56 protein-coding genes and 1 tRNA gene (1 of these 57 cut by a window edge) are annotated in these 56866 nt (G+C 50.7%); 19 read left to right on the forward strand and 38 right to left on the reverse strand.

Annotated elements, in window-relative coordinates; all coding sequences use genetic code 11:
- The first annotated feature begins 2 nt into the window (after nucleotides 1–2).
- From traN to Q0090_RS07970, 6 genes are all read left to right on the forward strand, one after another.
- Nucleotides 3–977 carry a conjugative transposon protein TraN gene (gene traN / locus Q0090_RS01390; RefSeq protein WP_297946747.1) on the forward strand — a complete coding sequence of 325 codons (975 nt, stop codon included), beginning with the start codon at nucleotides 3–5 and terminating at the stop codon, nucleotides 975–977.
- Nucleotides 978–979: 2 nt separating this feature from the next.
- Nucleotides 980–1555 (forward strand): conjugal transfer protein TraO, encoded by a 576-nt coding sequence (locus Q0090_RS01395; RefSeq protein WP_004291523.1) that lies wholly within the window; start codon nucleotides 980–982, stop codon nucleotides 1553–1555.
- A gap of 7 nt (nucleotides 1556–1562) precedes the next feature.
- Complete coding sequence (locus Q0090_RS01400) at nucleotides 1563–2465, forward strand: toprim domain-containing protein (protein WP_004291524.1); 903 nt, start codon at nucleotides 1563–1565, stop codon at nucleotides 2463–2465.
- A complete protein-coding gene (locus Q0090_RS01405) occupies nucleotides 2462–2965 on the forward strand; it encodes a DUF3872 domain-containing protein (RefSeq protein ID WP_004291525.1) in 504 nt (167 codons plus the stop codon). Before Q0090_RS01400 ends, Q0090_RS01405 begins: the two co-directional genes overlap by 4 nt.
- A complete protein-coding gene (locus tag Q0090_RS01410; RefSeq protein ID WP_004291526.1) occupies nucleotides 2962–3489 on the forward strand; it encodes a hypothetical protein in 528 nt (175 codons plus the stop codon). Before Q0090_RS01405 ends, Q0090_RS01410 begins: the two co-directional genes overlap by 4 nt.
- 64 nt (nucleotides 3490–3553) lie before the next feature.
- Nucleotides 3554–3943 carry a hypothetical protein gene (locus Q0090_RS07970; protein ID WP_004291527.1) on the forward strand — a complete coding sequence of 130 codons (390 nt, stop codon included), beginning with the start codon at nucleotides 3554–3556 and terminating at the stop codon, nucleotides 3941–3943.
- 33 nt (nucleotides 3944–3976) lie between these two features.
- On the opposite strand, the gene Q0090_RS01415 is transcribed toward Q0090_RS07970, so the two are convergent.
- The 9 genes from Q0090_RS01415 to Q0090_RS01455 form a co-directional block, all read right to left on the reverse strand.
- Nucleotides 3977–4285, reverse strand: a complete 309-nt coding sequence (locus Q0090_RS01415; protein WP_004304290.1) for a hypothetical protein — start codon at nucleotides 4283–4285, stop codon at nucleotides 3977–3979.
- A gap of 53 nt (nucleotides 4286–4338) precedes the next feature.
- Nucleotides 4339–4641, reverse strand: coding sequence for a hypothetical protein (locus Q0090_RS01420; RefSeq protein WP_005783104.1), 303 nt, complete (start codon nucleotides 4639–4641; stop codon nucleotides 4339–4341).
- Nucleotides 4581–4814 carry a DUF3873 domain-containing protein gene (locus tag Q0090_RS01425; protein ID WP_004304291.1) on the reverse strand — a complete coding sequence of 78 codons (234 nt, stop codon included), beginning with the start codon at nucleotides 4812–4814 and terminating at the stop codon, nucleotides 4581–4583. Before Q0090_RS01425 ends, Q0090_RS01420 begins: the two co-directional genes overlap by 61 nt.
- Before the next feature lie 19 nt (nucleotides 4815–4833).
- Entirely contained in the window at nucleotides 4834–5091 is a 258-nt protein-coding gene (locus tag Q0090_RS01430) for a hypothetical protein (RefSeq protein ID WP_004291531.1), read from the reverse strand.
- 24 nt (nucleotides 5092–5115) lie between these two features.
- On the reverse strand, nucleotides 5116–6447 hold the full coding sequence (locus tag Q0090_RS01435) for a PcfJ domain-containing protein (protein ID WP_004291532.1): 1332 nt from the start codon (nucleotides 6445–6447) through the stop codon (nucleotides 5116–5118).
- Nucleotides 6444–6860, reverse strand: coding sequence for a PcfK-like family protein (locus Q0090_RS01440; protein WP_004291533.1), 417 nt, complete (start codon nucleotides 6858–6860; stop codon nucleotides 6444–6446). The genes Q0090_RS01435 and Q0090_RS01440 overlap by 4 nt, the downstream gene beginning before the upstream one ends.
- A gap of 13 nt (nucleotides 6861–6873) precedes the next feature.
- Nucleotides 6874–7095 (reverse strand): hypothetical protein, encoded by a 222-nt coding sequence (locus Q0090_RS01445; RefSeq protein WP_004291534.1) that lies wholly within the window; start codon nucleotides 7093–7095, stop codon nucleotides 6874–6876.
- 11 nt (nucleotides 7096–7106) lie between these two features.
- On the reverse strand, nucleotides 7107–7322 hold the full coding sequence (locus Q0090_RS01450; RefSeq protein ID WP_004291535.1) for a hypothetical protein: 216 nt from the start codon (nucleotides 7320–7322) through the stop codon (nucleotides 7107–7109).
- 161 nt (nucleotides 7323–7483) lie between these two features.
- Nucleotides 7484–7894, reverse strand: a complete 411-nt coding sequence (locus Q0090_RS01455) for a hypothetical protein (RefSeq protein WP_004291538.1) — start codon at nucleotides 7892–7894, stop codon at nucleotides 7484–7486.
- Nucleotides 7895–8000: 106 nt separating this feature from the next.
- Here Q0090_RS01455 and Q0090_RS07975 point away from each other — a divergent pair, with 106 nt between their 5' ends.
- A complete protein-coding gene (locus tag Q0090_RS07975; RefSeq protein ID WP_007567577.1) occupies nucleotides 8001–8213 on the forward strand; it encodes a hypothetical protein in 213 nt (70 codons plus the stop codon).
- A gap of 268 nt (nucleotides 8214–8481) precedes the next feature.
- On the opposite strand, the gene Q0090_RS01460 is transcribed toward Q0090_RS07975, so the two are convergent.
- The 4 genes from Q0090_RS01460 to Q0090_RS01475 all read right to left on the reverse strand — a co-directional run bounded on the left by Q0090_RS01460 (nucleotide 8482) and on the right by Q0090_RS01475 (nucleotide 13119).
- On the reverse strand, nucleotides 8482–9621 hold the full coding sequence (locus Q0090_RS01460) for an aminotransferase class I/II-fold pyridoxal phosphate-dependent enzyme (RefSeq protein ID WP_297946754.1): 1140 nt from the start codon (nucleotides 9619–9621) through the stop codon (nucleotides 8482–8484).
- A 153-nt stretch (nucleotides 9622–9774) separates the two neighbouring features.
- Nucleotides 9775–11079: a UDP-glucose/GDP-mannose dehydrogenase family protein gene (locus tag Q0090_RS01465; RefSeq protein ID WP_297946756.1), complete on the reverse strand. Its 1305-nt coding sequence runs from the start codon at nucleotides 11077–11079 to the stop codon at nucleotides 9775–9777.
- A gap of 148 nt (nucleotides 11080–11227) precedes the next feature.
- Entirely contained in the window at nucleotides 11228–12469 is a 1242-nt protein-coding gene (locus Q0090_RS01470; RefSeq protein ID WP_297946758.1) for a nucleotide sugar dehydrogenase, read from the reverse strand.
- A gap of 574 nt (nucleotides 12470–13043) precedes the next feature.
- Nucleotides 13044–13119, reverse strand: a tRNA-Gly gene (locus Q0090_RS01475).
- 512 nt (nucleotides 13120–13631) lie between these two features.
- Between Q0090_RS01475 and Q0090_RS01480 the strand changes: the two genes are divergently transcribed.
- The 10 genes from Q0090_RS01480 to Q0090_RS01525 all read left to right on the forward strand — a co-directional run bounded on the left by Q0090_RS01480 (nucleotide 13632) and on the right by Q0090_RS01525 (nucleotide 25030).
- Nucleotides 13632–15248 carry a thiol-activated cytolysin family protein gene (locus Q0090_RS01480; protein ID WP_297946760.1) on the forward strand — a complete coding sequence of 539 codons (1617 nt, stop codon included), beginning with the start codon at nucleotides 13632–13634 and terminating at the stop codon, nucleotides 15246–15248.
- A 231-nt stretch (nucleotides 15249–15479) separates the two neighbouring features.
- Nucleotides 15480–17741: a C10 family peptidase gene (locus Q0090_RS01485; protein ID WP_297946762.1), complete on the forward strand. Its 2262-nt coding sequence runs from the start codon at nucleotides 15480–15482 to the stop codon at nucleotides 17739–17741.
- 209 nt (nucleotides 17742–17950) lie between these two features.
- Nucleotides 17951–19504 carry a bifunctional response regulator/alkaline phosphatase family protein gene (locus Q0090_RS01490; protein ID WP_297946763.1) on the forward strand — a complete coding sequence of 518 codons (1554 nt, stop codon included), beginning with the start codon at nucleotides 17951–17953 and terminating at the stop codon, nucleotides 19502–19504.
- Nucleotides 19501–19923 carry a tRNA (adenosine(37)-N6)-threonylcarbamoyltransferase complex ATPase subunit type 1 TsaE gene (gene tsaE, locus Q0090_RS01495; RefSeq protein WP_297946765.1) on the forward strand — a complete coding sequence of 141 codons (423 nt, stop codon included), beginning with the start codon at nucleotides 19501–19503 and terminating at the stop codon, nucleotides 19921–19923. The genes Q0090_RS01490 and tsaE overlap by 4 nt, the downstream gene beginning before the upstream one ends.
- A 19-nt stretch (nucleotides 19924–19942) precedes the next feature.
- On the forward strand, nucleotides 19943–20536 hold the full coding sequence (locus Q0090_RS01500; RefSeq protein WP_297946916.1) for a thymidine kinase: 594 nt from the start codon (nucleotides 19943–19945) through the stop codon (nucleotides 20534–20536).
- Between the two features lie 39 nt (nucleotides 20537–20575).
- On the forward strand, nucleotides 20576–20911 hold the full coding sequence (locus Q0090_RS01505) for a ribosome-binding factor A (protein ID WP_276775329.1): 336 nt from the start codon (nucleotides 20576–20578) through the stop codon (nucleotides 20909–20911).
- A gap of 17 nt (nucleotides 20912–20928) precedes the next feature.
- Nucleotides 20929–22155: an FtsX-like permease family protein gene (locus tag Q0090_RS01510; RefSeq protein WP_297946769.1), complete on the forward strand. Its 1227-nt coding sequence runs from the start codon at nucleotides 20929–20931 to the stop codon at nucleotides 22153–22155.
- 25 nt (nucleotides 22156–22180) lie between these two features.
- Entirely contained in the window at nucleotides 22181–22756 is a 576-nt protein-coding gene (locus tag Q0090_RS01515) for a DUF4924 family protein (RefSeq protein WP_297946771.1), read from the forward strand.
- A 1-nt stretch (nucleotide 22757) separates the two neighbouring features.
- Nucleotides 22758–23702, forward strand: a complete 945-nt coding sequence (gene rfbD, locus Q0090_RS01520; RefSeq protein ID WP_297946773.1) for a dTDP-4-dehydrorhamnose reductase — start codon at nucleotides 22758–22760, stop codon at nucleotides 23700–23702.
- The gene (locus Q0090_RS01525) at nucleotides 23699–25030 is read left to right on the forward strand and encodes an MATE family efflux transporter (RefSeq protein ID WP_297946775.1); all 1332 of its coding nucleotides are present in this window, start codon (nucleotides 23699–23701) and stop codon (nucleotides 25028–25030) included. The genes rfbD and Q0090_RS01525 overlap by 4 nt, the downstream gene beginning before the upstream one ends.
- Before the next feature lie 31 nt (nucleotides 25031–25061).
- Here Q0090_RS01525 and Q0090_RS01530 read toward each other — a convergent pair whose 3' ends face one another.
- The 22 genes from Q0090_RS01530 to mltG all read right to left on the reverse strand — a co-directional run bounded on the left by Q0090_RS01530 (nucleotide 25062) and on the right by mltG (nucleotide 50277).
- Nucleotides 25062–27689: a DUF5686 family protein gene (locus tag Q0090_RS01530; protein WP_297946777.1), complete on the reverse strand. Its 2628-nt coding sequence runs from the start codon at nucleotides 27687–27689 to the stop codon at nucleotides 25062–25064.
- A 47-nt stretch (nucleotides 27690–27736) separates the two neighbouring features.
- Complete coding sequence (gene rpoN, locus Q0090_RS01535; protein WP_297946779.1) at nucleotides 27737–29203, reverse strand: RNA polymerase factor sigma-54; 1467 nt, start codon at nucleotides 29201–29203, stop codon at nucleotides 27737–27739.
- Entirely contained in the window at nucleotides 29197–30516 is a 1320-nt protein-coding gene (gene murF / locus Q0090_RS01540) for a UDP-N-acetylmuramoyl-tripeptide--D-alanyl-D-alanine ligase (RefSeq protein WP_297946781.1), read from the reverse strand. Before murF ends, rpoN begins: the two co-directional genes overlap by 7 nt.
- Before the next feature lie 142 nt (nucleotides 30517–30658).
- On the reverse strand, nucleotides 30659–31198 hold the full coding sequence (locus tag Q0090_RS01545; protein WP_297946782.1) for a CD225/dispanin family protein: 540 nt from the start codon (nucleotides 31196–31198) through the stop codon (nucleotides 30659–30661).
- 54 nt (nucleotides 31199–31252) lie between these two features.
- Nucleotides 31253–32020, reverse strand: a complete 768-nt coding sequence (locus tag Q0090_RS01550; protein ID WP_297946784.1) for a shikimate dehydrogenase — start codon at nucleotides 32018–32020, stop codon at nucleotides 31253–31255.
- Nucleotides 32017–32736, reverse strand: a complete 720-nt coding sequence (gene ubiE / locus Q0090_RS01555; protein WP_297946785.1) for a bifunctional demethylmenaquinone methyltransferase/2-methoxy-6-polyprenyl-1,4-benzoquinol methylase UbiE — start codon at nucleotides 32734–32736, stop codon at nucleotides 32017–32019. Before ubiE ends, Q0090_RS01550 begins: the two co-directional genes overlap by 4 nt.
- 16 nt (nucleotides 32737–32752) lie before the next feature.
- Entirely contained in the window at nucleotides 32753–33703 is a 951-nt protein-coding gene (locus tag Q0090_RS01560) for a phosphoribosylaminoimidazolesuccinocarboxamide synthase (protein WP_297946787.1), read from the reverse strand.
- Nucleotides 33700–34695: a PhoH family protein gene (locus Q0090_RS01565; RefSeq protein WP_297946789.1), complete on the reverse strand. Its 996-nt coding sequence runs from the start codon at nucleotides 34693–34695 to the stop codon at nucleotides 33700–33702. The genes Q0090_RS01560 and Q0090_RS01565 overlap by 4 nt, the downstream gene beginning before the upstream one ends.
- 144 nt (nucleotides 34696–34839) lie before the next feature.
- Nucleotides 34840–36201 carry an MATE family efflux transporter gene (locus Q0090_RS01570; protein ID WP_297946791.1) on the reverse strand — a complete coding sequence of 454 codons (1362 nt, stop codon included), beginning with the start codon at nucleotides 36199–36201 and terminating at the stop codon, nucleotides 34840–34842.
- Nucleotides 36202–37110, reverse strand: coding sequence for an MlaD family protein (locus Q0090_RS01575; protein WP_297946792.1), 909 nt, complete (start codon nucleotides 37108–37110; stop codon nucleotides 36202–36204). It abuts the gene before it with no gap.
- Nucleotides 37111–37184: 74 nt separating this feature from the next.
- Nucleotides 37185–38033, reverse strand: coding sequence for an N-acetylmuramoyl-L-alanine amidase (locus Q0090_RS01580; RefSeq protein WP_297946794.1), 849 nt, complete (start codon nucleotides 38031–38033; stop codon nucleotides 37185–37187).
- A gap of 322 nt (nucleotides 38034–38355) precedes the next feature.
- Nucleotides 38356–39111, reverse strand: a complete 756-nt coding sequence (locus Q0090_RS01585) for a succinate dehydrogenase/fumarate reductase iron-sulfur subunit (RefSeq protein WP_004332541.1) — start codon at nucleotides 39109–39111, stop codon at nucleotides 38356–38358.
- A gap of 15 nt (nucleotides 39112–39126) precedes the next feature.
- Nucleotides 39127–41070, reverse strand: a complete 1944-nt coding sequence (locus Q0090_RS01590; RefSeq protein WP_297946796.1) for a fumarate reductase/succinate dehydrogenase flavoprotein subunit — start codon at nucleotides 41068–41070, stop codon at nucleotides 39127–39129.
- A gap of 11 nt (nucleotides 41071–41081) precedes the next feature.
- Nucleotides 41082–41786 carry a succinate dehydrogenase/fumarate reductase cytochrome b subunit gene (locus tag Q0090_RS01595; protein ID WP_297946798.1) on the reverse strand — a complete coding sequence of 235 codons (705 nt, stop codon included), beginning with the start codon at nucleotides 41784–41786 and terminating at the stop codon, nucleotides 41082–41084.
- 282 nt (nucleotides 41787–42068) lie between these two features.
- Complete coding sequence (gene ybeY, locus Q0090_RS01600) at nucleotides 42069–42527, reverse strand: rRNA maturation RNase YbeY (protein WP_297946800.1); 459 nt, start codon at nucleotides 42525–42527, stop codon at nucleotides 42069–42071.
- Between the two features lie 19 nt (nucleotides 42528–42546).
- Entirely contained in the window at nucleotides 42547–43806 is a 1260-nt protein-coding gene (locus Q0090_RS01605; RefSeq protein ID WP_297946802.1) for a nucleoside recognition domain-containing protein, read from the reverse strand.
- Between the two features lie 254 nt (nucleotides 43807–44060).
- Nucleotides 44061–46331, reverse strand: a complete 2271-nt coding sequence (locus Q0090_RS01610; protein WP_297946804.1) for an Ig-like domain-containing protein — start codon at nucleotides 46329–46331, stop codon at nucleotides 44061–44063.
- Between the two features lie 34 nt (nucleotides 46332–46365).
- Complete coding sequence (locus Q0090_RS01615; RefSeq protein WP_297946806.1) at nucleotides 46366–46977, reverse strand: Sua5/YciO/YrdC/YwlC family protein; 612 nt, start codon at nucleotides 46975–46977, stop codon at nucleotides 46366–46368.
- Nucleotides 46978–47007: 30 nt separating this feature from the next.
- Entirely contained in the window at nucleotides 47008–47715 is a 708-nt protein-coding gene (locus tag Q0090_RS01620) for a helix-hairpin-helix domain-containing protein (protein ID WP_297946808.1), read from the reverse strand.
- Nucleotides 47696–48427 (reverse strand): ABC transporter ATP-binding protein, encoded by a 732-nt coding sequence (locus Q0090_RS01625; RefSeq protein WP_297946809.1) that lies wholly within the window; start codon nucleotides 48425–48427, stop codon nucleotides 47696–47698. Before Q0090_RS01625 ends, Q0090_RS01620 begins: the two co-directional genes overlap by 20 nt.
- Nucleotides 48427–49173, reverse strand: coding sequence for a tRNA threonylcarbamoyladenosine dehydratase (locus Q0090_RS01630; RefSeq protein WP_297946811.1), 747 nt, complete (start codon nucleotides 49171–49173; stop codon nucleotides 48427–48429). Before Q0090_RS01630 ends, Q0090_RS01625 begins: the two co-directional genes overlap by 1 nt.
- 6 nt (nucleotides 49174–49179) lie before the next feature.
- Nucleotides 49180–50277: an endolytic transglycosylase MltG gene (gene mltG, locus Q0090_RS01635; RefSeq protein ID WP_297946813.1), complete on the reverse strand. Its 1098-nt coding sequence runs from the start codon at nucleotides 50275–50277 to the stop codon at nucleotides 49180–49182.
- Between the two features lie 398 nt (nucleotides 50278–50675).
- Between mltG and Q0090_RS01640 the strand changes: the two genes are divergently transcribed.
- Complete coding sequence (locus Q0090_RS01640) at nucleotides 50676–52499, forward strand: hypothetical protein (protein WP_297946815.1); 1824 nt, start codon at nucleotides 50676–50678, stop codon at nucleotides 52497–52499.
- 34 nt (nucleotides 52500–52533) lie between these two features.
- Nucleotides 52534–54435, forward strand: a complete 1902-nt coding sequence (locus Q0090_RS01645; protein ID WP_297946817.1) for a leucine-rich repeat domain-containing protein — start codon at nucleotides 52534–52536, stop codon at nucleotides 54433–54435.
- A 169-nt stretch (nucleotides 54436–54604) separates the two neighbouring features.
- Here the strand turns inward: Q0090_RS01645 and Q0090_RS01650 are convergent, their stop codons facing one another.
- The 3 genes in view from Q0090_RS01650 to Q0090_RS01660 are tightly spaced (at most 53 nt apart) and all read right to left on the reverse strand, a layout consistent with a single transcriptional unit that may run on beyond the window.
- On the reverse strand, nucleotides 54605–55225 hold the full coding sequence (locus Q0090_RS01650) for a hypothetical protein (RefSeq protein WP_297946818.1): 621 nt from the start codon (nucleotides 55223–55225) through the stop codon (nucleotides 54605–54607).
- A gap of 53 nt (nucleotides 55226–55278) precedes the next feature.
- Nucleotides 55279–56103 carry a purine nucleoside phosphorylase I, inosine and guanosine-specific gene (locus Q0090_RS01655; protein WP_297946820.1) on the reverse strand — a complete coding sequence of 275 codons (825 nt, stop codon included), beginning with the start codon at nucleotides 56101–56103 and terminating at the stop codon, nucleotides 55279–55281.
- Between the two features lie 12 nt (nucleotides 56104–56115).
- Nucleotides 56116–56866, reverse strand: partial view of an amidohydrolase gene (locus Q0090_RS01660; RefSeq protein ID WP_297946822.1) — the 3' portion only. 536 nt of this gene lie beyond the right edge of the window; 751 of the gene's 1287 nt are visible here — the last part of the coding sequence; its start codon lies off the right edge, out of view; the stop codon is at nucleotides 56116–56118.

The raw sequence follows: 56866 nt of genomic DNA on the forward strand, positions 1-56866 counted from the left end.
TAATCATCATGTTTGCCCTCGCTATGGGCATCATAACTGCCAACGCGCAGGAGAATGTAACCGTTGAAACGACCAACGGAAGTGAACAACCGACCTTGACGAAGGAGGTCTATCCGCAGAAGGAGGCGGACGGCGACCTATATCACGGGCTGTCACTCAAGCTGACCTTCGACCGCATGATACCGCCGCACGGTCTGGAAGTGACCTACGACAAGACCGTCCACGTCATTTTTCCGGCGGAGGTGCGCTATGTCGATTTAGGCTCGCCCGACCTGATTGCCGGGAAAGCCGACGGAGCGGAGAACATCATCCGTGTGAAGGCTACCGTAAGGAATTTTCCCAACGAAACGAATATGTCCGTCATCACGGAGGACGGCAGTTTCTACACCTTCAACGTGAAGTACGCCGCCGAACCGCTGTTGCTCAACGTGGAGATGTGCGACTTCATCCATGACGGCAGCACGGTGAACCGCCCGAACAACGCGCAGGAAATCTATCTGAAAGAGCTGGGCAGCGAAAGCCCGATGCTGGTGCGCCTTATCATGAAGTCCATCCACAAACAGAACAAGCGCGAGGTGAAGCATATCGGCTGCAAGCGTTTCGGCATCCAATACCTGTTGAAAGGCATCTACACGCACAACGGCTTGCTTTATTTCCACACGGAGATAAAGAACCAGAGCAACGTGCCTTTCGATGTGGACTACATCACTTGGAAAATCGTGGACAAGAAGGTTGCGAAGCGTACTGCCGTGCAGGAGCAGATTATTCTGCCGCTCCGCGCGCAGAACTACGCCACCCTCGTGCCGGGCAAAAAGAGCGAGCGCACGGTCTTCACGATGGCGAAGTTCACCATCCCCGATGACAAGTGCCTCGTGGTGGAATTGAACGAGAAGAACGGCGGCCGTCACCAGTCCTTCGTGATTGAGAACGAGGATTTGGTACGCGCGGGTACCATCAACGAACTTCAAGTACGCTGACCATGAGAAAGTACATCGCAATAATCATCGCGTCGCTTGCCCTTTTTACAGGGCAGGCGCACGCCCAGCGGTGTCTGCCGAAGATGCAGGGCATCGAGGTGAGGGCGGACATGGCGGACGGCTTCAATCTCGGCGGCAAGGACGGCGGGTACAGCTTCGGGGCGGCTCTCTCCACCTACACGAAGAAGGGGAACAAGTGGGTGTTCGGTGGCGAATACCTGTTGAAGAACAATCCCTACAAGGACACCAAGATACCCGTGGCGCAGTTCACGGCGGAGGGCGGCTATTACTTCAAGATACTGTCGGACGCCCGAAAGATTGTTTTCGTCTATGCCGGGGCTTCGGCTCTCGCCGGATATGAGGCGGTAAATTGGGGGAAGAAGGTGCTGCATGACGGCTCCACGCTGCACGACCGGGACGCCTTCATCTACGGCGGTGCGCTGACGCTCGATGTGGAGTGTTACGTGGCAGACCGTATCGCCCTGCTTGCCAACCTGCGGGAGCGTTGCCTTTGGGGTGGCGACACACGGAAGTTCCACACGCAGTTCGGGGTCGGTATCAAGTTCATCATCAACTGACACGGGCATGGAAAGGACGGAAATAGATGCTGTCAGAAGGATGCCGCTTGCGGATTTTCTCGCACGGCTGGGGCATGAGCCTGTCAGAAGGAGCGGTAACGAGCTGTGGTATCTTGCCCCGTACAGGGGCGAGCGCACATCCTCTTTCCGTGTGAACGTGGCGAAACAGCTCTGGTACGACTTCGGTTTGGGCAAGGGCGGCGACATCTTCACGCTTGCCGGGGAGTTTCTGCAAAGCGATGACTTCATGAAGCAAGCGAAGTTCATAGCGGAAGCCGCCAATATGACGGTTGCCGGATGGGAAAAGCCCGTCTATCTCTCGAAGCCGACCGAATCCGTTTTTGAGGATGTGGAGGTCGCTCCGCTGCTCCGCTCACTGCTGACGGAGTATTTAGAGGAACGGGGCATCCCTTACGCCATCGCATCCCGTCACTGCTGCCGCTTGAACTACGGTGTGCGTGGGAAACGGTATTTTGCCGTTGGCTTTCCGAACATGGCAGGTGGCTATGAAGTCAGAAGCCGATATTTCAAGGGTTGCATACCTCCGAAGTCTGTATCACTGGTAAAGGCGAATGACATCCCGGCTGACGAGTGCCTCGTGTTCGAGGGCTTCATGGACTTTCTCTCTGCCGTGACGCTTGGTGTAACCGGTAACGCTGACTGTCTTGTGCTGAACTCAGTCGCCAACGTGGAGAAGGCGGCGGGATTGCTGGACGGATACGGGCGCATCGGCTGCTTCCTCGACCGTGACGAAGCCGGACGGCGGACGCTTGCCGCACTTACCATGCGATACGGGGAACGTGTCACCGACCGTTCCTCCCTCTATGACGGTTGCAAGGACTTGAACGAGTACCTGCAACTGACAACGAAAAAACAGAAAAACAACCATCTAAAAATCGAAGAACAATGAACATACTGAACAACAGAAACAAGAGAACATCAATATTCAAGGCAGTGGCGTTATGCCTGATAGCCGCCATGTCATTCACCCTCGTGTCATGTGACGATGACATGGACATCCAGCAGTCCTATCCCTTCACGGTGGAGGTCATGCCCGTGCCGAACAAGGTAGTAAAGGGGCAGACAGTGGAAATCCGCTGTGAACTGAAAAAGGAGGGCGACTTTTCGGGTACGCTCTATACCATCCGCTATTTCCAGTTCGAGGGGGAAGGCTCGCTCAAAATGGATAACGGCATCACCTTCCTGCCTAACGACCGCTACCTGCTGGAGAACGAAAAATTCCGCCTGTACTACACGGCGGCGGGTGATGAGGCGCATAATTTCATCGTGGTGGTGGAGGATAACTTTAGCAACTCCTACGAACTGGAATTTGACTTCAACAACAGGAATGTAAAGGACGACGATCTTACCATCGTTCCCATCGGCAACTTCAGCCCCTTGTTGAAATGATGCGTGTATTCATGACAATGCTCTGTTCACTTCTGACGGTCTGTTCTGTGTCCGCGCAGATCAGCCGCCAAGAGGGAACGGACGGGCAGGCGGCAATCTACCGACTGCCGCTTATGGAACGTGCTTTTTTATGCTGCCGCTACTTTGAAGGCTGGCACTCAGAAAAACACTACCCATACGTCGGTTGGGGTCACAAACTTTTGCCAAACGAGAAGTATTCGGCACGAACCATGACAAAACGGGATGCGGATGAACTTTTGCGGAAAGACCTGCGCAAATTTGTCGCCATGTTCCGTAAATTCGGGGTTGATTCGATTTTGCTTGGCACGTTAGCTTACAATGTGGGACCGGCGAAGCTGTTAGGCAGCAAAACAATCCCCAAAAGCACCTTAATCAAGAAGCTGGAAGCTGGTGACAGGAACATCTACCGTGAGTATATAGCCTTCTGCAACTACAAAGGAAAACGCCACGCCATGCTGCTCAAACGGAGAAAGGCGGAGTTTGCGCTGTTGTATATCCCATAAAAGGACTGACAAAACTGGCAAAAGACGTGCCATATTTAACTTGGCACGTCTTTTGCTCTATCACTTGATAGATTATCGTAGGATTTTCTCGTTAATTGACATCGTTGAGCCATTTTTGCCTATCGGTTTCCAAATAACACTTCAAGTTGTAAGTGTTGTGAGAGCAATACAAAACATAGTTATTAACCATAAAAAGTATAGCGAAATTATGAAGAAAGTATTTAGGAAAATTCAGAAAGGAACAACAAAAATGATTGAACGTATCAAATCGTTGGGGGAAATGGAGACGAAGCAGAAATGTGTAGTTCAACGGTTCGAGATTATCATTCCCCTCCACCAAAAAATAACGACCCAATATATAGCCTCCGCAAGTTTTACTTGCGGATTTTTTAGTTATCGCAGATTGGACAAAGGTTTCTTTGCTACTTTCTTTGTCCGCCATCATGCTCACTGAAAGAAAGTAGGGCGGCTCTCGCCGCCCCGCCACTCAAAAGCGTGTGTAAAGTCCCGTCACCATCGTGAACATTTCCTCCAGCATATCAAAATAGATACCCTCGTGTACGGCAATGTCCTTTGTCTTGCACTCAAAGGTCTTTTTGCTGAACGTCCTGCGGTAGAAGCGCATATTGTAGAGGTCTGCCCCTTCGTCATAGATGATGTCAAGGCGGTTGGCACTTGTTTTGTTCCTTGCAAGGCTCATCCGTAAGCCGTTGCCCATATCTATGAAATCACGGCTACCTGTCATGGCGGTGAAGCGTTTTCCGCCTATCTGCTGTAATATCGTCTTGGCTATCATATCTTTTGTTTTTAGGGTTTTAAGTATTGGCGGTGCGGACACCGCCATCCCGTTCAAAATTCTCGCATTTCGGAAATGGGGGTCTGCCGTTGTAGCCACTCTTTCACACATTCCATATTGTACTCGCTCGTGATGACTGCCGTATGGCTGTCGGTGGCGGTGAAACGTGTGCTTTCGTAATCATCTATCCACCCCTTGAGGGTGTCCGTTCCCCACGCTCCGGTATCGTCAAAGATACCGTCCAATGCCGTGATAGGTTCGCTGAACTTGACTATCAGCGTTTGATAGGTCGTGTTCATAGTCTGTCCTCCTTTCCCTTCTTTGCGTTCAGCCACTTGTCCCGTGCGGCTCGGCACTCGTCCAACGTGGGTTTGACACAAGAGAACAATTCTCTGTCTATGGGGTGGCGGTAGTCGTACTGCACAAGTGTCCGCCTGCGTCTTCCGATACCCGATTGGAAACGCTCGTATTTCTCCGTACCTGCTTCCGCGCAGGTGCTTACTCCGTTGATGGTCATTCGTGTTGTCATAATGTTGCTTTTTAGATGGTTAAAAATGTACTGACAGAACTCTGTTCTTCATCACCATTTCGGGGTTGCTTGTGTAGCGTTGGTGCAGGTAGAAATGGTGTGAGCCGAAGCCGTAAAGGAAAAACTTGTCAAGTTCGTGCTTCTCGGCAAACTCCTTTACGCTCTTTCTCAATTCCCCCTCACTCGTTGTGAGAGTGAGGAGGTTCACAAATTCAAGGAACATCGTGGGGATTGCATCATCCCACACACAAATCATACTTTCAATTCTTACTTCCATATCAATGTTGTTTTAGGGGTTATGCTATGCCGCTTTCATCCGCTCACGGATAAGGTTGGCGTTCTTGTTCACAAGGTCTATGATGCGCTCGTGATATTCGGTGTCCTGGTTGTGCTTGCCGTGGCACTGCACCACTTCGAGGGTTCGCAAGTCCACCTCTACGGTTTCAATAATCTCATCGCCAATCCTTGCCGATAGTATGAGGGTGTCGGCTTTCTTGTAGTATCCACTGCCAAACACGCAGATGCCCTGCGTCTTGCCCTCGTTGTAATACTCGTCTATGCTTTCAAGCACCTTGACGATTATTTCCTCGTCCGTGATTACCAAGCCGAAGAATTTGGATTTGTTGGCGATGAAATCCTCCGCATCTTTCTTTCGTTGGAGTTGTCGCTGTTGCTCACGCTCACGCCTTTCAATCTCCCAACGGCGTTGCTCTGCGGCTCTTTCCTTCTCGTGTATGGCTTCAATTTTTCGGGTTGCGTTGTCGTGTGCCGCCATGAAATCTTCGGGACAGATGTTCTTCGGGTTACGGAGGTCTTGACCGAGTTTTTTGAGCATACGCAGATAGTCGCACCACATTGAGAGGTTGTCTATCTGATACTTGTGACGCTTGGCAATCAGATATGATGCCCAACATTCATCGGCAGTACGGGTATTGAAAAGAAAGTGTTTCATGACCTCAATCTCACCGCCTTTCATAAGGGTTTCAATTCTTGGGTCTGAAAGCAAGGCTTTGAAAAGACGCACGGGGGAGATGCCGTGGAAATCGCCCTTGAAGCCGTTACGTCTGAGTTGGGGCAATATCCTCATCTTTGGATATGCACAGCTTCTTGCCACCACATCATCGTATAGGCTGTTGTGCGGTCTTACCTCCATATCGCTGCCTAATGCCCACACATCGCAATAGCAGAAAAGGAAGCCACGGAGCAACGCCATGTCCGTAACCTTGCCGTCGGGTGAAATCCAACGCTGCACGACCTCGTGGCAGTAGAAACGCATCGGTTCGCCTTTCCTGCTCTCGCATCTGACCTGCGCCACGCGGATTACCTGATACCCTTTGCAGGTGGTTATCACGCTGAAATTCTGCGTTTCCTTGTAGATGCGTCTGCGTGTGTCCTGCACTTTGAGTTCGGCATGGCATTTGGGGCAGGTGCAGCCTTCAAGGGTGTCGCATAGTCCGCTGTCGCTGTGCCACTCGTGACCGCAGTCGGAACAGGTGATGTTCCCTTTCTTGGTGCGGTAGCCGATATGCTCAACGCAGTGGCGGTATGCCCAATCTATTTGTGTCGCTGATATGGGGCGAAGGTTGGCGGAAAGTCTTGCCACCTCTTTCTGTATCTTGGTCTTCGGTTTCATAAGCCTAAATCAAATAATGAGGGTTGGGGTTGGTTTTCTTTTCTCGCTGACGGTCTGTGGCGGTTCTGCAACTTGCGGAGTTCCTCCTCTTGGTATTTGCGGACAGCGTTCTGACGTGCCTCCGCCTTTTCCTCTGCCGTGAGTTTCACAACGTGGTTCACAACCACTTGGCAGTCCATCGGTTTGCCCACCTCTATCTCGTTTTCCTCATAGTAGTGGATGGCTTGCCCGAATATCTCTCCGTCCGTGAAACCGTTGCAACCGCTTTTCTGCACATAGTTCAGAATGTGGGTCACGCACTCGTCCATGTTCTTGGCAGGGTTGCGGTACTTCTTTGCAAATAGCGCATCTTCCTCCGCACGCTGTTCCAAGTACATATATATCGTTCTCTTGAAATGGTCTGTTCCTTTCATATCGCTGTCATTTTTAGATTATCTGTTTCAGTATCTCTCTCCAATAGGTCGGCTCTACCTCGCTGAGAAGGAAGTCCATGAAATCCCTCCGTGCGTCCTTGTTCAGTTCGTGGTACAATCTTCGGAAAGTTTCAAAATTGCCGTTGATGTACGTTTCCACCATATACACGAAGATGTTGTCCACCTCGTAATATCTGCACTGCTGCGCTGCCGTCTTGCTGTTTCTTTTTGCCATGTCGGTAAGGGTTAAAGGGTGAATAACCAAAGGATGAAGCCAAAGAAGGCAATGGTGGAAAGGATAGCCACGATTACACCTATCGCCACTCGGAACACTCCGTTTACAATCTCTCTGATGATGCCCCAAAGGATGCCGAACACCCCGAAGGCGGTGCGCATCATCAAGCCGCATATCGCCAACCCGATGTGTTGCGCCATTTGTCTGAAATTTGCCGTTGCCGTCATATCTTCGCTGTTTTTGATTTTTTTGTTTTTAATGCGGATTCAAGAGCTGAGGGAGTTGAGTTTCAAACTATCTTATCTGCCTCTCGTTTATCCGACATTTTTTTTATGCGTCTTTCTGTCGCATCGGTCGTTTTCGTTTCGGGTGCTTGAAAAGGTAGGGATTAGGGAATGCAAGGTTTTTCGGTCAAAATACTACCCGCAGGGCTGGAGATTTTTACCGAAAACAGGAGGCTTGACCTTGCTTTCCCGTCCAATCCCGGAATTACCTTTGCGCCCAGAACGAAAATGACTGACTGATGCGGCTTACTGAAAGGCGCAAAATGGAGGTAAACGAAAACAGAGGCAGATTGTGTAGAAAAAAACTTCAGGGGAAAATCCGTAAAAAAAAGAATCACCAAAAGGAAAAAGACATCACCGGAAGCGTGAAAAGGGCAAACCACAACAAAGGAAGTATGATTGTTTCCGATCCGACGGAACTTGTTCAGCCGGGTGGCAACAATCATTCTTCCCGGTTTGTCCGGCTGTGTGTGGGCGCCTGTTTCATTCATGGGGCAGGCTGACACACTCTGCATTCACTTTCCGCTTCCGGCAAAAGAGACAGCGAAAAAAGAAAAATCATTTGAAAACCCGTAAAAGCACCTCTTGGCATAGGCGCAAAAGAAAGGGGCATTGCTTCATCTGTCTAAACATCGTTTAGGCGTGAGGCAATGCCCTTTTCTCCAGCTATGCGGTAGTCGGCACACGTTTGTTCCAAACTCGTTTTGGGCAATGGTGTGCCGACGGACAATACCGCTTTTACGGAAAATTCTTATGAATGAGGGGATAAAAAACGGGAGTTTATATCAAAATCTCGAATTAAATAGCTACTTTTGCATACGAAGAGTTCTTTGAAGGTTACGCAACGCGCAGAAGGATAATGCAGTAGATAACTAACTAAATCGTAACCTATTACTATCAAGAGCAATTAACCTACGCTCATTTCCAATAAATTACACTCTTTTCGTAACTTCTTTTTGCAAAAGTTGCTACTCCCTTGCAGCTCAGCCCCTCTGTGGAGAGGTATGCTATCCCTAGCCTTGAGGCAAACGAAAAGAGCCGCACACCGGAGAGAGGCTGTTCTCTCCAGAGTACGACCCTTGGTTCGGTAGAGGGGTGATATTTATCGGGTAAAGCTCTTTATTGCTTCGATAACGCGTGCAATGTCGTCGTCGCTAAGCGCACTCCCGCTCGGTAGACATAGACCTCTTTCGAAAAGCTCTTCGGACACGGAGCCTCCATAATAGGGGCAGGATGCAAAAACGGGCTGTAGGTGCATGGGCTTCCAGAGGGGGCGGCTCTCAATGTTTCCTTCCTCAAGTCGGAGGCGTAGTTGCTCACGATCGAACCCGGTCTGCTTAGGATCGATGAGGATTGTAGTAAGCCAGAAATTGGAATTGAACTGCGTAGAGGGGTTTTGTTGTACCTCTATACCCGAGATAGAACCTAATCCTTGGCTGTATAGACTGTGGATGGTGCGGCGACGGGCAATGTGCTCGTCTAGTACTTGCATTTGCCCACGACCAATGCCTGCACAGATATTGCTTAACCGGTAGTTGTAGCCGATTTTTTCGTGTTGGTAGTGGGGGGCTTGCTCACGAGCCTGCGTAGCGTAGAAGGTTACTCGGTCGGCAGCCTCTCGGTTGGGGCAGATCAGGGCTCCCCCGCCCGAGGTGGTAATCATTTTGTTGCCGTTGAAGGATAGCGCTCCATAGACTCCCAGCGTACCACACTTTTTCCCTTTGTATTCAGAGCCTATTGCCTCGGCTGCGTCTTCGAGTATGGGGATTTCGTATTCTTGGGCAATGGCGATGATTTCGTCCATCTTGGCAGGCATCCCATAGAGATGTACGGGGATGATCGCTTTGGGTTTTCTGCCCGTCTTTTGGATGCGGTCTTCAATAGCCTCTCTTAGGAGAGCGGGATCCATATTCCAAGTGTCGGGCTCACTATCTACAAATACGGGCTTAGCCCCTTGGTAGGTAATGGGGTTGGCACTCGCAGAGAAGGTGAAACTTTGACAGATCACTTCGTCGTCTCGCTCTACCCCGAGCATTATAAGCCCTAGGTGAAGAGCGGCGGTACCTGCACTTAGCGCCACAACTTCTTGCTTGTTTAAGGCGTGGTAATGTTTGAGATCTTGCTCAAAACCATTGACATTGGGCCCCAAGGGTACTACCCAGTTGGTGTCGAATGCTTCCTTTATAAAACGCTGCTCTTCGCCTCCCATCTGGGCGAGGGAGAGCCAAATTCGCTTGTTCATATGCTGTTATTTTTGGGTTAGTTGCTAATTAGGGGAGTAGGGTTTGTACGATGTACTTGAGGTCTCGGGCAAATGACCAGTGCCTGAGGTAGCTATAAGACCTCTCTTCCTTTGTTTATTAATTTATTCGTGATGACTTTCTGCTTAGAAGTATTATCCGATGTGTAGATAAGTGAATCCGGAGAGGTCGGATGGGTCAAAAACATTGCGACCATCAATTAAGAGGGGAGTGCGCATGGCCTTATGTATCAGCTCCCACTTGGGCATGCGGTACTCTTTCCACTCCGTAACGTGTAGAATGGCATCGGCGTCAATTACGGTTTCATATACGTCTTGGGCATACGAAATTTTATCGCCGAGGCGTCTACGAGCTTCGTCCATAGCGATGGGGTCGTAGGCAACTACTTGGCAGCCGGCACTGAGGAGGGACTCGATGAGCACTAGCGAAGGAGCCTCGCGCATATCGTCTGTGCCGGGTTTGAAGGCGAGCCCCCAGAGGGCAATTTTTCGTCCCCTTAGTTCGCCTTGGTAGTAGGAGTAGAGTTTCTCGAAGAGGATATTTTTCTGCTTTTCGTTCACTCGTTCTACTGCTTCTAGCACCTGCATTTCGTATCCATTTTGGTGCGCTGTGGCAATCAGGGCCTTTACATCTTTGGGAAAGCAGGAGCCTCCGTAGCCACACCCCGGATAGAGGAATTTGTTGCCGATACGTGTGTCGGAGCCGATGCCGTGGCGCACCATCGAAACATCTGCACCCACTTTTTCGCAGAGATTGGCAATGTCATTCATAAAGCTAATACGCGTGGCAAGCATGGCATTGGCAGCGTATTTGGTCATCTCTGCCGAGGGAATGTCCATGAAGAGTACGCGAAAGTTGTTGAGCAACATAGGTCTGTAGAGCTGAGTCATGAGCTCTTTGGCTCGCTCGGAGTCAACCCCTACTACCACTCGGTCTGGCTTCATAAAGTCGTCTATCGCATTGCCTTCCTTGAGGAATTCGGGGTTAGAGGCTACGTCAAATTCAATGGATACTCCTCTAGCCTCTAGCTCTTGGGCAATAGTGGTACGCACCTTCTCGGCTGTGCCAACGGGTACCGTACTCTTTGTTACAATGAGCTTATAGCCCTGCATGTTGCGCCCGATGGTGCGAGCCACCTCTAGCACGTAGCTAAGATCGGCAGACCCATCTTCGTCGGGAGGAGTGCCAACGGCGCTAAAGATGATATTGACTTCGTCGAGGACTTCTCGCAGGTCGGTAGAGAAGCGGAGACGTCCTGCCTCTATATTGCGGAGGACCAAACGGTCTAGATTAGGCTCGTAGATGGGGATAACCCCGCTCTTGAGTGCCTCTATTTTTTGAGCATTCGTATCAACGCAATAGACGGTGATCCCCATCTCTGCAAAGCAGGCTCCACTTACGAGCCCTACATATCCTGTTCCTACAATGGCTATATCCATGATGTTCTATGCTTCTGTTTTGTGGCAAATTCTGCGCTTGCCACAAAATGTTGATGGAAAGATTCTGCTATGAGGATCATGATCGCCATGAGAAAATGTAATATCCTTGTTCTAGCACGGGTCGATACTGGTTGGGATTTTGCTGTTCTCAGAGGTTTTTCTTCTGAGGGGTGTAAAAATGGTGATAATCATTGATCGCCAAGAAGGGAGCATGGGCAACGGCTAGGAATACCACGTCATACTCTTCGAAGGAGGAGGGGATTGTATTTGTTACCTCTATGCCGTACATTCCGTAAGCTTCTTCGGGTGATACGAATGGGTCGCATACCGAGATTTGTTCAATGCCATAGGAGTGTAGCGTGTTGTAGATATCCACGACTTTGGTATTGCGGATATCTGCACAATTGGGTTTGAAGGCAAATCCCAGAATCAAAATCTTGGCATCTTTTACAGGGATTCCTGCCAAGATCATTTGCCGGATTAGTTCTGTTGCGTAGTACACGCCCATGGAGTTGTTTACGGCGCGTGCCTCCATTAGGAGTCGGGGTTGGTACCCGTGTCGCAACGACTTCTCTATGAGGTAGTAGCTATCTACCCCAATGCAGTGCCCCCCTACAAGCCCAGGATGAAACGGCAAGAAGTTCCATTTGGTAGATGCCGCCTCTAGTACTTGGTGGGTATCAATGTCCATTGTGTCGAACATCTTTGCGACTTCGTTCATGAAGGCTATGTTGACATCCCGTTGTGCATTCTCCACGATTTTGGAGGCCTCTGCTACTCGGATGCTGGGGGCTTTGTGAGTGCCATTCGTTAGCACGCTGCGATAGAGAGCGTCAATATACTCTGCGACCTCGGGCGTGGAGCCGGAGGTTACTTTCTTTATTTTTTCTACGGTATGCTCTCGATCCCCGGGGTTTATGCGCTCGGGTGAATAGCCAGCATAGAAGTCTTTATTGAACTGAAGCCCTGATACCCTCTCTATGATGGGGATACAATCTTCTTCGGTGGCTCCGGGGTAGACGGTTGACTCGTACACCACAATGTCTCCGGCGGCAATAACTTTGCCGATGGTGGTACTAGCTTCGATAAGGGGGGTTAGATCGGGGCGATTGTTGTTGTCTACAGGTGTGGGAACCGTTACAATATAGAAGTTGCAATCCCGGATCTCTTCTATTTGGTCTGTGTATCGTAGATTCCTAGGCTCCGTTCTCTTCGCAGATTGAGCCCTGCTGATGGCTTCTATCGTGTCAGTCTCTTTTTGTAGGGTTGCCACCAATGTGGAATTGCAATCGAATCCTATCGTTGGATATTTTGAGGCAAATAAGCGAGCGAGGGGAAGTCCCACATATCCTAATCCTATGATGGCAATTTTTGCTTTGCTAATCTCCATTGTGGGTCAATCTCTAAGTTGACGTTCTAACTGTTTCTTCCCCATGAGGGTTTGGGCGCATCCTGCTTTGTTTGTGGAAATGCTGTTTCCTTAGATTCTTACTAGCTACAAAGTTAGTCCTTTTTTGCAAAAGGAACTAGGGATTTTGCCTCCGGTCTTGCCGGAATAGGCCGTTCCCTCAAGAGAGTGCTACGGAGGTGAGGAGTAGCCTGACTATTGCTGCTTTTATGGGGAGGAAGGATTGGGATTTTTGTTTAGCTGCTTTTGCGGCCAAGCTTGCCCAGAAAGTGTTCCGGGAATCAGCTGGGATTTTTCCAAAAATCAGCTGGTATCGGAAGATTTCTTAGGCAGAGAATCCCTTCTTTTTTAGTTGATTTCTTTTCCTTTCGTAGCATAGGGTGGAAAATTGCCTTGTGGGGGTGTGGTGTCTTTTGAGCGGTGAGTGATTATTCGGGATGGGGTAATTCTTTTCTAGGGGAAGAGGGGCGGCCGTCAGCCGGATTGGGGTAATAAAAAAAGTCCGTTACCTCTTTTGAGAAGTAACGGGCTCCGTGAGAAGGAAATTTTTTTTCTTTGGAGCGGAAAACGAGACTCGAACTCGCGACCCTAACCTTGGCAAGGTTATGCTCTACCAACTGAGCTATTTCCGCTTATCGTTTTAGCGACCACAAAGGTAACACAATATTTTTATTGTGCAATACTTCTTGCGGAAAAGTTCACTCGTGAGGATGGATGCCTTTAGCATAAGGCCGGTGAGGTCAGGGGGTCATTTTCGAATTCTAAGACATGCAATTGGGGATTTGAGGATGCTGATTTTCATGAATCCTAATTCTCGAGAGTCCGTTCTGTAGTCTGTTTATAGTACGGCCTCTGCTTTTCTTTTTCTTCTGATTTAATCATTTGAAAATGAAGGGTTTGTTTCTGACTTCTGTTTCCTTTGAGAGTTTTATTTTGTCAATAAGGGGCCTCCGAATTGCGATTTTGGGATAGAGAGTCCCCCTTTTTTCTCTTGTTTATTTATTTGCCTTTTCTATCTTTGCTGCGTCGCTGGCGGTGTGTTGCTAATTGCCGCTTGCGGTGAAAGGTGCTTTTGTAAACGACAAGGCAACTGTGGGCTTGTTTAGGAAGTGATACAATATAATCAAGATAATCAAGTGAGAGTATGAAAAGAAAATTTGACATTGCTGCGGCGTTTGCTGCTGCGTCATTGATGTTCGCGTTCTCTGCGTGTACATCGTCTAATCCCAAAGGGCTAGATGATCCTTTCAGTGAGAGTCAGCTCGCAGGGCTTCCTTATGGATCCGGAATGCTTCGCGACAATGGAACTCCTCCTCCCGATGAGCCCACCAATGATGACCCTATCGATAATATCGAAGACAAGCTTGAGAATGGAATAAAAGGGGTTGTAATTTCTAAGACTGTTATGATGAAAGCAGGTGCTGCCTATAGCGAGCATATGCTTTTTAACCCCTATAGTAATGTTATCTATCCGGGTAATGTACTCGTTGGTGATAACATCAATCATGGTGAGTACAGACACGTTCGTGGTGTAGAGAACAACCCTATCACGATCTCTGCTTCGCTTACAAGCGAAACTCCGGGCTTCTTCTCTCGTACACTGGATCGCGTAAAGTATAGCGAGTACCTCAACATCCTCAACGAATGGCGTTTGAGAGACTTCAAGGATCCAGGTGTAGAAACCTCTCTCGAAAATGTGGAAATCAAGAGCGAAAAGGAAGCTTCTTTCAAGGCTGGTGCTAGCTTTGAGTCTGAAGCCGTAAAGATCGCTGCAAGTATGGACGTTGAGCACAGACGTCTCAAGTCACACGTGCTCTGTAAGTTCGTTCAGAAGGTATTCACGGTATCTATGGACGATCCTGAAGGTTCGCTCATCCGCAGTGCCAATATGGCTGCATTCAAGGGTGTACAGCCTGTCTACATCAGCGATGTTAGCTATGGTCGTATGGCTTATATCCTTGTATCAAGCAATCAATCTGCAGATGTAGTAAAGGGTGCACTCAACGTAATGGTTCCTGCTGCTAATGTGGGTGTAGACCTCGAAGCAAAATACAGCGCTCTCTTGGCTGATGCTCGTGTAACAGCCACCTTTATTGGCGGTAGCTCTGCTCAGCATGGTCAGATCTTTACGAATGGATGGGAAGGTGTGAAGGCATCTCTTGCTTCTCCTATGACCATCTCTACGGCTATGCCTATCGCCTTTACGCTTCGCTATGTACATGACAATTCTATTGCCAAAGTACTTCTCGTTGGAGAGTATCCTAAGACGACTTCTTACTTCATCCCTGATTGTAAGTCTCTTAACCTCAACCTCCAGATTACGGACGTAAAAGCTCGTGCAGGTCTTCTCAAGAACAAGCACATCTATGGTAAGGCCACAATCGAAATGCCTAATGGTGAGGTTATATCCATCATGAATATTGACAAGAAGCATCATATTGTAGTGGACAAAGAAGAAGAATTTGTCAACATCTCCAATATGACCTCTCCCATCTCTGTGAAGATCAATCGTGATCCTTCTATGTCGATGAAAGACTTCTTGCAACAAAAGGTGGTTATCACAACTCAGTTCTACAACACAGGTGCTTTAGGTGTTGTTGATGGATCTTCTGTTGGTAGCCAACGTATGGAGTACACGCTTCAAGATCTCTATTTTAACTCTTTGGAAGGGCTTTTGATAGACATGTCAATGCGTGCTAATCGTATCCTTGAGTACAGCTGCACAGTTCGCTTCAGACCTGTTGTAACAGCTGAAAGATAATCTCTCTATTTGTGCTAAATTGCTCTTAAATAGGGTGTTATATTAGACTTTAACTAAATTCCTACTGTGCTCCTCAGGGTAGATGGGCACTCAGTAGAACCTTAGGTAGACATCCTCCTGCGAGAGGAGGATGTCTACCCCCCCCCTCCCCTTATTCCCCTTTCTCTCGGAATAAGGCATACGTCGGTCCCAATTAACAGTTAAAATACAAACGATTAACTAGTGAAAAGTATGGATTCTTTTAAGTTTTTAGTGCCTGCGTTTGCAGCGCTTCTTCTCGCTGCGTCTTGTACAGACCAGAAGAGAGATTTCCCCACCAATGGTGAGGAAGGCGGCGTGGCTTCTACAGACATTTATGTCGATCAGCATGAGGCTGAGGCTATCGCTGAACAATTTATCCAAGAGAATGGAAGCCTCTCGGCCCTTCGTGCTGCAGGTTCCCAGTCGCTTCACCTAGCCTTTACGGATCTAGGTACGGATCTTAGAGCGGGAGATGATAAGCATCCGCACTACTATGTATTCAATGTCGACACCGTAGGGTTCGTAATTGTATCGGGTAGTGAAGCTTCTTATCCTGTCCTTGCTTATTCTAGCGAAGGAACCTTCAAGAAGGATGATATCCCTGTTAATATGCAGGATATCTTGATGGACTATTCAAAGGGTGTTGATTACGCCTGGAAGAATGTCCCCATTACTCAGGAAGTCGTGGCTATGCGTAAAGCTGCCCTCCGTGGTGAGTTGGAAGAGCTACGTGCTAGCCGTACTGTAGGTCCTCTTCTTGGTTCTATCAGATGGAATCAGATGCCTTACTACAACGCACTCTGCCCTGTAGGCTGCCCCGTAGGTTGCGTGGCAACAGCTACATGTCAGATCATGCGTTACTGGGAGTATCCCTCTCGCGGTCAAGGTTCATATAGATCTACTGAGGATGGACGCTATGCAGATTATAACCACGCATTGAATTGGGACAATATGCCTAAGGCTCAACTTCGTGAGCACAATAGAGACGTTGCTCAGTTCTGCTATGACGTAGCTATTGGTGTAAACATGCAGTTTGCCCGCGGTGGTAGTGGTGCTTATCAGAGTGATGTTCCACGTCTTTTGATTCAGCACTATAAATATAAAAACACAACTCGCTACGCACATAAGCGCAACTATACAGATGCTCAATGGAAAGCGCTTCTCCGTGCCGAACTTGATGCCAATCGTCCTATTCAGTATGCCGGTCACGGTAATGGCGGTGGTCACTCATTCGTTTGCGACGGTTATGAACCTAATGGATATTTCCACTTCAATTGGGGCTGGGGTGGTTCTTCCGACGGTTGGTTCCTTCTTTCAGCAATGAATCCTGGTAGCCTTGGTGCCGGTGGTGGTGCCGGTGGGTTCAATTACAATCACAATGTTGTAATTGGTATTGAACCTGACGGCCGTGTAAACCCCAATCCTGTGGATCCCGATCCAGTAGATCCCGGTGTAGGTGGTGATTATCCCAAGAGCTCAGGTCGCTACTATCGCGCAACCTATATCCGCAACGTTAGTTTGGGTTCTCTAAGCAATACTACAAGTGGTGACGGTTACCGCTACTTCAGCACATCTCGTCTCAACCTTACAGCAGGTGCTCAGTATACACTCTCTCTTACTCCAGGTTTCTCATCTTCTTCATACCCCGAATACTGGTGTGTTTGGATTGACCTCAATGGCGACAAGAGCTTCTCAGACAGCGAAATTATCGCTTACGGTACGACAAGCGGTTATAACCCATTGGTTAAAACGGTTACTATCCCCACCTGCGATCGTTGCGTAACTGGCGAAACTCGTATGCGTGTAAGCATGAAGTGGGGTGGATATCCAAAGAGTGACGAAAACTTTGAATATGGTGAAGTTGAAGATTACAAGGTTGTAATTGGGAAGACAAACCCCAATCCCAACCCTAATCCTAATCCAAAACCCAATCCTGTTAACCCCGTGAATCCTGTGAATCCGGTAAACCCCGTTAACCCGGTAAATCCTGATCCAGTAAATCCGAATCCTGACCCAGTAAATCCTGGTAATCAAGACTATCCTATCTCCTACGCCAGATCTACCGCTTACACCTACATCAGACTTGTAGAAATCGGCGATATGAGCAATACTTCTTCTGCTCAAACTAGGGGCTATGCAGATTACAGCAAGGATAGCAGCCGCAATATCACGATTGATAAGGCAGCTTGGCCTAAAGTTACCCTTGGTACCGGATATAATGTAAATAGAAGCTACTGGTGCTACTGGCGTGTCTGGATCGACATGAACAAGGATGGTAAGTTCTCTGAAAACGAAAAGATGCTCGAATCTCGTGGTTTCAAATACGTTTTCTCAACACTTCGTATACCTGCAACACTTAACAGAGGTAGCTATCGTGTACGCGTAAGTATGTCAGCTGACGGTGCTTACCCTGCTCCTGATGGCATCTTCAATAACGGTGAAGTAGAAGATTATACTTTAGTAGTTCGTTGATAAGTAGCGAGAGAGTCTTTCTCTCAAGAAGAGAAGGGTGTCATACGTCCCATAGGGGAGGTGTGACACCTTTCTTATTTTAGGAAGTGTGTGCAAGGGTAGGGCTTGATTATGTAGTTTTGGATCCTTTCTTCGGCAATGAGGGCTGGATGCATTGCCTGTGAGGGCATTACTTTGTAGCCGCAAACTATTTACTACCTTTGTGCTGTATGTCCACAGCAGTAAGACAATATAGGATCCTTTGGGTCGATGATGAGATTGACCTTCTCAAGCCCCATATTCTTTTCCTTGAGAAAAAGGGGTATAGTGTAGCGGCTGCGCTCAGTGGTAGCGACGCTTTGGAGATGTTGGCTCAGGAGCCTTACGATCTCGTTTTCTTAGATGAAAATATGCCGGGTCTTTCGGGGCTCGAGACGCTTGATGCGTTGCGTTCGCAGTATCCTTCGCTCCCTGTGGTAATGGTTACGAAGAGCGAAGAGGAGCAACTGATGAACCAGGCGATTGCCGGTAATACAGTCGACTTTTTGATTAAACCGGTGAATCCGAATCAGCTTCTGCTCACGCTCAAAAAAACGCTTCAGCGCAATGATATTATAGGAGAGGCTACGGTGGCTGACTACCAAAGGGCGTTCCGCGAAACCTCTATGCAGCTCATGCAGCGCATGGAGCTTGAGGATTGGAAAACGCTCTATCGCCAGCTTGCTGAGCGGAGTCTGCTTGTGGAGGAGCACCCCGAGCTTGCCGAGATGCACGCCTTGCAGTGCCGTGAGGCTCAACTCCAGTTCGGTCGCTTCGTACGCGACCACTACAAGGGGTGGATAACGCCCTCTGCTGGGTCTCCTCTGATGAGCCATAATCTCTTCTCTAAGCGTGTCTTTCCCCTTCTCGATGCCGGAGAAAAGCTCTTTTTCGTACTCATTGATAACTTCCGTTACGACCAGTGGTTGGCGGTGAAAGATCTGCTGAGCGATCTTTTCTATTTCGAAGAAGATCTCTACGTTTCTATCCTCCCCACGGCCACACAATATGCTCGCAATGCCATCTTTTCGGGCTTGATGCCGGCTGATATCGCCCGCCTTTTCCCGGACTTGTGGGTGGACGAAGAGAGCGAAGAGGGGAAAAATGTAAACGAAGCACCCTTGATTGCTAGTCTGATAGAGCGTTATCGTAAGCCCTACACCTTCTCATATAACAAGGTGCACGAGACCAAGTATGGAGAGAAACTCCTCTCTACGATGGATAATCTCTCTCGCCACCCCCTTAACGTCGTGGTGCTAAACTTTGTAGACATGCTCTCCCATGCTCGTACCGAGAGCAAGATGATCCGAGAGCTAGCAGGCAACGAAGCCGCCTATCGCTCCCTGACGCGTAGTTGGTTCCGTCACTCTACTACCTATCGACTTTTCCAAAAGATGAAAGAGATGGGGTACAAGGTTTTGCTTACGACCGACCATGGTACCATACGCGTACAGAACCCTGTAAAAGTGGTAGGAGACCGTAATACGAGTACCAATCTCCGCTACAAGTTGGGGCGGCATCTCACCTACAATCCCAAGGAGGTTTTTGCCATGACTCGCCCCCGAGACTACGGCCTGCCCGAGGGGTCGATCACCGATAGCTTTATTTTTTGCTACGAAGATAAGTTCTTCGCTTACCCCAATAACTACAATTACTACGTGAATTACTATCGCGATACCTTCCAGCACGGGGGGATCTCGATGGAAGAAATGCTTATCCCTTTTATCTCACTACAGCCTAAATGATTACCCTTACAATATCGTCACTGGAGGACTTGCGCTCCACGGCTCGTACCCTGCTTGATCTTACCGAGGGAAGGCGTGTTTTTGCTTTTTATGCTCCGATGGGTACGGGTAAAACCACCTTTATTACCGCTCTTTGTGAGGAGCTGGGGGTAGAGGATGTGATGAATAGCCCTACGTTTGCCATCGTAAACGAATATGCCATCCCCTCCCGAGAAGAGGTGGCTTTTCATATGGATTGCTACCGCTTGGAGACCCTCGAAGATGCCCTTAATGTGGGCTTCTCGGATTATCTGTCAAGCGGATCCTACTGCTTTGTAGAGTGGCCCGAGATAATCGAAGGCCTATTGCCCGAGGATACCGTGCGTCTAGAGATGTACGAGCGTGCCGATGGTGCGCGAGTCGTCACGTGTGAATTATAATCCTAAATATCCTGATAGCATGGACGCCATTGATATCGAGCGATTGAACGCAGCCCCTCATCTTCGCCACGGATCTATAGAGGTGATCTGTGGATCTATGTTTAGTGGTAAAACGGAGGAGCTGATGCGTCGTTTGCGTCGTGCGGCTATTGCTAAGATGAAAGTAGAGGTCTACAAACCTGCTACTGATATACGTTACGACCAGGAGAAGGTAGTATCTCATGATGCCAATGCGATGGAGTCTACCCCGCTGGAGAATGCACAAATGATCCTTCTCTACGCCTCGGATGCCGATGTGGTGGGCATAGACGAGGCTCAGTTTTTCGACGAAGCGTTGGTATATGTGGTGAGCGAGCTGGCCGATAGCGGCAAACGTGTGATTATTGCAGGGCTGGATATGGACTTCCGTCGCAACCCATTTGGCCCCATGCCGCAGCTAATGGCTCTTGCCGACTCGGTGTCCAAAGTACATGCCGTCTGCATGGATTGCGGTCTCCCTGCCAATTATTCCTACCGCTTGTCTAGCGACGACAGAACCGTGCTCTTGGGTGAGTTGGACGAGTACCGCCCCCTATGCCGAGAGTGCTATCACCGGAGGCATCACAAGAGATAGCACTCCTTATTCCTCAATTGATAGAGCAATATAGATACAATGAACGATAGAAGAATCAGTAAAATAGCCCGCCTTGTGCAGAAGGCTCTTGGCGAGATTTTCCAGAGACAGACACAGACAATGCCCGGAGTGATCGTTAGTGTGACGCGTGTAGCCCCTAGCCCCGATCTCTCTTTTTGCAAGGTTTATCTCAGCATATTCCCCTCTGAGCGTGCGGAGGAGATCATCACTGCAACCCAACGCAATGCGGCGCAAGTGCGTTATGCGCTGGGTGTTGAGCTCAAGTCGCAGCTTCGTGTAATACCCGAACTTGTCTTTATCGTAGACGATACGCTCGACTACTTAGATAATATCGATCGCCTTTTGGCCAAGTAGTCTCCCCCCTCTCTAGCATGTCTCCCAGGTCGCTTGCTTTCTCTATTGCCAGGCGTTACTTTGCACAACGGAAGCGGTTTCATGCCGTGCAGGTTGTCTCCGTTATTAGTTCGGTAGCGGTGGGAGTCGTTGTAATGGCGGTGGTGGCTATCCTCTCGATTTACAACGGATACGAAGAGGTATTGCTTACGTCGGTAAGTCATCTCGATGCACCCCTCAAGGTAGAGCGAGTTGATAAGGCTCCCTTCGATGCCCAAGAAAGTAGAATTGCCAGGCTGAAAAGTTTGCCGGAGATAGCTGCTTCTTCCCGACTTATTGAGGGAGAAGGGATTGTTCGTAGCTCTTCTGTTTATGCTGCGGCGCACCTCTTGGGGCTGGAGTCTTCCTATTCTCGTTCGTTGGCATTGGATAGTCTGATGCTGGAAGGTAGTCTGACGGCTCTCTCCGGTGAGTACACACTCGGGGGCGATCTCTACCAGACTCTTTTCTCTTTTGGGCAGACCTCTAGCCTTATGCGCACGGTTTCTCTATACGTACCCAAGCGTAGAGGCTATATCAATCCCTTACTCCCTCAGACGGCTTTCCGCACGACGCAGGGCAAAGCCCCCTCTGTGCTTTCTGCCAAAGAGGAGAAATACGATCGTACACTCTTCTTGTCCGTAGAAGAATTAGGCTCCCTGCTCGATCTCCCTAAGGGCTATGTACATGCTCTTGCCCTCTTTCCTGCGAAGGGCGTTTCTCCTAAAACCCTCAAAGAATCCCTGCAAAAAGAGTTGGGGGCTGAGTGGCGTGTTCTAGATAGACGAGACCAACAACCCCATCTTTTGAAGCTCGTTGCCATAGAGAAGTGGATGACTTTCTTTATCCTCTTTTTCGTCCTTCTTCTAGCCGCCTTCAATGTGATTTGCTCCTCTTCGATGCTGATTATCGAGAAGCGTCACGATGTGGAGATTTATGCCGCCTTGGGAGCTCGCCCTCAGTTGATACGCTCCATTTTCCTTTGGCAGGGCCTATTGGTTACCCTGGTAGGGGCTTTGGGCGGATTTTTGCTAGGGATGCTGCTTGTGTGGTTGCAGGCGCAATTTGGTTGGCTTACCTTTGGCGAGGGGGTGTATCGCCAGCCCTATCCCGTGGCTGTTCGGTGGCTTGACCTCTTGACTCTTGCCGCCACTATTGCCTTGGTGGGATACCTTTCGGCCTTCTATCCCGTGCGTCGTCTCTTGCGTAGCCCTCAGTCTCATTGATTCATTCTCGTATCTCTTTACCTCTATGTCCAAAACAATTTCTTTGTCGCAAATGCGTGAGCAGAATCCCGCTGAGTACCTCATTTATATGTGGTATTTGGAGTCTTTGGTGCGGGCTATGCCTCGGCAAGAAGATTTTGATAGCTTTCTCTCGAGGTCGCCGGAGCAGTTGCCCGTAATTGGCTCCCTCCGAGAAGTTTTACCTCCCCTTCGTAAAGAGATGCTCGTAGAGGGTATTATGGAGCAACCCAATAAGCACACGGCCTCTCTTACCTCCCTACTTCAGGAGCTGGAACAGCTACATAAGCAGTTGCTCGCCGATGCAGAAGAGGAGATCTACGAAGAGCTATACACAGCGGTATTGACCGCTATTGTGGAAATCCGCAGGCGTAGTGGCGGTGTTGCCCTAGGGGAAGTAGAGGCCGCTCTTGTGGCTTTGTATGGATACACTTTCCTCAAGCAAACCCACCAAGAGACCACAAAGGCTACTCGGGAGATCATGATGCGTATCTCCGTTTGGCTCAAAGTGTTGGGAGAAAAGTACACCCTACAGAAATCCGAAAAATCCCCTCTTGATGGGGACGTAGCACCTCAATCTTGAAATGCGAGAGGCACAACCCAAACTAGAGAAAAGGATAATACTCCTAACCGGAGCGCAAGGGCAACTCGGCCTGACCCTTCTTTTGAGAAGCCTACAGACCGAAGTCTTGCATGATATATACCCTCTCTCACGAGAGCAATTCGACCTCGCACACCCCGAGACACTCCCTCCTGTTTTGGAGCGTTTGGCTCTCCGTTTTGAGCATTACAGAGAGATTATCCTTCTCAATGCTGCGGCGTACACACAGGTCGATTTGGCAGAAACACACCCCAAAGAAGCTGAGGTAATCAATACCATTGCCGTGGATACCATGGCGCGGGCCTGCGCTCGATTGCAGATCCGTTTTATCCAGATTAGTACCGATTACGTATTCGATGGGGCCTACGATCAGCCCTATCCTGTGGACTATCCTCCCCATCCCATCTCGGTTTATGGGACTACAAAATGGCATGCCGAGGAGGCCGTTGCTCGAGCTTTGCCCTTGGGCGAATATGCTATCGTGCGTACTTCGTGGCTCTACAGTCCCTACCGTCAGAATTTCTATCGCACGATGTGGCGCCTAGCGCATGAGCGGAGCGAATTGCGGGTTGTAGCCGATCAGATAGGAGCTCCGAGTAGCACGGAGTCTGTGGCAGAGCAATTGTTTCTTCTTTGCTCACGTAGAGAGGCTTTGCCTCCCGTCTTGCACTTTGTCAATAGGGGTGATACCTCTTGGTATGGCTTCGCCCAAGCGATTGTGGAAAAAGCGGGTCGCTCGCACTTTTGTAGGGTACACCCCATTACAACCGAGGAGTACCCAACGGCAGCTCATCGCCCTCGCAATTCGCGTCTTGAGGTGAGTTGTCTCGACCCGAATACCCCTCTCTGTAGTTGGCAAGAGGCTCTTCGCCTTTGTCCTCCACCCTCAGATCCCCCTTCCATCCCTAGTCTTAAGCAAAAGAAGTGAAGGCTCTCTCTCTGGCTCGTACCATGCGGCGACGGATCGTACTTCTCGCCCTCCCCAATATCCTTTCCAATATCACAGTACCCCTCTTATCGCTGGTGGATGTGGGGTTGGCAGGGCATACGCCGGAGGGAAAAACGGCCATCGGAGCCGTGGCGGTGGCGTCTGGAGTGGTGAGCACCTTGTACTGGTTGTTCGGCTTTTTGAGGATGGGAACAACCGGTTTTGTGGCTCAATGTTTTGGCGCTAGGGATCTAAAGCAAATCAATCAGCACCTAGCGCAGGGGCTTTCGCTGGCCCTCCTCTCGGGGCTTTTGCTCCTCTTGGCAACGCCCTTGGTCTCTCTTTTTGTTCGCTTGATGGCTCAAGATCAGCTTGCTATTGCGGCATCGGCTCAGCTATATGTCTCAATCGCGCTCTGTGGGGCACCTGCCGCCATGCTGCTCTATGTGCTCAACGGCTGGTTTATTGGGATGCAAAATACCCGTATCCCCATGATTGGTGCGATCTCTATTAACCTGATAAATATCGTCCTGAGTGCTCTTTTTGTACAGATCCCGGGCTGGGGTGTTGAGGGGCTGGCGTTGGGTACCATTATTGCGCAGTATGTAGGCGTGCTGCTCTTAGGGCTCTTGGCGGTGTGGCGTTATGGTCGAGTGCTGCGGCACTTTTGTTGGCGCGACCTATTTCGCCTTAGGCGAAGAAAAGGCTACTTCTCCACACAGCGCGATCTCTTCATACGCTCGGCGCTCCTCAGTGCCGTAACACTTTTCTTCACCTACGCCTCTACGAGTTATGGCGAAGAGGTGGTAGCAGCTAATACTCTTTTGCTGCAGTTCTTCCATCTTTTCTCCTATTTCATGGATGGATTTGCCTATGCCGGAGAGGCTCTCACGGGGCGTTATGTGGGTATGCAGCGGAGAGATTTGGTGCAAATGCTCGTGCGGCAACTCTTCTCCTTCGGTTGGCCTTTGGCTGTCTTGACCAGTCTTCTCTACCTGTTGGTGCCCTCTCCTCTCCTACACCTCCTCAGTGATAGCCCCGAGGTGGTGGCCGTAGCATTGCGTTGGGTGCCCTACATCGCTTTTGTCCCTCTACTGGGGTTTGCTGCCTTTTTGTGGGACGGCGTATTTGTAGGAGCTACCTATGCACGAGGGTTGCGTACCAGTATGCTGGTGGCTTCTGCTCTTTTCTTTGGGCTTTACTACCTCTCGCGAGCCTCTTGGGGCGTTGCCGCTTTGTGGATTTCCTTCGACCTTTACTTGGCTGCCCGAGGCATTGTCCAATGGCGGTTGTGGCGGAGGTACATGCCCAGCCTTACGAGCCGATAACTCTTGGGCGACCGAAGTCTCTTCCCTTTCCTTAGAAGGAAAAAAACATCCCTAGCTTGATCGTCCAGTCGGGAGCACCGGGTATGCTGCTTTTTGTAAAGCGGCGGAAGTATTGCAAGGAGAAGATATTGAGAATGTTTTCTATCCCTGCACTTCCCTCAAGATAGAGGTGATTGTTCATAGGAGAGACTATCTCGGGATAGACTAACTCCCCTACGCGTCGGTCTTTACGGCTTTGAGAGACATCGCCCCAATAGCCTCGAATAGAGAAAACCTCGCGCCAGCCCGTGAGCCTTAGTAGGGGGAGACGATTGAAGATTAGCCCTTTCATGTGGTAGTTGAGGACGAAGTGGAGGTACTTGTCGGATACGTATTCGAGAGGTCGCATCAGCTCAAAAGTAGTCTGTCTCGCCACAAAACTATTGTTGATAGAGGGGGTGAAGAGATTCACTTCGTCTAGCTTGCCAAGCCCAATCCCGCCTTGTACATAAGAATCGATAAAGCCAAATAGGGAGAGGTAGATGCGGGCGCTAACTCCGGCCGTGATCATAGCTGTTGTGTGCTCGTTGCCGGGGAGGCCCTTGGGTTGTAGTTTTACTCCGAAGTTGAGTACGGGGTAGCGGCGACTCTCTTTGTCCATACTTACGGGGCGCCGTCCGTTGCGAGGCTCCCTCCCCGGTACGAATGTGAGGCCGGTATATAGGCTGGTCGTGGAGAAGGAGGGGATGGTTGTGAGGCTTCCATCCTCTGCTACTTGATAGTAATGCAGGTCGCCCGCAGGGGTTTTGTGGTCGTAAGTGATGGAGAAGACGGTGTGGATGGCTTGGTTCCAGTCCGCATTGAATCCGGCGCTAAAGCTCGTATTATAGAAGCGATTGCGCAGTTTCATAGTGCCTATAAGGGTGCTGAACCCATCTTTGTACATGGCATCTTCTCTATAACCGGGGACAAAGAGATCGTGATGCCCCGAGAGGTAAAAATTGCGTTGGGGGTATTCCTCCTCGTGTCCCTCCTTGGCAATAGGTGAATAGGTGATCTTGCCATAGTATTTCCAGCGCTTGTCGCCCAATCCGTAGGCCACATACCCCTGTCCGAAGAGGTGCTGACTTAGTTTGGCATTGGTTACTCCCCCTACGCGGAATCGTGCTCCTTCTACAACGTTCCAAGCAAAAAGGGTCTCGATGGGGCCCAACTCGGCATAGTATTCCTCCCGCTTGAGTTTGTTCAGAGGCAGTCCGATGAATCCTCTTCCCATTGCCTGTGTTGCCTTAGCTAGGAAGATATACGACGGCTTCTGGTGCAGATAGTCGAGTATGGCAATGGTTCCTTCTCCCAATTTGGGTAGCGGCTCGGGGCGTTCTACAATACCAAAGTTGCTAAGAGTTGGCTTGTCTATCTGGCTACGCATGGGGGCACTCAAGGCAAGCCGAGGGTCTAGAGCTAGAGAGTCTTTCGCCTCTTCTCCTACTCGGTATTGCTTGTAAATGTAGGCGAGATCCACTTCACAGCTATAGGGAATTAGCTCGGTAGGCGTGAGAAAGGTATGTATCTCTTGCTTATGAGGGAGCCAAACGGTATCTCCATCAAGTACGGTTGGCGCATAGTGAAAGTCAGCAGACCAATGGGATACCCAGTCTACATTAGCTTGCTTTGGAACCTGAAGGTGGGCCTTAGCGAGGGAGTAGGAAACTGTATCTATCCATACTGTACCCGATAGCCCTATGCTATATTTGGAGAAGGGAACAAGCCCGATCTCGTAGGCGGGGCGCCCCTCTACGGCTACCGTGTCGAGTAAATAGTATTTGTAGAAAGAGGTGGAGAAGAGCTTGCTCATCGGCCCCGGGAACTGATTGTGCAGAATCTCCAAATCATTGGCATAGAGGTCAATTTCAGGGTAGAGCTCCTCCAAATTTGTGTCAGTCCCGGAGGATTCGAGCGCCTCTTCCAAACCGGAGAAGCGTCGTCCGATGATCAGTTCTTCGCGTTCTTTACCCCCTATAGACGAGCGTACTGACTCGCGCTCTCTGAGGGAGAATGGGCGCACCATCATACCCTCTAGAGCCGAACTGTCGCTCCACATACGCCACGTCTTCTCGGGAATGCCAAAGTACCAGCCTCCGGCACTATCGGCAGGAGTTGCCAAGCCCATCATCTGGCGGCGGTAGAGCCGGTAGGAGTAATCCGAATAACGTGTGATGCGATTCTTTTCCTTCTTTGCGATGGCTTTGTCTATAATCTCGACGGCCGGATTCCCTTTTTTTGTGTACTTCTTCTTGGGCGTTACCACCACAGTGGCAAGTTCTTGGCTGTTGAGCGTGGCGTGCCAGTAGTAACCGGTCTCCACATGTGTCTTGGCAATGGTTGTATTTTGGGTATTGTACCCCACCATACTTGCCGATAACATAAGGTTACGGCGGGAGGCAATATCTCTCGGGAGGGTGAGGGAGAACTTCCCTTCCAGGTCTGCACGAGTGCCGATGGAGCGATGCTTGGTAACGTAAACAGCCGCACCAACGAGGGGCTCGCCGGTGAGGGAGTCTGTGACTATTCCCTTGAGGGTGATCTGAGCCCTAAGGGGAGTAAGGGAAACAATGAACAGGAATAAAAAGACAATATAACCTAGATTCCTTGCGCTATTTCGAGTGTGGATTGGATTCATTGTGAGGATTTTATTGTTGGTGTGGGGTAATTACTGGAGGAGGGGGCTTACAACTCTCGGCGAAGGCGAGCTATGGGGATGCCCAATTGTTCGCGATACTTTGCCACTGTTCTGCGTGCTATGGGTATTCCCTCTTGGCTTAGGAGCTTGCCCAAATCCGTATCGGAGAGAGGGGCTCGTTTGTCCTCTTTTTCGATCAATTGTCGTAGGAGGTCCTTGGTGCTTCGGGACGAAACGGCTTCTCCATCACTGCCCGTTGTGCCTTCGCTGAAGAAGAATTTGAGAGGGTAAATGCCGTAGTCGCTTTGTATGTATTTGCGTTGGGTGATGCGGCTGATCGAGCTGATGTCGAGGGATACCGTCTCCGCAATTTGCCTTAGGACAAGGGGGCGAAGTTGCTGTATGTCCCCTGTGCGGAAGAAATCTTCTTGGGCTTGTACGATGGCACCTACAACGTGCAGGAGTGTCTTGCGTCTGCGCTTTAGAGCGTCGATAAACTGCCTAGCTTCTGCAATGCGCGAGGAGGCAAAGGCACGAGAGGTTTTCTCGGCTTCGCTCCTAATCGGAGCCTTTGTAATGGCAAGATATGCCGGTGATATGCCTAGTTGAGGGAGGTTGGGAGCATCGTTGATCCAGAGCTGTAGCTCTCCATTATGGAGGTGTACGGTAAAGTCGGGAACGATGCGCGATACCGCTGCCTCTAGGTTCGATCCATACCCACTAGCGGGGCGAGGGTTGAGCTGTCGGATGATGCGTTGCGCTTCGGCGAATCGGTCCGGAGAGATTGCCAGCGCCCGTATAATTCGGTCGTAGCGGTGGGCCGCAAGATCTTCGAAGTAGCTTTCGATGATAGAGAGAGCTAGGCTCTGAAGGTCGTCTTTGGGGAGACGCTGAAGCTGCAATATGAGGGATTCGCGCAGGTCTCGTGCTGCAATACCGGGCGGGTCGAGCTGCTGTATCCTATGGATCATTTGCTCTATTTCGGCATCGGAAACATCGAGATTCTCATTAAACAGGAGAGCATCGCTGATCTCGTGTAGAGAGGCGAAGAGATAGCCGTCGTCACTTAGGTTGCCAATGATGTATTCGGCAATAGTCAGCTCCCGATCCGAGAGGGTAAGAGAGATTAACTGCTCGTGGAGATCGTCCGACAGAGAGGGCGCTTCGTTGGGTTGCACATAAGAAGGTCCATCATCGTCACTAGTGGAAGTGCGAGGGAGCTCGCGTAGAGCATCTTCGCGCTCATCGTCTGCCGTGTAATCCTCCGGGGAGAAATCGTCTTGTATCCCCTCTTGCTCGTTTTCGGGGGTGCTTAGTGGCTCTTCGTCTAGGAAGTTGTCTTCGGGAGTTGTCTCCTCCCTCTCCTCTACCACTTCTAGGGCAGGATTGGTGGCAAGTTCCTCCCGAATGCGATCTGCAAGCTCTTCTCCGGAAACCTCTAGGAGCTTGATTTGCTGTATCTGCTGTACATCAATCGCTAGCTTTTGCCGCTGCTCTTGCCGTTGTTTTAGCATAGCTCTACAAGGGACTCAAAGTGCATGCCATGGGATGCCTTCATGAGAATGAAGGCGTGCTCAATGGGAGCAAGGCGGAGTTGCTCTGCCAAAATCTCTGTAGAGGGGAAGTAGTGGAGGTGGGGGGCTTTGGCTTCGCTCTCGAGAGCGGCGAACTCTTTTCCTACGAGGTAGCAGGTAATGCCCGTAGTCTCTCGGACTAAGCGTCGTACGAGGGCTAGATGCTCTTCCCGAGAGGCACTACCGAGCTCAAACATATCCCCCAGGATGAGGATTTTGTTTTGTGCGCCGGAGGTGGAGAGAAAGTTCTCTATCGCGGTATGCATACTCGAGGGATTGGCATTGTAGGCATCCACTACGAGGTTGTTGTGATGGGGCGTATTGGCAATATATTGCGAGCGACTATTCGAGGGAGTATAGTGCTCCAGTGCTATTACGATATCGGGAGGTGCCACTCCTAGTCTCAGCCCTACGGCTACGGCAGCGAGGGCATTGGGGAGGTTGTATTTACCTACGAGTTGCGTATGTACTCGGTAGGTCTCTCCCTGCCAGTAGAAGGCAAAGGCAAGGAAATAGCCCAAGGGGTGATCGAGCAGCGAGGCACGGAAAAAGGCCTCTCGGCTTGTGCCGTAGGTGGTTCGTACAAGAGGCGCAGAGCGCTGCATGAGCAAGGGGTCGTCGGCATTGACCCAGGCTTCCCCATTATGCTTCCCTAGCCAATCGTAGAGCTCGCACTTGGCTTTCGTCACTCCTTCAAAGGATCCGAACCCCTCTAGATGCGCTCTGCCTATGTTGGTAATAAGCCCAAAGTCCGGCTCTGCAATGGCGGTTAGTTCCGCAATATCGCCTATATGAGAGGCGCCCATCTCCACAACGCCGTATTGCATCTCCGGTGTGAAGGAGAGAAGGGTGAGGGGTACCCCTATCTGGTTATTTAGGTTGCCCATGGTAGCCCCAATGGTGTAGGTGCTTCTCAGTACGGCCGAGATGAGTTCTTTGGTGGTCGTCTTGCCGTTGGTCCCTGTGATGCCAATGATGGGCAAGGCGAGCCGGCGGCGGTGCATGCGAGCGAGCTCTGTGAGGGCTGCAAAACTATCCTCTACGTAAAGACAACGAGCCTCTTTTTGCGCCAACTCCGCACGATCTACCACAGCATAGGCACACCCTTTGGCAAGGGCATCGAGGGCAAAGTCGTTACCGTCAAACCGCTCACCTTTGAGGGCTATAAATAGCGAGTCTCTCTTGGGAGCACGGCTATCTGTAGTTACTCCACTACAGCGTTTGAAGTACGTGTAAAGCTCGAGAATATCCATACTATTGGAGTGTGAGGAAGAGTCTTGTAGGGGCTAGGCGTCTAGAAGGAAAGGAAGAGCACATGCTCTATCCCTCTCGGGACTAAGTTTGTGCTCTTCTATTGCGATGATGCTTATTCGCCGAGAGGTGACTATCCCCTAATTAGTAGGCTGAGTCTAATACGGCAGAAAAGATCATTATGACACCCCATATGAGAACGATGGCTCCCGCTACTGCCATACTGGCAATAGACCATGTGCGAGCCGATTTGCTGAATCGTTCGGCTCCGGCGAAGTCGCCCTGATTGTAGGCTTTCTCCACGCGAGTGGCATTTATAATGGCGGGGATACCCAAAGGCCATGCGCAGAAAATTGTGACGATGATAGCAAAAGCCAAATAGGTAGGGGGGCACTTGGGGGGAATGCCTCCGTTAGCGTAGATGTTATAGGGAGCGTTGTTTTGAGTGCCGAAAGGTTGCTGACCAAGAGGCGTTTGGAAGGGAGGAACTCCACTTGCTCCGTTGTTTGCATTATTTTGCCAGAGGAAGTCAAGCTCCGGGAGGAGGCGAGCCTCTTTCCAATCTTCCATTCCCTGTCTCCAGACCATGGTCTGAGGAGTGATGTTTTCTTGGGCGAGCTGTTCAGCTTCGAAGGGGCCAACTTGTTGTCCGTTACGGATGTAATAAAATTTTTCAGTAGTCATATAGAGATGTCTTCAGTTTTCTAATTTTTCAGTTGCGAAAGTAGTGATTTTCTATCACATAGAGCCTTTTTCGAGGCGTGCTGCTTGCCAAATCTTCCAATTTTCGTGCGCTTGCAAGAAGAGCATATCAATCCCGTTTTTGATCGTGGCTCCCTGGGCTTGGGCGAGCTGTAGAAATCGGGTTCGATCGGGGGAGTAGATAAGATCGTAGCAAAGATGCTCGGGGGTGATCTCCTGGTAGGGGATAGGGGGAGCCTCTTGTACGTTGGGAGTCATACCTACGGGGGTGCAATTCACAATGATTTTGTGCTCTCGAAGGATCTCCGGAGTAATGTCGGAATAGGTGATGGCGTAGGGCGATTTAGGGGTGCGGCTTACCACAAGGGTGGCAACGCCTAGCTTCTTAAAGGCGCGTTGTACCGCACAAGATGCCCCTCCGGAGCCTAGGATGAGCGCACGACGTCTCCCCCCGAGTACGGGGGCTATGGATTGTCTAAAGCCCTCGAGGTCGGTGTTGTATCCGATGAGTTTGCGCTTGCCCCATCGTGAGTTTTGCACTACTACAGTATTGACAGCCCCGAGCAATGAAGCCTCGCTTTCTACCTCATCCAAATAGGGAAGTATGGCTTGTTTGTAGGGACTTGTTACGTTGAAGCCGTGTAGATTGGGGTGTGCCGAAAGGAAAGCCTTTAGCTCTTTGATACTTGCTAGATCTGCCGTGATATAGTGAGCATCAATCCCCTCGGCGAGGAATTTTTCGTTGAAGAACTCTTGAGATTTGGAGTGCCCTACGGGGTGACCAATCAGCGCGTATTCTTTCATTTTATGGCGTAATATAGGGTGGCAATTCCACCCGAGAATGCTTTGTACTCTGCCTTGCCATAACCTGCCTCTAGGAGCATTTGGGTGAATGCTTCGTATTGAGGCACTTGGCGAACCGACTTGGGGAGATAATCGTAGGCTCCACGGTTGCGGGCAAAAAGAGAGCCTACAAGGGGGATAAAGGTGTGCGTCCAAAGGGTATATCCGCAACGCAAGATGGGATTACGGGGCACGCTAAGCTCTAGAATGGCAATGACACCACCCGGGTGCGTTACTCGGCACATCTCCTCTAGCCCCTGAGCTAGGTGCTCAAAATTGCGTACCCCAAAGCTGCTTACCACGGCATCAAACGAACCCTCTTCGTAAGGGAGTGCTTCGCAATTGGCAAGCTCTAATTGGATGTTTGCTTGGGGGGCTTTTTGAGCGATTTTCTCTCTCCCTTTTTGGAGCATTCCCTCGGAGATGTCTACGCCTGTGATCTGCTCTAGTGCGGGGCATTGCCTTGTAAGCTCCAGACTTAGGTCTGCCGTGCCCACGGCCACATCAAGTATCTTGTGGGGGGAATGGCTTGCTACCCAACGAGCGGTGCGCCTACGCCATAGGCGATCAATGCCTAGAGTCATCAGTTTGTTGGCAATGTCGTAGCGATCGGCAATGCCGTCGAACATCCGACGGATGCGTTCCGTTTTACCTGTCGTTGGGGTAGCTTGATCCATACCGGAGAGGGGAGTTTTACTTCTTCTTTAGGAAGTCTGTGATGTTCTTCTCAATCCGTTGTGCGAGGTGATCTTGCTCTGCACGTACGAACTTTTCGCCCGTTACATGCTCATAGAGCTCAATGTATCGCTCGGACACACTTAGGCAGTATTCGTCGGTCATCTTGGGCACCTTCTGTCCCTCTTTGCCCATAAAGCCCTGCTCGGTGAGCCATTTGCGTACGAATTCTTTGGAGAGCTGACGTTGGGGTTCTCCCTTGGCAAAGCGTTCTTCGAAGCCTTCGGCATAGAAGTAGCGAGAGCTATCGGGGGTGTGGATCTCGTCTATGAGGTAGATCTTACCATCCTTTTTACCAAACTCGTACTTGGTGTCTACGAGGATGAGTCCCATCTCTTCTGCGATCTTGCTGCCGCGTGCAAAGAGATCTTGTGTGTACTGCTCGAGGAGGGTGTAGTCCTCTTCGCTTACAAGTCCGGAGCTTATTATCTCCTCACGAGATATGTTTTCGTCGTGTCCTTCATCCGCCTTAGTGGTAGGGGTAATGATGGGATGGTCGAAGCGTTGATTCTCGCGAAGCCCCTCAGCAAGAGGGATGCCGCAGATAGAACGTGCCCCCTCTTGATAAGCCCGCCATGCGCTACCTGTGATGTAGCCACGGATTACCATTTCTACTTTGAAGGGTTCGCACTTATGCCCGATGGTCACCATGGGGTCGGGGGTGGCTATCTTCCAATTGGGCACAATGTCGGCCGTGGCATCTAGTTGTTTGGCTGCAATTTGGTTGAGCACCTGCCCTTTGTAGGGAATGCCCGCAGGCAGTACTACGTCGAAAGCACTGATGCGGTCGGTTGCAATCATGGCCACGAGGTCTCCTTCTAGGAAGTAAACGTCGCGTACTTTTCCGTGGTAAACGCTCTGTTGCCCCGGCAAATTATAGTCGGTACGGAGGAGGGTTTCGATCTTCATAAGCTATCTGTATCTCTATTGATTAAAGAATCTTTTTTCTCTTCTTGCTCTTCTCTAGCTTTGGCATCGTAGGCCTCTACAATTTGTTGTACGAGGGGGTGCCGCACAATGTCTCCCTTTTCGAAGGTAATGCGCCCAATGGCGGGTATGCCCGATAGTACCTCAAGGGCGTGTTTCAGACCGGACTTTACGCCCCGAGGGAGGTCTATTTGGGTTACGTCGCCCGTTACAATCATTTTGGAGTAGTACCCCATACGGGTGAGGAACATCTTCATCTGATGCGTGGTGGTGTTCTGCGCTTCGTCTAGGATAACGACGGCGTCGTTGAGGGTGCGTCCGCGCATGTAGGCAAGGGGAGCAATCTGTATCGTACCCTGCTCCATGTATTCTTTGAGTCGGGGAGGGGGTATCATCTCCTCCAGAGCATCGTAGAGCGGCTGTAGATAGGGGTCGAGTTTGTCTTTCATCTCCCCGGGTAGGAATCCCAATTTCTCTCCGGCTTCTACGGCGGGGCGGGAGAGTATGATGCGGCGTATCTTGCGCTCTTTGAGGGCTTTGACGGCTAGAGCAATGGCTACGAATGTTTTGCCCGATCCGGCGGGACCCACGGCAAAGAGCAGGTCTTTCTCCTCAAAAGTGCGGAGCATCCGTTGCTGGTTGGCCCCACGTGCGGCAATGCTTTTGCCACGAGCTCCGTAGACGATATGGTACTCAGGTTCGGGGGTGGAGGCATCTTCGCCTCGGGCAATGCGACGGATAGCATCTTCGTTGAGGCTGTTGTACCGTCGGATGTGGGCGGAGAGGTGATCGAGTACCTTTACAAAGTCGTCTATCTGCGAAGCCTCTCCCAAGATCTTGAGCACATTGTCTCCGGCTACAAGGCGCAACTTGGGGTATAGGGTGCGGAGTAGAATAAGGTTTTCCCTATTAACCCCGAATAAAACCCCCGCATCTACATCGTCGGGGACATAGAGTCGCTCGGTTATCAGCATGATTGTCGTTCTCGGATCCTATCTTTTTCTAGGTGCAAAAGTACCAACAAAATTTCGCCTAGAGGGGATTTGAAGCAATGAGTTGAGGCGAAATTTTCCCTTATTGGGGCTGAATCTTCTCGAATGGTTCTTTGCTCGGGGCGGCTACCCTAGATGACGATACACCCGGCGCTTTAGGTAGGGGAGGAAAGAGACTGCAACGATGCCTTTTGTCGCCATGGAGGTGGCAATGGCCCACCAGATACCCGTGAGCCCAAACCCCATGGCCCCAAAAATAAGGGCTAATGGGATGCGGATGCTATTGCCAAGAATGCTGATGAGGGCCGGTTGTAGGCTACGCCCCGTACCATAGAATAGCCCTTGTATCAAGATCTCCGACATCATAAAGAGCTGGACACACCCGGTAGCACGCAGGTAGCGCCCCCCCTCTAAGTAGGCCTCCTCTTCCGGAATGATGAGGGCGAAGAGCTCCGTTCCGAAGAATATGTAGAGGAACATGGCCACAATACCAAATACAGAGGTTATGGAGATGCTGACCCGAAAAGCGGAGAAGATGCGGTGCGGCTTTCTTGCCGCATAGTTCTGGGCTACAAAGGCCGCCAGGGCCGTACCAAAGCCTTGGGAGGTATTCCAGGTAATGGCTTCGAGCTGACCGCCTATATTGATGGTGGCCACGCCGATATGCCCACCGGCACGGGCCGTTATCGTTCCCATGACAAAGGTGATGAGGGCGAATAGGGAGTTGAGAGTCACGATAGGGAGCCCAAGCTTGAGTATCGCCAGGGTCTCTGTGCGTTTTAAGGGACCTACTACACACCAGCCCCCGAGCAGATGGTCGCGCCCATGCACTTGGTACAAGAAGAGTAGGGCTACAACCCATTGTGCCACTATGGTGGCGAGGGCGGCTCCCGATATGCCCCAATCAAAGATGAAAATAAAGAGAGGGTCGAGCAGCATGTTTAGCACGAGGCCGATGCTGTTGATCCAAAAGGGGATGTTACTGCGCCCGGCAGCAATGTACACCCCGCTGTAGGATAGCGAGAGAAAGAAGCCGGGGAGCCCCCAGAGTATGATGTCGAGGTATTGTTGGGCAAACTCGCTAGTTGTCTCTTCTAACCCATAGAGACCAATGAAGGTAGAGCCCCCGACTCCGAAGAGGAGCATCAGCCCAAGGGAGATATAGAGGGCGAGCGTAGAGGTGTGCTGAGCGTAACAGCGAGCTGAGTTGCGATTTTGTGCCCCTAACCCCTGTGCAACAAGTACCTCGGCTCCCGTCTTTACGAGAGCACCAATAGAGGAGGCGAGCCAGGTTAGCACGCTAATAACGCCCAGGGCCGCTATCTCACGGCTCCCTAGGCGCCCTACCCATGCCATGTCGGTGAATGAGTAGGCCACCTGTATAAAGGAGGTACCAATGATGGGGGCCGCTAGGGCTACTATCTGCCGAGCAATGGGGCCCTGGGTTAGGTCCTTTGTCTCGGAATGCTCTGCTGCCTTCTCGCTCATCTAGAAGATGCTTAGTTTGATATACTTACGAGGGTCCTCCTTAAAGTCCGTTACGAGAGAGTCCGTACTCGTGAGCAACGAGCGAAGGTCTTCGTATAGTTTTTCGTCATTAATTACTTTGCCAAGGGTGCCCTCCTTGCTGTTGAGTTGCTGTGAGAGGGTGTGGAGCTCGTTGCTTGTGGTCTCTAGGTTGGTTATGATTCGACGCACATTGATGCTATCGAGCTGTTGTGAGAAGTTGTCGATGCGGGTGAGTGTGCTGTTGGCCTTGCCGATCATGGGGCCCACATCCTGGCGGGTGTAGCTTTGTAGAGAGGCCATTAGACCATCAAGTTTTTGCATGGAGCTACGAGCGGAGGCCAGGGTAGCATGGGCTTCGTGTACGGACTGCTTTAGCTCTGGAGTCGCCAGCAAATCTTGTGTGGAGGATAGAATGGAGTCTACCTTCGGGATCAATTGCGCCACACGGGGTAGTACTTCGTTGGTTATGGTGCCAAGAGGGTCACTTGCCGTCTCACTCGTCTCTAGGAAGTCGCCCTCGGCAAGTATCTGCTGCGAAGAGGATAACTGTAGGTCGAGCTGAGCTCCACCCAAGAGGGCTGCTTTGATGGAGGCACGGGTGCCTTGGGGTATCTTATACTCTTGGTCAATGTTTACTTGCACAAGAGTGGAGGCCGTGCCATCGGGTGCAATCTCAAATTTCAGGCCCTGTACGGTACCTACTTTGTAGCCATTGATTTTGACGGGGGATGCTACCACGAGCCCCTCTACGTTGCTGAAGCGGGCATAGTATGTGTACTCCCGACCAAAAATGGCAATCCCTTTTAGATAGTTGATCCCGAAGTAGAGTAATGCGATGGCTAGGAGGGTAAAGAAGCCGATCTTGATAAGTTTTGAAGGTCCTTGCATATAGGTCTGGTTCGTTGTTTAGGTGTATGTTTTAGTTCTTGTGTTGGGTGTAATTCGCTCCTAGAGAGGAACTTTTAGAGAGCTTTGCTCTTGTTGTAGGCTTCGTAGTAGCTGGCAAATCCGTCTGCAATAGCTTGAGCCAAACGGTTTTGTCCGTCACGAGATAGAAGGAATTCGGCCTCTTTTTTGTTAGAGATGAACCCAACTTCGATAAGAATACTGGGCATTGCTGTTTCGCGTATTACCAAGAATCCGGCTTGGCGCACTCCGCGGTCGGAGGTGGGCAATTTAGCCAAATTGCTTTGTACGGCTTGGGCAAGGCGAATGCTCTTATCTTGGTGCACATTTTGCATCATCTCAAACATAATGTAGCTCTCGCTAGAGGAAGGGTCGAAACCCTGGTAGGTGCGTTCGTAGTCGTCTTCGAGAAGGATGGACTCATTCTCTTTCATAGCCACGCGCAAGTTGTCTTCGGTGCGCCACAAACCTAGTACGTAGGTCTCAGTGCCCGCTGCCGACGAAGATTGAGCCGAATTGGTATGGACACTCATGAAAAGGTTGGCCTTGTTGCGATTGGCAAAGTTGGCACGCTGCTGTAGCCCGATAAAGGTGTCGTCGCTGCGTGTGTAGAGCACCTTTACCTCGGGGTATCGCTCCTTGATGATTTCACCGGCAGCGAGAGCCACCTTTAGGTTGATGTCTTTTTCTCGTCCGCCATTACCTACAGCTCCGGTGTCTTTTCCACCGTGGCCTGCGTCCAAAACGAGCACAAACGAGTCTTTCTTCCCTCCACTTTTTCCTTTTTTTTGTGCAGAGGCTGTGGAGATAGGGAGCAACATCCCCAAACAGAGAAGTGTGAAGAAAAGCCTTTGTAGGCCCTTGTGCCCTTTCTTCTTAAGGGTAATATTTTCTATTTGACTCATATCTGCGGTTCCAATAAGCCGTGCAAAATACAGGTGTTCCGCCTGCAAAGTTATTGATTTTATCGAACTATACTCCCATTTTCTCTCCGGAGAGTGTGCGAGTGGAGGGTAATTTTCCCAAAAAAGTAGGCCTTTTTTCCGCATGAAGTTAGCCAAAATCCTTCTCAAACTCCGCCTGAACTTGTCAAAATTTAGGCGAAGAAGTCCCTTTGGAAACAAGAGTCGTAGAGAGGGGTTCCTAGCGTCGAGGGCGAGGAAAAAGGAGGGGGCTCCCGATTGATCTTCGGAAGCCCCCTCGTTGTCTATAGGGTTGTTACCTACCTCAATCTTTGCACTTTGCTTTGATAAACTCTCGATTGAGTCGTGCAATGTGTGAGATGGAGATGTTTTTGGGGCACTCCATTTCGCAAGCACGAGTGTTCGTACAGTTCCCGAACCCTAGCTCGTCCATTTTGGCAATCATAGCCTTGGCACGGCGTGCAGCTTCCGGGCGTCCTTGGGGGAGCAGGGCAAGCTGACTCACCTTTGCACTGAGGAAGAGCATGGCAGAGCCGTTTTTGCAGGCAGCGGCACAAGCACCACACCCGATACAGGCGGCTGCGTCCATGGCTTCGTCCGCCTTGGCTTTGGGGATGGCTATCGCATTAGCATCGGGTACCCCACCGGTATTGACCGATACAAATCCGCCGGCTTGGATAATCTTATCATAGGCGGAGCGATCTACCATTAGGTCGCGAATGATGGGGAATCCGGCAGAGCGCCAGGGCTCAATCGTGATCGTATCGCCATCGTTGAAGCGACGCATGTGCAGCTGGCAGGTGGTAATGCTATCGTCGGGTCCGTGGGGGTGTCCATTGATATAGAGGGAGCACATTCCACAGATACCTTCGCGGCAATCGTGGTCGTACACAACCGGTTCTTTCCCTTCGGCTACAAGTTGCTCGTTGAGGAGGTCTAGCATCTCGAGGAACGACGCACTCTGCGATACCTCCTTGAGGCTGTAGGTTTCGAAGCGACCCTTCTCACGGGGCCCCTTTTGCCGCCAAACGCGTACGGTAATATTGATATTGTGATCCATTGCTTAACGTCTCAATTAGTTCTTGTAGTTACGTGTTAATCGCTCCGTAAATTCGTACTCGAGAGGCTCTTTGTACATAACGGGAGCTTGGTTTTCACCTTGATACTCCCAGCAAGAAGCATAGGCGAAAGTATCGTCGTGGCGTAAAGCCTCGCCCTCTTCGGTCTGATGCTCCAGACGGAAGTGCCCACCGCAGCTCTCTTCTCTGTCGAGAGCATCGTGTGCCATGAGTTCGCCAATCTCGATAAAGTCGGCAAGGCGGAGTGCCTTTTCGAGCTCGATGTTGAGGTCGCTGCCGCTACCGGGTACGTTTACTTCTTTCCAGAACGTCTTCTTTAGCTCGGCAAGGAGGGCAATACCTTTTTGTAGTCCCTCTTTGTCGCGTCCCATGCCAACGTACTCCCACATAATGTTCCCGAGCTCTTTGTGTAGGCAGTCTACCGAGCGACTTCCCTTATTTTCCATAAGGGTTTTGATGCGCTTGTTGATTGCTTCTTCAGCTTCTTTGAACTCCGGAAGATCGGTGCTAAAGCGAGGCACGCGGATCTGGTCGGCAAGGTAGTTTTGGAGTGTATAGGGGAGGATGAAGTAACCATCGGCAAGCCCTTGCATCAAGGCAGATGCGCCCAGACGATTAGCTCCGTGATCGGAGAAGTTGGCTTCTCCAATCGCGAAGAGCCCCGGGATGGTAGTTTGGAGCTCATAGTCTACCCAGAGGCCGCCCATCGTGTAGTGGATGGCAGGATAGATCATCATGGGCGTTTTGTAGGGGTTGTCGTTGGTAATCTTTTCGTACATCTGGAAAAGATTGCCGTACTTCTGTTCCACTACATTTTTGCCCAAACGGCGGATGGCATCATCGAAGTCGAGGAAAACGGCGAGCCCCGTATTGTTTACCCCAAAGCCGGCGTCACAGCGTTCTTTGGCTGCACGGCTTGCCACGTCGCGAGGTACGAGGTTACCAAAGGCTGGGTAGCGACGCTCTAGATAGTAGTCTCTATCCTCTTCGGGTATGTCGTGCCCCTTGAGCGTTCCGGCTTGCAACTTTTTGGCATCTTCGAGCTTTTTTGGCACCCAAATACGACCATCGTTGCGGAGCGACTCGCTCATAAGAGTCAATTTCGATTGGTAATCGCCATGCTTGGGAATGCAGGTGGGGTGGATCTGTGCCATACAAGGATTGGCAAAGTATGCGCCCTTTTTGTAGCACTGCCAAGCTGCGGAGCCGTTAGAGGCCATCGCATTGGTGGAGAGGAAGTAGGTGTTGCCATATCCCCCGGTAGCTATTACTACAGCATGAGCTGCGTAACGCTCAATGGCTCCCGTGGAGAGATTGCGAGCAATGATCCCTCTTGCACGACCTTCAATAATAACGAGGTCAAGCATTTCGTGACGGGTGTAGAGCTTAACGCTCCCCTTAGCTACCTGGCGACTGAGTGCCGAGTAAGCCCCGAGTAGGAGCTGCTGCCCCGTTTGACCACGAGCGTAGAAGGTACGGGATACCTGAGCCCCCCCGAATGAACGGTTATCGAGTAGACCTCCATATTCGCGAGCAAAGGGAACGCCCTGAGCTACGCATTGGTCTATAATAGCGTTGCTTACCTCTGCGAGGCGATATACATTGGCTTCGCGGGCACGGTAGTCCCCACCCTTGATTGTATCGTAGAAAAGACGATATACAGAGTCACCGTCGTTTTGGTAGTTCTTTGCTGCGTTGATCCCTCCTTGGGCAGCGATAGAGTGTGCGCGGCGAGGTGAATCTTGGATGCAGAAGTTGAGTACATTGAACCCCATTTCACCGAGAGAGGCGGCTGCAGATGCCCCTGCCAACCCGGTCCCTACCACGATAACATCAAGACGACGTTTGTTGGCGGGGTTAACAAGTTTCTGGTGATTCTTGTAGTTGGTCCACTTGCTTTCGAGTGGTCCCTGAGGTATTTTAGCGTCAATTTTAGCCATACTTACAACGATTAATAGAACCAGAGATTACCATCGCATATAGCTCTACCAAAGTAGAGAAGTACTACAGCGGCGAAGCCTAGCATTAGGATAGAAGAGACCCAGGTAGAGAGCACTCGGATGCGTTTCATCCAAACGACATTGTTCCAACCGATAGTCTGGAGAGCGCTCCAGAAACCATGGTTGATGTGGAACCAGATGGCGAGAAGCCATACAAGGTATAGTCCCGAGAAGATGGGGTTAGAGAAGGTGTAGGCGATAAGACCGGCGCCATCTGTGGGGCCTGCTACCCCGGCGATGCCCAAGTCGTGTGCGTGCATTAGTTCGGCAAGCTGCATCTTCGCCCAGAAGTTGAAGAGGTGAAGACCAATCCCCAGTACTATGATAATCCCTAGCAGTAGCATGTTTTGCGAAGACCATTCTACCCCACGGGGGCGTGCTGTTACAGCATAACGGTCGTTGCCTCTCGCTCTATGGTTTTGGACGTTGAGCCAAAAAGCGTAGATAATATGGATGATCATCAGACCCGCTAGCCCTATTGACGCCACCACGGCGTACCAATTGGCTCCTAGGAATGCACAGATCGCATTGTAGCCCTCGGGGCTGAATATGGCCACGAGGTTCATAGACATGTGGAAGAGGAGGAAGAGTATAAGCGCGAGTCCTGTAATACTCATTACAAACTTCCTCCCAACGGAAGAATTACAAAGCCACATAGTGATTCGTTCTTGATTATAGTGTACTAATAATTAATTGCTATCCAAAGAAAGCCTCTTCCCTTTTTGTGAGAGGAGCCCTCAACGGTGTACCATCAGGCGGTGATAAATGTATATTCATATATATCCTACCTATAGGAGCATAATGCCCCTGCAAAGGTAGGGAAAATACCTTATAGTAGGTAATAGAGCCTTCCATTTGTCTCTAATGGCAAATCGGAATAGCAAAAACCTTACCCCCAATTACAACCGAGGGCAAGGCTTGTATAAGACATTTCGTTTTTAATCTGCAAGCAGAGGGCGATCTCCTATAAGGCGATGCAGCAAAACAATCGCACGATCCTCTGCAAAATGCATGAGACGCTCCTCTTCGGGCGTTTTGTCGTCAATCCCCGAGAGATGGAGCACCCCATGTATGAGCACACGGTGCAACTCTTCTTCGTAGGGCACGCCAAACTTCTCGGCATTGCTCGCTACTGTCTCAAGGCTGATAAGGATGTCTCCTGTGATGAATTCGGAGCCCTCGCTGGAGGCATCGAAGGTGAGGATGTCGGTGTAGTAGTCATGATTGAGGAAGAGTTTGTTGGCCTCAAGGATACCGGCATCGTTGGTAAACTTGTAGGAAAGTTCACCCAGAGTTTTCCCCATTTCATTTGCCACTTGCCTAATCCAGCGGGCTATAATCTGCCGTCTTAGATGGGGAACTTTGACATTTCTTTCGGTGAAGTAATTGATCTTCATGATCTATGTATTTAATTGTTTATGCAAAGAATAAATAGCCAATGAAGACGGAGGCAATAATGCCGGCTGCATCGGCGAGTAAAGAGTAACCAATAGTATAGCGGGTCTGTTTCACTTTGACGGCTCCATAGTACACCGCCACGATGTAGAGGGTGGTGTCAGTGCTCCCCTGTACGATGGAGGCGATACGTCCCACCAAGCTATCCGCTCCGTAGGTTTGCATGGCATCTACCATCATAGCTCGGCTCCCGCTCCCGCTTAGGGGTTTTACGAGCATGGTGGGGAGAGCTTCTATCCATTCGCTATCTGCCCCTAAGAGCAGAACGAGCCGGCGGAGTCCCTCTATAATGAAGTCTAGAGCTCCCGAGGCACGGAATACAGCCACGCCCACGAGCATGGCCACGAGATAGGGGATAATGTTGACCGCCGTAGTAAATCCTCCCTTGGCTCCCTCCACAAAAGTCTCGAATATCTTGATGCGAGCGCGCACGCCGCTTATGAGGAATAGCACGATAGTGGTGAGGAGTAAGAGGCTAGCTGCAAGCGTGGTGCAGGTGCCAAACATCTCGGGAGAGAGTTGTTGCTTGAGTAGAACAATGAGGGCAATAAGTAGGGCAATGCCTCCAAAGAAGAGCAGAAGAGGGGCTTGCCATAGTTTGATTCTCTGGCGAGCTCCTACGAGTAGAATAGCTACGATGGTGGAGACGAGGGTTGCCAAAAGGATGGGGAAGAAAACATCCGCAGGGTTACTCGCTCCCGCTTGCATCCTAAACGCCATGATACTTGTGGGGATAAGGGTGAGCCCACTTGCATTGATGGCAAGGAACATGATCATGGCATCGGAGGCTCTATCCGGCTCTTTGTTGAGCTCTTGCAGGCGTTTCATAGTCTCCAGGCCTAGGGGCGTTGCGGCATTGTCTAGCCCTAGTAGATTGGCGGAGATACTCATAAAGATCTTGCCCATGGCGGGGTCGCCTTGAGGGATTGAGGGGAATAGCGTGCGCAGTAGAGGGCTGATCCCCTTGGCCATCCGTGGTATTAGTCCGCTCTTTTCGCCCACACTCATCAGCCCCATCCAGAAGCAAAGAACCCCCGTAAGGGCAAGGGCTATCTCAAAAGCAGCCCGAGCGGATTCGAAGGTGGCTTGCAGGATGGTATTGAAGATGGTGAGGTCGCCTTGGAAAATGCACCGAACACACCCCGCAAGTAAAGCAGAAACAAAAAAAGCAACAAAAAGAAAATCTAGAGGCCCTATAGCCCTTTTTTGTTTTAGTCGCATACCTTCCCCTTTCCTCGGAGTTGCGTGTAGGAGTGGTTCTCTCTGTATAGGGACCTTATTTCGCTCCTATTCCCTATATGATATATATAGAGGGAGAGCAACCATGAGTTAATATCTTATTCTTGTACAAATGTACTAAAAAGAATTGAGAATAACTTCGTTTTCGGAATTTTAGGAGTTGAGAAAATAGACCGCTCTCCCGAGGGCTTAAGTTGCTAATCCTCAGGGGAGTGTTGCGATTTAGGAGCGAAATGTTATTTTTGCAGCTTTGCTCGCTTTTCTTTCTGTGCTTCTTCCTCGGCTTTGCGTGTTGCCTTCTCCTCGGCTCGTGTGGGCATCCCAAGTATTCTGCGGTCGGAATTGGAGGGATTCCACTTCTCGCCATACCGCTCGCGCATCCGCTTAATATACTCCTCATTGAGGTTGTTACGCTCCCTCTTTTGCTCAGATTGGGCTGCTCTACGGCTTGCCTCTTCGCTCAGTTTTAACCCGGAAGGACGCTGCTTGGAGAGGGGGACTTCCGTTACATTCCAATGAATCTCGTTGGTGAACTTAGCTTGGATGGTCATTGCCTTGGGGTAGAGGTAGGAGGGCTCGGGTTGGCTGGTGGGGTAGTGACCGGCATCCCACTTACCATTGTTGTTTTGGTCTATCCACAGACGGCCGTAGTAGCTACCGGCTGGCAGCATATCTAGTGTGATTGTGCTATCGGGGAGTACGGGGCGAGCGATGAGTACCTTGTTATCTTCGGACAATATCTCTACATAGGCCGTTGCTCCTCGGGTGGCCAAGCTGTCAAATGTAAGGGTGAAGGCTCCAAATTTATCCTCACTCTCCAGCTCGAGATCGAGGGACGAGGTGCGGCTGGGAATGCCGTAGCAAGAGTGAATTGCTGCGGAGTCTAATTGGAGGCGGTACTTTGTGCCCAACCGAAGGTCGGCTAGGATCTGTAGTTGCAGAGCCTGCTCGGGATGGAGGCGTAGCTGCACGGTCTGTGGCGTCTCCGTGGAGTCTACCACACTATATAGGTGCACCTTGCTCGTATCTATGTGGATGGGCGGCTGGGCAAAGGCGATAGCCATCGTATCGCGCGGAGTGAGGGCAAAGGGCGAGGTGCTCCTGACAAGTTGGGGTGTGAGGTGCGGATTTTTCTCGTCCACCTCTAGGGTGGTGTTGGAGGAGGCGGGGTCGTCGCCTACGCTATTGCCGGGGGCAACCATCTCCTTAGGGCCATCGTGGTTCGCCTCTCCACTTTGAGCCGAAGGAGGGGGAAGAGGCTTCTCGGCGTTGCGTTGGCTCTGTGCGACTTTATTTCGTCTCTCTTCTATTTTTTTGCGGATTACGCCCTTTTTGGGAGCTCGATAGATCAGTTTAAGGGTATCGGTCTGTAGTGTGGGGTGCTCTAGTGAGTCGAGAGAGGGGTATTGGGCAAGTACCTGCAGCGTGTCTTGCTTGCAGTAGTTGCTATCTGTAATCCAATAGGTTACCTCTTTTCGCTTCTCGTCAATCTGGGGGAGGAGTAAATCCTTCTTTTCGAGGGGTGCACCCAAAATCCGCACGTGGGGGAGCTGCTCCAGCGGTTGGCTAAAGGAGAGCGTTATACGAGTGGAGTCTTGTCGGGCGCTCTTTTGCAAGAAATTTTTTTGTGGCAAGTCTACCGAATAGAGAAGTAGGTGGTCCGGCTCCTCCTTTTTGCCCGGAACCGAAGTCGGTTTCTGCCCGGGATTTTCTAAAGAATCAGCTGATTCCGGGGGAGCTTCCTGGCTGGATTCTTTTACAGAATCAGCTGCAAAGGAGGCCGCTTTCTCGGCCTTGGTGGATGGTGCTACCGCCTCTACGGGTTCGTTTAGGAAGGCAAAGCCCTCCGATCGCTGGCTATAACTGAAGGTGTGGTCGAGGTCGTTGAGTGCAAAGAGCCGGTACTTGCCCGGTGCTAGGTGGGTGATTACAAAAGAGCCATCGCTCATGGTACGCCCTGTGCGTAGGAAGGCTTGGGTGCGGAAGAGGCTGTCGGGTCCCTCCCGGTGTACCCCCACGAATATATTGGGTACGGGGTAAAGCCCTTGAGCATCTAGTACTTGCCCCCGTATTTCCATGCTGTCTAGCTTGTCGCCTGTGGAGAACGCAAACACAAAACCTTCGAGAGGATTGCCCTCGTTTAGGTCTACAATGGCATCGGTAAAGTCTATGGTGTAGGTGGTATTGCTGTGTAGAGAATCCTCAAAAATGATGGTAATACTCTTGCCGGTACCCGAGAGGATGCGAGGGGTCATGTTCTGAGGCGGAGCAAAGATTACCTTTTCGTTGCTCTTCTCCACCTTTACATTCTCGTCGAACGTGAGTTTGATCTTTTTCCCAGAGAAGTGGGTCGCTCCATTGGCGGGGTCGCTTTTGATGAGCCTGGGGGGGGTCATATCATAGGGGCCTCCCTCGGGAGAGGCTTGCTTGGCACAGCCTATGATAAGGCTGGTGAGTAGCAACGATAGGACTACAAAGGGTAGGAGTAGGGGCGAGAATTGCTTCATTACTTCGTCTGAAAAAGCGATATGGGGATTACGGCTAGTGGAGGGGCTGAGGGATATCGGCGGGGCGAATCGTCTCGGGTTCGCCCTGGGTGAGGGAAACGATGGCCGTGGTGCCGCCTAGGGCGCAACCCCCATCCAAGATGGTGTAGACCTCGTGGCCGTATAGCTCGTCTATGAGTTCGGGGTCTGTACGGTACTCAGGGTCCTCTTTTTTATTGGGAAGAGAGGCGGTAAGTAAGGGCTCGTCGAGCACTTCCAGAAGGAGGGCAGTGAGCGGATGTAGAGGGAGCCGCAATCCTACTTCGTGCTTGTTAATGAGGAGCTTAGGTAGCTCGGAGGTGGCAGGCAGTAGGTAGGTGATGGGGTCGCTCTCGTGCTCACGGATGTAGCGAAACGAGGTGTTGTCTACCTTGGCATAGCGTGTAAAGTCCGCTAGGTCGCGGCACATGATAGTGAGTCTATGCCTCTTGGGATCTACCCCCTTGAGCCTACACACCTCTTCAATGGCTCGTGCTTTGTAGGCAGAGCATCCGTAGGAGTAGCTAATGCCCGTAGGGTAGATAATAATAGCTCCATCACGTATTTGGGCAGCTACCTTGTGCAGGAGATCCCAGTCGGGCGTCTCGGGATAGATCTTGGTAATCATAGGCTCTTGTTTCCTCTTTTTGTTTGAGAATTAGAACGTAAAATAGTGCCCCAATCGGATACTATCATCGTGCGTGAACTCGGGCAAATTGGCGAGTTGTTGCCAACCTTGTAGTTTGCCGTCGCGGTAGAGAATGCGTGCTATGGCATTCCGTTGCCCCCTATTGAGGTAGGGATGCTGAGGCAGACTATCGTAGGGGAGCGTGCCGAGTGCAATGCGTTGGGGGGCGGTGCCTAGGGTAAAGTAGGGGTAGATTTGTTGGAACTTCTCCGTAGTCATACCGTAGACTTCTTGCAGTTGCAAGAGGGTGTAAAAGCCGCCGAGTCGCTCTCTATAGCGCACAATCCTCTGTGCAAAGGTAGCTCCGATGCCGGGAACTTGGGTGAGCGTTGCCGAGTCGGCTTGGTTGAGGGGGAGGGTAATCCCCTCGGGAATTTTTCGGCTACCGGTGTAGCTGTGGTCGGAAGCGGGCGGACCTACGTAGTCTTTGCTGAGTACGAGGCTGTCTCGAGCTGCTAGGCTAGCCCTGCCTGCCTGGGTGGTGGCTCCGTTGCTATAAAGGGAGGTCTCTTGGGTGTTTGAGGCGATTTGATGCGTTTGGGGGAGTAGTCTTTCTTTGCTTTGTGGCTTACCCCAGAGCAGGAGGGTGGCTCCTACGCCGGCCAAGCAGACGAAGAAGAAAAAGACAAGAAGGTCGCTCTTGCCAAAACGAAAGAACTTACTCAGATGCGAGTTCATAGCTCTCTTGGGGGGCTGTTTGGGTGCTTGATGGCAATTTGCTTTCGTCGGATTCGATTTGTCCATCGCGCAGTGTGATGATGCGATCGGCTCGCTCTGCCATCGTGCGGTCGTGAGTTACGAAGATGATCGTTTGCCCCATCTCTCGGCTAAGGCGGGCGAAAAGTTGATGAAGCTCTTCCTTATTTTTACTATCGAGACTACCCGAGGGTTCATCGGCGAGTAGTACATCCGGATGATTGATGAGGGCACGAGCTACGGCCACGCGCTGCTTCTCCCCTCCGGATAGCTCGCGAGGGGCATGCTGGCAACGATCTGCCAGACCGAGCATCGTGAGGAGTTCTTCTGCATGCTTTAGCGCCTCCCGCCGCGATTCACCTGCGATGAGGGCAGGGAGGGCTGCGTTCTCAAGAGCGGTGAACTCGGGGAGTAGTTCGTGGAATTGGAAGACAAAGCCGAGGTGCTTGTTGCGGAAGTCCGCTTGCTGCCGAGCCGAGAGGGTGTGCGGATTCACCCCTCGAATGCAGACCTGCCCCGAGGTGGGCGTGTCAAGAGCTCCCATGATTTGTAGGAGGGTTGTCTTGCCTGCTCCACTCGCTCCCACGATGGCAATGACTTCACCTTGCGTCACCGAAAATGAGACGCCGCATAATACTTCGAGCGAGCCAAAGCTCTTGTGGAGTTGCTCTATGGCGATGAATGGGGTTTGCATCAGTCTGTTGTTGGTAGGTATGGGGTGACGAGTTGTCTTAATACGTAGCTAGCAAGGAAGCATCCAAAGAGATTGGGCATGTAGGAGATGGTGCCCACGGTGGAGCGTTTACCCGGCTCTGCGGTGGTGGATTGTATGGCGTGCGGTAGGGCTTTCTCTGTAGAGAAGACAACCGGTATTCCCTTGTGCACGCCGCGTTCTCGCAGTGCTTTGCGTACGGCTTTGGCTAGAGCGCACGTGTGGCTTGCGCTTATATCTTCGATGTGGAGGGCTGTGGGGTCGAGTTTGGCCCCTGCTCCCATAGACGAAACAACGGGAATCTTGCGCTTATGCGCCTCTACGAGCAACTCCATTTTAGGGGCTAATGTGTCGATGGCGTCCACCACAAAATCGGGGTGACACTGCTCAAAGAGAGGAGCCACATCCTCAGGAGTGAGGTATTGGGTCACCAACGTGAGGTTTACTTCGGGCTCTATGCGCCTCAGCTCTTGTGCCAGGGCCTCCGTCTTGAATGTGCCTAACGTGTCTTGATAAGCCACCATCTGTCGGTTGAGATTGCTGAGGGAGACTTTATCCCCATCCACGAGGGTAAGTCGCCCAATCCCTGCGCGAACTAATAGGTGAGCCGTTATTCCCCCCACGCCTCCAAGCCCTACGAGTAGGACGTGCGCAGAGCGGAGATGTTGTAAGGCCTCCTCGCCTATCAAAAGCTCGGTGCGGCAGAATGCTTCGCTAAAGTCGGTCAAAGCGCTTTACTTAATGGCTCGTTTGTCCAATTCGGCTTGGTAGGCTTTGGCATTGCGTTTGTGCTCCGTGTAGTTGGAGGCAAAGGCGTGGTAGCCGGAGAAGTCCGCTCGGGCACACATATATCTGTAGTCGTGCTTTTTGTAGTGAAGTACGCTATCGATGGTACTTTGCTCGGGGTAACAGATCGGCCCCGGGGGCAATCCCTTTACCTTATAGGTGTTGTAGGGCGAGTCGGCACTCAGCTGTATTTGCCCAATGCGTTTGACCGTGAAGTCGCCATAAGCGTAGCGAGCTGTGGGGTCGGCTTGGAGCTTCATCCCCTCGCGAAGGCGGTTGATATAAAGCCCGGCGATGGTGCTGTGCTCGTCTTTCTTTGCGCTCTCTTCTTGTACGATGGAGGCGATGGTTGTAATCTCGGCCGGGGAGAATCCGGCTTCTGTGGCAAGGCGTTTGCGCTCGTCGGTCCAGAACTTTTTATACTCTTCGTGGAAGAGAGCGACAAGGGAGTCGGGCGAAATATCCCAACGTACCTTGTATTCGTTGGGCATAAAGAGGGTACGTATGGTAATGGTATCCACGCCTAGAGAGGTGCAGAATTGGACGTCTTGCAGTCGCTCTCTCAGGCTCTCGGGCTTCATCCTAAGCTCCCCGGTTAGCGTTTTTATCAGCTCCTCTTGTGTGCGAGTCCCTCGTGTGATTTGTAGGGTAACGAGGCTCTCTTCTCCACTTGTGAGGGTGGCGAAAAGGGTGTGAAGGCTCATGGAGGGCTCAATGCGATAACGCCCGGATTGAAGTTTCCCTTTGGTGCGTAGAACCCAAGGAGCCACGCGATGTAACACGCCGGGATAGCGTACCAAAATGCGTTTTTCGATCTGCTGGAGCACATCGTCGGCCGTGGTGTTCTCAGTGACATATACATACATTCCTTCCCCAGATTTCCCTATGGGGGCAAAGCGATACAACCCGATGAGTCCTACAACAGTCAGTACTACGACGATGAGTAAGGTGGTGAGTAGGGTACGGCGTACACGGCGGCGGTGTACTTTGCGTCTGTCCATTCCGGGACGCCACTTAGGGTGATATGATGAGTTTCTTCGTTTCATCGGCTTAGCTAATTTGTGTACGCAAAGATAGAAAAATATACTGCAGAGAGGGCTCCCCTACTCTAGATCCGAAGAAAGGGAGAGGGAATTTTGTTTTTGTGCTACATTCCTCTCCCGAGACTTTGCCCTGAGGGCTTTTTCTTTGCTCCCCTCTAGCTAGGCAGATAGCAGCTTTAAGTTTTTATTAAATAGCTGATTGTTAGAAGAGGTGTTGTATTTCTATCGTTTCTTTCTTGCTTTATTCTGTTCTTCTTTCTATTTGTAATGTTGTGTTCGAAATAATGTCGTAACTTTCGGGCAGAGACGAAATTAGATTGACGGAATAAGGTGGATGCCATCCGCCTTTGCAGGGTTTTTGTCGGGCTGTAGAGCTAAGTATTTTATTAAAATAATAGATTATGAGAAGAACAATAGTTCGTATTCTTGTCTTGATTGTAGCTTGCTTGGGCGGAGCTTGCACTTCTGTGTTGGCTCAAGAGCACTCTATCAAGATGTCTTTTCTCGACAACGTGGGCAGTGATTTCGCCTTGCTTCTAATGGGAAGCCGGGAGGGGGAAGTCTCGTTGGTTTGGGAAGATGGTTCCGTAGAAAAGCATACCTTGCACACCACGGCCACTGCCATTCGAGGGAAAACGAAGGCTAAAAATTTGGAACTCCACGGTGATATTGCCGTATTGGAGTGCTCGGGTAATGGCTTAGGGATGCTGGATGTTACAAATATGCCTCCGCTTACCGACCTTATTTCGAGGAAGAATTATTTTACCAAATTAGACCTTACAAAGAATGTAAATCTGCGTGCTCTTACCTTAGAAAGCATCCCTCTAGAGACGCTGGATCTCTCCAATAATATGTTGCTCGATAGCGTTGTTTGTCAGAATTCGGGCAAGATGACAAGTTTTGTTATGCCTTCGCATTCTCCGATTCAGAAGCTGGTGTTGGAGGGTTGTCCGCGTATTCCTTCGTTGGATCTCTCCAGAGCTCCTGAGCTTCGGCATCTAAATGTGGCTCAAGTGTGGCTTAAAGAGTTGGATCTTTCGAACAATAAAAAGATCTCTTACCTCTTTGCGGGCTTTGGTTATCTCAATAATCGCCTCGAGAAACTAGTCCTCCCCAAGGAGAATGAGTTTGAGACGATTTTGCTTCCTGCCACGGGGCTTACGGAGCTAGACCTACGAGATTGTAAAAAACTTAAGACGATTGCGACAAACAACAGCGTTAATTTGGCGAGCATCAATATCGAAGGGCTAACCGAACTTTCCGTTATCGAGTGCCCCTCTTGTGCGATTACTTCGCTTGATCTCTCCCAATGCACCAAGTTGACCAACCTGATTTGTAACAACAATCAGATAAAGACTCTCCGTTTGGATAATTGCCCGCTCGTGTGGAATGTGACTTGTTACGCCAATAAATTAGAGACGTTGGAGTTGAGTAAATGCTCTCTTCTTAAGGTGTTGGACTGCTCAAGAAACCCTATGCTCGAGAAGTATGAACTCCCCATGTCGCTAGAGACGTTGGATATTAGTGCTTGTAATCTATCGGAGATCTCCGCCGTCAAGGGGATGAAAACCCTCAATAGTCTTACTTGCAGTGAGAACCAAATTACAACGTTAGACCTCTCTTCTTTGGAGAATCTGAATACTATCATCTGCTATGCCAACCATATTTCCGATCTTTCTTCCATCGTTAATTTGACTCAGCTAGTGCACGTCAATGTGCATACCAACCCGATTAAAGAGCTGACGCTCCCCAATGCTAAGGGGGTGTATTACGTATCGGTAAAGGGAACGGATATGAACGACTGTGCCCTCAACGACCTCTACAAGTCGTTGCGCGCTAAGGAACCCAAAGATGATAACAACGGAGCCGGCGGATGTATCTTGCTCAACAAAACGCCCTTTGTTGCCACCAGTAATACCGCCCTTGCTATAGCAAAAGGATGGCAGGTGTCTGATCTTGGAGACGGAACCGGCTGTCCCGAGGGCTCGCCTAATGAGAAGATTGATGCAAATGCTATCTCCATTGCGAGACTTTCGCACGGCTGGGTGATTGGCAATATCCCCATGGGAACTCAATGCTTGCTTCTCTACGACCTCTCGGGTAAGCTCCTAAGTCGTATGGAAGTTACCGCTAGCAGTATGTTTGTGGAGGCTCCCGGAGACGGCGTTTATCTCATTCGATTGGATGATAAAACGACCTTGCGTTGCCCTCCCATGAGTTACTAAAAATTTGATTTCACGAAATTATAGACCAAATAGTATGATGAAAAAACTACTCGTTTTGATGGCTTGGGTGGTGTGCAGTGCAGCCTCCCTCTGGCATGCTAGTGCCCAGGAAGAAAATTTTGACGCCGTTGTCAATCTCTCCGATGCCGGTAAGTTGTACGACGAAGCTCCCGATAATATTTGGGAAGAAACGGCTGTGTCGGTCAAGATTATAGGCAAGCTCAATAGTTACGACCTACGAGTTTTGCGTCAATTCTGTGGCTCCGATGAGTATGGCGCTAGGAAGCCTCACGCCTCTGTGAGACGTATAGACCTCTCGGAAGCAACGATTGTGCCCGGTGGTGGAACCTACTACATTCGTGTGGAGGATTTGGGTAACATGCGTGAGTACGTTGTGGACGAGACCAAACCCGATATGCTCCCTGAGAAGCTATTCTATGGCTGCTCCACGATTGAGAGTCTTACCCTCCCCAAGAATATCCGCTCTATTGGTGTTGGGGCTTTCTTTAAGTGCGAAAACCTCAAAGAGGTGATCATTCCCGACGAAGTGACTCATATCTACGCAACCGTATTTGGTGCGTGCCCTGTATTGGAAGAGATCAAGCTCCCGAGCAAATTGGAGTTCTTGGGCAACTATGCTTTCACCCACTGTCGTGCTCTAAAGGAGATAACCATCCCGGAAGGGGTAAAGGAGATCCGTCACAATTCTTTTGATCAGACAGATGCTCTTAAGGTGATCAACCTCCCCAAAGAGATGGAAACATTCGACGAAAGTGCTTTCTTCGGCGCCACCGGTCTAGAGGAATTCGTCGTGCCTAAGGGGATCAAGACTATCCCAACTTCCTGCTTCGGATATTGCACTGCGCTACGAAAGATCACTTTCCCTACCACGGTCGAGTCTATCGCCAATGAGGCGTTTGAGGGCGATGCGGCTCTCAAGACCGTTGTATTCGCAGAAGGGCTAAAGACAATTGGGGTGGCTGCTTTTAGAAATTGTTCTTCCATAGAGAAACTAAACTTCCCCAATTCGCTGGAGAGCATTGCTACCGACGCGTTCCTTTCTTGCGAGAAGGTTAAGGAAATTACCTTTGGCTCCGGATTGAAAGAGATTAAGGAGAAGTCATTTTGGCACAATCATGCCGTGGAGAAGATCTCTTTCCCCGAGAGTTTGCAGGAGATTGGTTATGCGGCTTTTAGTGAGTGTCTAGGTCTTAAGGAGGTCAATTTTGGTCGGTCGGCAGCCTCTTTCTCCGGCAATCCCTTCCTCGGATGTTTTGGATTGGAGCGTTTCACCGCAGACGAGGGCAATACCGTCTATGCAGCAAAGGAGGGTGTTCTCTACACCAAGAACCTCGCCAAACTGCTCGCCTATCCCAATATGAGCAATAAAGTTTGCAAGATGCCCGATGCCACAACCACTATAGACGACTTCGCTTTTTGGTATTGCACCAATTTGGAAGAGGTAGAGTTCTCTCCCAACTTTGCGGCGTTTGGAGAGAGGGCTTTCTGTGGAAGCAAAAACATCAAGAAGATAACAGTAAAAACGGCAACTCCTGTAGAGAGTGCTTTTGTAGACGATGTGTTTGAGGGGATTAACCGTAGTGAATGTATCCTCATGGTGCCTCAGGGGAGCAAGAGTGCCTATTTGGCTTCTCCGCTTTGGAAAGATTTCAAGATAACGGAGATGACGGCCCTCGCGCCGGTTGCTTGGGGGGCTGATGTGGCATTGCGCGCGACTTCCGAAGGCTGGGAAGTAGTGAATCTGCCCCAAGAGAGCAAAGAAGTTCGCCTGCTCGATCTCGAGGGTCGTCTTCTCGCGGTGGCTACTCCTCAAGCCGGTAGGGTATTGTTTAGTATCTCCGCAGGCGAAGAGAATCCCTGTATTATCGTGGTAATGGGAGGTGCTACGCCTCTTGTTTTCAAGGCGGTACGCTGATATTCCGGAATGGATCCTGTGTAAATCTATATAAGTTCTTCAGGAGTAAGGAGGGCTGCCGTTGGGGTGGTCCTCCTTCTTTTTTATGAGAAACTGCAAGCCCTCCGGCGAAAGTGGATGCGCTTTTGCCGAAATGTGCTATGGGAAAGAAGGGGTTGCGGGTGGTGCGCTAGAGCGATAGAAGGTCGCTTGCGACGTTGCGGAGAGGGTGTTCCTCGGGGAGTTGCGTCCAAGAGCGGAGCGCAGGGCTCATCTGTTTTGCCCATTCCTCGTTGTTGTAGAGCCGCTCTAACCAGTCCATCTCGGTTACGGATAGCGTCTCGGGTTGGGCGGAGAGCCTTTCTAGCGTCGTCTCAATCGCTTGAGATAATCCCGAAGTGGGGAAGTTTTGTAGGAGTCGGCGAGAGAGCGCGTTGAGCCACACCCTCTGTACCCTTAGGGATTCTCCTTGGGGAAAGCAGGCAACAACGTTTTCGTTCTTAGCCAAAAGGTGAGTGGAGAATAGGCTGAGAAGTTCCTCCGTTTCGAGTGATTTTGCAAAGGAAATTGCCTGGGAATAGGTTAGGGTTTCAGGTGGAAAGGAGAGAAGCCCAAGGATACGCATCTCGCGCAGTTGGGCAGAGAGGAGTTTCTGGGCAAGGCTTAGTCGTGAGGGGAGTTCGCTTGCTAAGTCGCGCAGTTGGGGGATAGACAATCCGAAGTTGTAGGCATAGTCCACCCCGGAGGCACGCATGGCAGCGGCAGTTGCCCCGTCCATACGAGAGCGCACCCTCGCCCGCAGTGAAGCCATAATCTCTTCATCGGTGAGCGAAGGTGCGTAAGGGGATGAGTTGGAGGTCGCCATTAAGCTTCGGCAATCTCGCTAATGAGTCGCTGGAAAATACGTCCCATTCGTTCGCTGGCTGCGTTGGCAGCATCAATTACTTCCTGAGCATCGTTGGTATAGTCGCCCTCGAAGTGCCAGCCTTCGTTGGTGATGACCGACATCCCGAATACTCGGATTCCGGCGTGCCGTGCCACAAGTACTTCGGGCACTGTGCTCATGCCGATAGCATCCCCACCCACACGTTGGTAGAAAAGATACTCGGCAGGAGTTTCGTAAGAGGGACCGGTTAGCCCTACATATACCCCTTTTCTTACCTCGATGTTTTCTTCTTTGGCAATGCGTTCTGCACGAGCGATGAGGTCGCGGTCGTAGGCTCTGGTCATATCGGGGAAGCGTACTCCGAACTCTTCCATATTAGGACCAATCAGCGGATTGGGCAGGTTGTTGATGTGATCTCGTATAATCATCAGATCGCCCACGTGGTAGGTGTTGTTGATACCTCCGGCAGCATTGGAGACAAAGAGCGTCTCTACGCCGATGAGCTTCATCACACGTACCGGGAAGGTTACGCGCTCCATGGGGTAACCCTCGTAGTAATGGAATCGCCCCTGCATAGCTACAACGGGGACGCCCCCGAGCTTACCGCAGATGAAATTGCCCTTATGACCAATAGCCGTAGAGTGGGCAAAGTTGGGGATTTCGCTATAAGGGATGATGGTGGGGTCTTCTATCTTATTTCCCAATTCTCCCAAGCCACTGCCTAGGATGATACCTATTTTTGCTTTGAAGGGGAGGCGTTTGAGGAGGAAGTCCGCAGCCTCGTGATACATTTTCATTTCCATAGCATTACCTATTTATTGTTTGATTCCGTAGGATTTGATGAGCTTGTGTGCTCGTTGATTCGCCTTTGCAATTACCTCTTCTTCGCCCGGGATCACTCCTTCGCGCATCAGTATTTTACCATCTACAATAGTGGTATCTACCACGGAGCCATCGGCAGAGTAGACGAGGTTGGAGGTGAGGTTGTGTAGGGGTACCATCGTGGGGCGATCTGTACGTAGGAGGCAAAGATCCGCCAAAGCTCCCTCTTCTATCCTGCCGCCATTAAGCCCTAGTATGTTGTAGCCCTCGCGAGTGGCAGATTGGTATATTGCCTCGGCGGCTGTTGCTGTAGGGTCGAAACGCCATACTTTGCCCAGAAGAGCCGCCATACGCATGGCGATGAACATATCCAAATTGTTGCTAGAGGAGCATCCGTCTGTACCGATTCCCACTCGGATTCCACGCTTTTTCATCTCCTCAAACTTAAAGGCGTAGCCCGACGCTAGCTTCATATTGGAAGCCGGGTTATGCACGGTGGCAGCTCCATGGCGAGCGATAACGTCTAGTTCGTCATCCTCCATCCAAAGCGAGTGTGCTAGTACGAACTTATCGCTGAGTGCTCCAAGTTTTTCCAAATAGTGCACAGGGCGCAACCCGTACTCCTTGACGGCATTTTCTATCTCGGTTTGGGTCTCTGAGAGATGGAGGTGAACCAGCACGCCTGTTTCGTCTGCAAAGTCGCGGCAGAAGCGGAGTTGTGGGCCGCTTACCGTGTAGATGGCG

Source organism: uncultured Porphyromonas sp., assembly GCF_938023125.1.
In the GTDB taxonomy this organism is placed as follows: Bacteria; Bacteroidota; Bacteroidia; order Bacteroidales; family Porphyromonadaceae; genus Porphyromonas.

Coding starts and splice junctions, on each gene's coding strand:
- Q0090_RS01605 (WP_297946802.1), bottom strand. CDS start 43,806: ATGCGACTAAAACAAAAAAGGGCTATAGGGCCTCTAGATTTTCTTTTT.
- Q0090_RS01470 (WP_297946758.1), bottom strand. CDS start 12,469: ATGGAGATTAGCAAAGCAAAAATTGCCATCATAGGATTAGGATATGTG.
- Q0090_RS01655 (WP_297946820.1), bottom strand. CDS start 56,103: ATGGAAATGAAAATGTATCACGAGGCTGCGGACTTCCTCCTCAAACGC.
- Q0090_RS01405 (WP_004291525.1), top strand. CDS start 2,462: ATGAACATACTGAACAACAGAAACAAGAGAACATCAATATTCAAGGCA.
- Q0090_RS01430 (WP_004291531.1), bottom strand. CDS start 5,091: ATGGAAGTAAGAATTGAAAGTATGATTTGTGTGTGGGATGATGCAATC.
- ybeY (WP_297946800.1), bottom strand. CDS start 42,527: ATGAAGATCAATTACTTCACCGAAAGAAATGTCAAAGTTCCCCATCTA.
- Q0090_RS01615 (WP_297946806.1), bottom strand. CDS start 46,977: ATGATTACCAAGATCTATCCCGAGACGCCCGACTGGGATCTCCTGCAC.
- Q0090_RS01545 (WP_297946782.1), bottom strand. CDS start 31,198: ATGACTACTGAAAAATTTTATTACATCCGTAACGGACAACAAGTTGGC.
- Q0090_RS01415 (WP_004304290.1), bottom strand. CDS start 4,285: ATGATAGCCAAGACGATATTACAGCAGATAGGCGGAAAACGCTTCACC.
- Q0090_RS01425 (WP_004304291.1), bottom strand. CDS start 4,814: ATGACAACACGAATGACCATCAACGGAGTAAGCACCTGCGCGGAAGCA.
- Q0090_RS01640 (WP_297946815.1), top strand. CDS start 50,676: ATGAGAAGAACAATAGTTCGTATTCTTGTCTTGATTGTAGCTTGCTTG.
- Q0090_RS01440 (WP_004291533.1), bottom strand. CDS start 6,860: ATGAAAGGAACAGACCATTTCAAGAGAACGATATATATGTACTTGGAA.
- Q0090_RS01530 (WP_297946777.1), bottom strand. CDS start 27,689: ATGAATCCAATCCACACTCGAAATAGCGCAAGGAATCTAGGTTATATT.
- Q0090_RS01435 (WP_004291532.1), bottom strand. CDS start 6,447: ATGAAACCGAAGACCAAGATACAGAAAGAGGTGGCAAGACTTTCCGCC.
- Q0090_RS01575 (WP_297946792.1), bottom strand. CDS start 37,110: ATGCAAGGACCTTCAAAACTTATCAAGATCGGCTTCTTTACCCTCCTA.
- Q0090_RS01510 (WP_297946769.1), top strand. CDS start 20,929: ATGTCTCCCAGGTCGCTTGCTTTCTCTATTGCCAGGCGTTACTTTGCA.
- Q0090_RS01455 (WP_004291538.1), bottom strand. CDS start 7,894: ATGCAGAGTGTGTCAGCCTGCCCCATGAATGAAACAGGCGCCCACACA.
- Q0090_RS01445 (WP_004291534.1), bottom strand. CDS start 7,095: ATGGCAAAAAGAAACAGCAAGACGGCAGCGCAGCAGTGCAGATATTAC.
- Q0090_RS01645 (WP_297946817.1), top strand. CDS start 52,534: ATGATGAAAAAACTACTCGTTTTGATGGCTTGGGTGGTGTGCAGTGCA.
- Q0090_RS01620 (WP_297946808.1), bottom strand. CDS start 47,715: ATGAACTCGCATCTGAGTAAGTTCTTTCGTTTTGGCAAGAGCGACCTT.
- Q0090_RS01465 (WP_297946756.1), bottom strand. CDS start 11,079: ATGGATATAGCCATTGTAGGAACAGGATATGTAGGGCTCGTAAGTGGA.
- Q0090_RS01400 (WP_004291524.1), top strand. CDS start 1,563: ATGGAAAGGACGGAAATAGATGCTGTCAGAAGGATGCCGCTTGCGGAT.
- Q0090_RS01585 (WP_004332541.1), bottom strand. CDS start 39,111: ATGGATCACAATATCAATATTACCGTACGCGTTTGGCGGCAAAAGGGG.
- Q0090_RS01485 (WP_297946762.1), top strand. CDS start 15,480: ATGGATTCTTTTAAGTTTTTAGTGCCTGCGTTTGCAGCGCTTCTTCTC.
- Q0090_RS01450 (WP_004291535.1), bottom strand. CDS start 7,322: ATGACGGCAACGGCAAATTTCAGACAAATGGCGCAACACATCGGGTTG.
- Q0090_RS01505 (WP_276775329.1), top strand. CDS start 20,576: ATGAACGATAGAAGAATCAGTAAAATAGCCCGCCTTGTGCAGAAGGCT.
- Q0090_RS01395 (WP_004291523.1), top strand. CDS start 980: ATGAGAAAGTACATCGCAATAATCATCGCGTCGCTTGCCCTTTTTACA.
- mltG (WP_297946813.1), bottom strand. CDS start 50,277: ATGAAACGAAGAAACTCATCATATCACCCTAAGTGGCGTCCCGGAATG.
- Q0090_RS01515 (WP_297946771.1), top strand. CDS start 22,181: ATGTCCAAAACAATTTCTTTGTCGCAAATGCGTGAGCAGAATCCCGCT.
- Q0090_RS01610 (WP_297946804.1), bottom strand. CDS start 46,331: ATGAAGCAATTCTCGCCCCTACTCCTACCCTTTGTAGTCCTATCGTTG.
- rfbD (WP_297946773.1), top strand. CDS start 22,758: ATGCGAGAGGCACAACCCAAACTAGAGAAAAGGATAATACTCCTAACC.
- Q0090_RS01565 (WP_297946789.1), bottom strand. CDS start 34,695: ATGCTGATAACCGAGCGACTCTATGTCCCCGACGATGTAGATGCGGGG.
- Q0090_RS01460 (WP_297946754.1), bottom strand. CDS start 9,621: ATGAACAAGCGAATTTGGCTCTCCCTCGCCCAGATGGGAGGCGAAGAG.
- Q0090_RS01500 (WP_297946916.1), top strand. CDS start 19,943: ATGGACGCCATTGATATCGAGCGATTGAACGCAGCCCCTCATCTTCGC.
- Q0090_RS01410 (WP_004291526.1), top strand. CDS start 2,962: ATGATGCGTGTATTCATGACAATGCTCTGTTCACTTCTGACGGTCTGT.
- Q0090_RS01550 (WP_297946784.1), bottom strand. CDS start 32,020: ATGAAAGAATACGCGCTGATTGGTCACCCCGTAGGGCACTCCAAATCT.
- Q0090_RS01480 (WP_297946760.1), top strand. CDS start 13,632: ATGAAAAGAAAATTTGACATTGCTGCGGCGTTTGCTGCTGCGTCATTG.
- Q0090_RS01625 (WP_297946809.1), bottom strand. CDS start 48,427: ATGCAAACCCCATTCATCGCCATAGAGCAACTCCACAAGAGCTTTGGC.
- Q0090_RS01580 (WP_297946794.1), bottom strand. CDS start 38,033: ATGAGTCAAATAGAAAATATTACCCTTAAGAAGAAAGGGCACAAGGGC.
- tsaE (WP_297946765.1), top strand. CDS start 19,501: ATGATTACCCTTACAATATCGTCACTGGAGGACTTGCGCTCCACGGCT.
- rpoN (WP_297946779.1), bottom strand. CDS start 29,203: ATGCTAAAACAACGGCAAGAGCAGCGGCAAAAGCTAGCGATTGATGTA.
- Q0090_RS01570 (WP_297946791.1), bottom strand. CDS start 36,201: ATGAGCGAGAAGGCAGCAGAGCATTCCGAGACAAAGGACCTAACCCAG.
- murF (WP_297946781.1), bottom strand. CDS start 30,516: ATGGATATTCTCGAGCTTTACACGTACTTCAAACGCTGTAGTGGAGTA.
- Q0090_RS01590 (WP_297946796.1), bottom strand. CDS start 41,070: ATGGCTAAAATTGACGCTAAAATACCTCAGGGACCACTCGAAAGCAAG.
- Q0090_RS01595 (WP_297946798.1), bottom strand. CDS start 41,786: ATGTGGCTTTGTAATTCTTCCGTTGGGAGGAAGTTTGTAATGAGTATT.
- Q0090_RS01650 (WP_297946818.1), bottom strand. CDS start 55,225: ATGGCTTCACTGCGGGCGAGGGTGCGCTCTCGTATGGACGGGGCAACT.
- Q0090_RS01560 (WP_297946787.1), bottom strand. CDS start 33,703: ATGAAGATCGAAACCCTCCTCCGTACCGACTATAATTTGCCGGGGCAA.
- ubiE (WP_297946785.1), bottom strand. CDS start 32,736: ATGGATCAAGCTACCCCAACGACAGGTAAAACGGAACGCATCCGTCGG.
- Q0090_RS01490 (WP_297946763.1), top strand. CDS start 17,951: ATGTCCACAGCAGTAAGACAATATAGGATCCTTTGGGTCGATGATGAG.